This window comes from Flavobacterium sp. HBTb2-11-1, from assembly GCF_009826975.1.
Taxonomy (GTDB): Bacteria; Bacteroidota; Bacteroidia; order Flavobacteriales; family Flavobacteriaceae; genus Flavobacterium.
In genome coordinates this window covers 1-57,671 of record NZ_WUMO01000001.1, presented here as the reverse complement: position 1 = coordinate 57,671, position 57,671 = coordinate 1, and the positions used below count along the sequence as shown (strand labels likewise).

Sequence of the window (57,671 nt, the reverse complement as noted above, 5' to 3'; positions counted from 1 at the left end):
TGGTAATAACGGCATAAGTCTGCGGTGCGTTTTCATTTTTTGCGTGGCTAAAAAAGAAAGGCTCAATTCCTAATCTGAAAGCTGTCGCAAAAAGAACCATAAATAATCCTAATTTGTAACACGCTGAATATGCTCCAACTTCAGATTTTGCTAAATTTTCAGGAAGTAAATAACCCAACAAGATTTTATCGAAATGTTCGTTGACAGCAAAAGCCAATCCAGCAACCAAAATTGGAAGTCCGTATTTCATCATTTTTTTCCAAAGCACTGGATCGAATTTTCTCCCAAGCGAAAGATAATTTGGAGAAAGCACAATAAATGTCGCCAAACTAGCTAGAAGGTTTGCAATGAAAATATACGCAATCTGGAAATTTTGCACATACAAATTATCCCAAATAGAATTCGGGTTTGAATCTGCCAATTTTGGAAGATACATTAGGAAAAATATATTCAGCAATAAGTTTATTACAACATTTCCAATTTTAATAGCGGCATAAACCATTGGCCTCTGATTTGCCCTAAGTTTTGAGAATGGAATTAAAACCAATGCATCTAAAACCAAAATCCAAATAGTATAGGTAATATATTGAACATCTACTTCAGCAAGATTTGCCAATGTGTTTCTAAAAATCAATCCAGCGAAAAGAAAAATTATAGAAGTCCAAAATATTGAAATGGTAGATGTTGCGATTACATTTTTCTTATCTTCTTCAGCACTGTAAAATCTAAAAAATGCAGTTTCCATTCCGTAAGAAAGAACCACATTAAAGAAAACCATCCAAGACAATACAATCGAAACTTCACCATACTCTGCTGTAGGCAAAATTCCAGTATATAATCTCACTAATAAAAAACTCAGCATTCTTGGTAAAACCGTAGCCAGTCCGTAAATTGCCGTTTGTTTGAATAGATTTTTATATAATCCCAAAATATAATTCTAATAATGTTTGTAAGACAAAAATAACCATTTCTTTTGTTTAATGGTGCTTTTGTTGATGCAATAAAGAAAACTTCTGATTGTTTTTAAACCGTTAACTTCTTTTCGTCCAAAATTTTTACAAAATGAAATCCTCTCGGAGCGTAACCCTGATTATAATAAAATCGATGAGCACCGAAATTTCCAGTAAATGCGTCCAAAACGATACTGCTGCAATTTAATTCGATAGCTTTTTTATCAACATAATCGGTAAGCATTTTCCCGATTCCTTTAGATCGATATTCTGGATTAACGACAAAATTGTCAATCTCAAGATATTTTCCTGTCCAAAGTTTTGTTGCCGACCAACAGCCTGTTAGACCCAGACAAATGTTATCTTCAAATACTGCAATTTGAATATAATTATGCGGAAGCATTTCAGCGAGAAATGTTTCATATTTTTCAAGAGAGAGATTGGGATATAAAAATCGAATCGTATGGATTTGAGCTACCATATCTTCAATGGTTCTAAGCTCTTTTATTTGTAAGGCCATTGTTTATAGAAATAGGATTCAAAAATACTTAAAATATAGACTAGGAGAACAGGTTTTTGCTCTTTGAAAATAAATTAAACTTAACAAAAAAAGAAAATCCTTGACATAAACTATTCTTAAAACACTTATATTAAGATAATTATGTATGATTTTTTAACACAACATGTGAAATATATAAAATAGAGATGAAAATTATGTAACATTTTTTTAACAGTCTTTTTTTAAATTTGTTACAAAGGGATTGGGAAAGCTAGATACAACCCTTCAAAAAAAGAAAGCACTGGGACTGATAAAGCTTGTTTGTTCCCATAAAAGACAAAGCATAAGGGATTGATTCAGCTGTATTGTAACCCTAATAAAAACAGAGCACTGGGACTGATAAAGCTTGTTTGTTCCCACAAAAGACAAAGCACAAGGGATTGATTCTGCTGTATTGTAACCCTCAAAAAAACAGAGCATTGGGATTAATAAAGCTAGTTTGTTCCCATGAAAGACAAAGCACACAGATTTAATCTGTCTATTTTTATAAAATGGTAGTGATTCTCAACTTAACTATAATTTGAGAATCACCATTTTATAAAAGTATTTTTAAAAAAGAATAAAACTTCCAATAAAAAAGAAAAGCCAGCATTAGCTGGCTTTCTTTTTATTTATTATGTAATAGATTATCCATTTAAAGCTTCTGCTCCACCAACGATTTCTAAAATCTCACTTGTAATCGCAGCTTGACGAGCTTTGTTATAAGTTAATTTCAATTGGTTTCTTAAAGCTGTTGCGTTATCTGTTGCTTTGTGCATAGCAGTCATACGTGCTCCATGCTCAGAGGCAAATGAATCGCGGATACCTTTATACAATTGTGTTTTTAAAGACTTTGGAATTAAAGCCAATACAATTTCTTCTTTTCCTGGTTCAAAAATATAATCTCCAGAAGCTGCAGCTTTATCAGTATTAATAGGAGCTAACGGTAAAAACTGTTCTACTTGAACAATTTGAGTTGCAGCATTTTTAAACTGATTGTAAACTAACTCAATTCTGTCATATTCTCCAGTTAAAAACTTTTGTGTCAAATCATCCGCAATTCCAGCAACATTTTCAAATGTCAAATGATCAAAAATTGCATTATGATGACCGTGAACTTTATGAGTTTTGCTTAAAGCATCACTTCCTTTTTTACCAATGGCAAAAACATCAACTTGCTTTCCAGCATAAAAATCAGTACGATTTTTAATCTCTTTAATAATATTTGAATTGAAAGCACCACATAAACCTCTGTTTGAAGTTACAGCTACTAACAATACTTTTTTTACTTCACGTTGTGTAGTGTAATCTCCTCCTACTTCACCTTCTAGTGTAGCAGAAAGATCTTGCAATAACTCCGTTAATTTCTCGGCATAAGGACGCATTGCAGTGATTGCATCTTGTGCTTTCTTAAGCTTTGCAGCAGAAACCATTTTCATAGCCGATGTAATCTGCATCGTCGATGAAACGGAAGTAATTCTATTACGGATTTCCTTTAAATTTGCCATCTATTGTAGTTGTTGGTTGTTAGTTGTTGGTTGTTAGTTACTTGGATAATTCCAAAAACAATCAACCAACAACCGTCAACTAATAATTAGTTATATTTTGCTGAAATTTCTTTTGCTGCTTTTTCAATAACGTCAGTAATAGCGTCATCTAATTTACCAGCTTTCAAAGCGTTAAGTGTATCTTTATGTTTGCTGTTTAAGTACGCTAAGAAATCTGCTTCGAATTCTTTTACTTTATTAACAGGAACATTTCTTAATAAGTTTTTAGAACCAGCATAGATAATAGCTACTTGGTTTTCAACTGTATAAGGATCATTTAAACCTTGTTTCAAAATCTCAACGTTTCTTTTACCTTTTTCAATTACGTTTAAAGTAACAGAATCTAAGTCAGAACCAAATTTAGCGAAAGCTTCTAATTCACGGAATTGAGCTTGGTCTAATTTTAAAGTTCCAGAAACTTTTTTCATTGACTTAATTTGAGCATTACCTCCAACACGAGATACAGAGATACCTACGTTAATTGCAGGACGAACTCCAGAGTTGAACAAATCTCCATCAAGGAAAATCTGACCATCTGTAATAGAGATTACGTTTGTTGGGATATATGCAGAAACGTCACCAGCTTGAGTTTCGATAATTGGTAAAGCAGTTAATGAACCGCCACCTTTTACGATAGATTTGATAGAATCTGGTAAATCGTTCATTCCTTTAGCGATACCATCATCAGCGATTACTTTACAAGCACGCTCTAATAAACGAGAGTGTAAGTAGAAAACGTCTCCAGGGTAAGCCTCACGTCCCGGTGGTCTTCTTAATAAAAGAGAAACCTCACGGTAAGCAACAGCTTGTTTAGATAAATCATCATAAACGATAAGAGCTGGACGACCAGAATCTCTGAAGTACTCTCCAATTGCAGCACCAGCGAATGGAGCGTAAACTTGCATTGGAGCTGGATCAGAAGCATTAGCAGCAACGATAACTGTATAAGCCATTGCTCCTTTTTCTTCTAACATTTTTGCAATTCCTGCTACAGTTGAAGCTTTTTGTCCAATTGCAACATATATACAGAATACAGGTTTTCCTGCATCGTAAAATTCTTTTTGATTTAAGATTGTATCGATACAAACAGTTGATTTACCTGTTTGACGGTCACCAATAACAAGCTCACGCTGTCCACGACCAACTGGGATCATAGCATCAACTGCTTTTACTCCTGTTTGTAATGGCTCAGTTACTGGCTGACGGAAGATAACACCAGGTGCTTTTCTTTCCAATGGCATTTCGTATAAAGTTCCTTCAATTGGTCCTTTTCCATCAATTGGAAAACCAAGAGTGTTAACCACACGTCCTACCATTTGCTCACCTACTTTAAGAGAAGCAATACGTTGAGTTCTTTTTGCAGTAGATCCTTCTTTAAGTCCAGTTGATGGTCCTAATAATACAACTCCAACATTATCCTCTTCAAGATTCAATACGATACCTTCCATACCGTTCTCGAATTCTACTAACTCACCATATTGTACATTAGATAGCCCGTAAACACGAGCAATACCGTCTCCAACTTGAAGTACTGTTCCTACTTCCTCTAGCGTAGCACCAGATTCAAAACCTTCTACTTGCTTTCTTAATATTGCTGAAATTTCAGCAGGTTTGATTTCCGCCATCTTAATTTATAATTTAGACACTTTTTTGTGTTATAAAAACTAATTACTTAACTCTCTTTTTAATACTTGTAATCTGTTTGCAACAGAAGCATTGTATTGCTTGTCACCTATTCTTAAAATAAATCCACCAATAATTGAAGGATCTACTATATTTTCAATCGTAATTTTTTTATCCGATAAAGTTGCAACTTTTGCTAAAACTTTAGCTTCCAAAGCAGCGTCCATTGGAATAGCAGTTGTAACTTTTACAGTTTCAACTCCGTTACTTTCATCAAATAATTTATTGTATTCTACTGCAATCGCATATAGAATTTCAAATCTTTTATTTTCAAATAATAAATGAAATAAACCTTTAGTTACATCATTTACGTTTGCGAAAACTTCTAAAAGAGCACTTTCTTTAACCTCAACTCTTGTCGTTTGGTTTTGAATAAATGCACTCAATTCCGAATTATTTTCAATTGCTGATGCAATTGTTTTCATATCGTTATTTACAGCTTCGCCAACACCTTTAGAGTTTGCTAAGTCTAGAATTCCTTTTGCATAACGAATTGCTGCTCTTGTACTTGCCATAATCTTAGTTTAACTTTACATCACCTAACATTTTCTCAACCAATTTAGTTTGAGATTCTTTGTTAGATAATTCTTCTTTCAATAATTTTTCAGCAATACTCAATGATAGAGAAGAAACTTGAGATTTCAATTCCGCCATTGCAGCATTTTTTTCGCTTTCGATAGCCGCTTTAGCCTGCTCAATTAATTTTTGGCCTTGCTCTTGTGCATCATTTTTAGAATCAGCAATAATTTGCTCTCTCATTTCACGAGCTTCCTTCAACATAGCATCACGTTCTGCACGAGCTTCTTTTAAAATACGCTCATTATCTGCAGTTAAATTTTCCATCTCTCTGCGAGCAGCTTCTGCTAAAGCTAAAGCATTGTTGATAGATTCCTCACGGCTTTTTACAGCACCTAAAATTGGTTTCCAAGCAAATTTTGCTAAAAGAATAAAGAAAACAATAAAGATAATTGTTGTCCAAAAAATTAAACTTTCTGGTGAAGTTAATTGCATAACATTATATGTTTAAAAATTATTTGTCGTTTTTTTTAAAAAAACTTCCTGGAGCCAACCGCAACAGGAAGTTTTGAATTTTAATTATTTTGCGATTAACGCAACAACTACTGCGAAAAGAGCAACCCCTTCAATAAGTGCAGCAGCAATAATCATAGCAGTCTGGATTTTTCCAGCAGCTTCTGGTTGACGAGCAATAGCGTCCATTGCAGAACCACCAATTTTTCCAATACCAAGACCTGCACCAATTACAGCTAATCCAGCTCCGATTCCAGCTAATACCATAATAATAAATTTATATAGTTAATAATTAATAAAACTCTACTTAATGATGATCATGCTCTTCAACAGCCTGACCTATGAATAATGCTGAAAGCAATGTAAATACATATGCTTGTAAAGCAGCAACTAACATTTCTAAGACACTCATAAATAATACAAATGCTCCCGAAACAGGTCCAATTGCAACTGTTTTAAATATAAATATTAAAGAAACTAAACTTAAAATAATAATGTGCCCAGCAGTAATATTTGCAAATAAACGAATCATTAATGCAAATGGCTTAGTAAGCATTCCAATGACTTCCACAGGAATCATAATTGGTGCTAACCACACAGGAACTCCTGGTGTATTAAAAATATGGCCCCAATAAGATTTGTTTCCACTTAAAGTCGTAACTATAAAAGTAATGAGTGCCATTACAAACGTAAAATAAATATTACCTGTTAAGTTAGAACTGAATGGGAAGAATGGAATTAAACCTATAAGATTGTTAATCCAAATAAAGAAAAAGATTGTCAAAAGATAAGGCATATATTTAGCGTATTTCTTTGTTCCAATATTTGGGATAGCGATTTCATCTCGTACAAAAGTCACCAAAGGCTCTAAAAATCCAGCCAATCCTTTTGGTGCTTTTTCATTTTTCTTATACGATCTCGCTACAGCAAAGAATACAAAAAACAAAATAATTGCAGACATCAACATTGAAAAAACATTCTTTGTAATAGAAAAATCTAGTGGTCTAGCATCAAAAGCAAAAGCTCCATTATCTCTTTCGTCTTGTGATATTTCTTCAAATTTGTCAGCATAAAAAATTACCTCTTTATAACGTACAAATTTCTGACCATTAATATCAACAATATGATGACCTGAATTATCATGATGAAATTTCTCTGAAGAAAAAATTTCCAAACCATTTTTAGTCCATAAAATCACTGGTAGATTAAAAGAAATCGGATGACCATTCCAATCTGCAATATGAAAATCGTGAGCATCACCGATATGAGAATTAATTAATTCACTTGCGTTAAATTCCTTCTCTATTTTGTGACCAACAGTTTCTCCATGACCACTTGTTTCTACGTGGCTTTCTTCTATTGCTTCAACATTTTTGTGTTCTACCGAAACACTGTCCACAGATGTTGCTGCAAAATTTATCGACGAAGTAAGTGCTAATAAGCCAACTAATAAGTACTGGACTGGTTTGTTTGAAATTATCATTATTAAAACTGTATCTAAATTTAGGTTTCAAAAATTTTTTGCAAAGGTACATTTTTAATTTAAAACTGAAAATATATCTATATAATTTTTATTAATACAACTTTAAATTACGATATTGTTAAAAATGAAGCAATTAGCCTTTGTTTATAAGTCTAATTGCAAAATATGTTTCAAAAACTAAAAACAAAAAATATGGAATAAAAAAAGAAGCAAGATCAATCACTGGATTAGAGACATCTGATTTTATGAAAGGAATCAAAAAAACGATTGCAATCATCATTTTAAAAAAGCTAAGACCTAGAAAGGTAAATCCTGTGTAAGTGGAGAAATTCTTATTTATATATATGAGTACAATATATATAAGAATGGTGGTAATAACATTAAACAAATAGATACTCCATGCTGGATAAAAAAAGACAATCTTTTCAGACAATGAATGCATTATGAAAAATTGTATCAGAAATAATATTATTGAAAAGGGAGCAAAATGCTTTAGAAAATCTACAGTTCTATTCATTATTTATTTAATTTTTTGACTTGGCGGATGACATTATACAATGCTAAAAAAACAGAGAATAAAGAAAGGACTATAGTCCAAAGTGATCCTCCGTTCGAATATTTTTTGTCTAACCACGTGCCAAAGTAACTAAATATAAAAATAATAATCCCCATTTGAAAAGGAATATTAATAAATGCGAGCCATTTATTTCTTCTATTATTATTATTCGGTTCCTTTTCCATCTTCTAGCATGATTACAGGATTTGAATGGGCAAGCATCGTGCAGGTTGCTGTGAAATCGGCTCCTGGCTCTATCGAAAGTTTTCCCACTGCCACTTCTCCGTGTATTTGAGCAGTCGATTTAATATTAAGGGTTTCTAGAACTTTTATCTTTCCGTGAAATTCTCCTTCGATATCTGCATTATTACAAATTATTTCTCCTTTAACAGCTCCTTTGGCCCCAATCACTATTTTGCCTTGTGAAGTAAAGTTTCCAATCAATTCGCCGTCTAATCTAAAATCGGCTTTTGAGACTATATCTCCTACTATTGATGTTCCTTCAACAATTCTATTTGTTCTTCCTAATTGTTCAGTTCCGTTTTTCTTTACTTTTTCAAACATGGCGGTTAAGATTTAAGGGGTTTTCGGGGTCAAGTATGCGTCTAAATTCTTTTTGATCTGAACGATTTTGTAATTATCATTTGATATTATTATGGCCTGATCTGGGATTTTATATTTTTTATCTTCTCTGAAAACTCCAGCAATATCATTTGCGTAAGCCTCAGATTTTAAACCATGAATAACTACAAAACTTTCTGTTTTATTGTATTTGTCCAAAGATGTTGTCAATCTTTCATAATTTTCAACTAATAAAAATACTCTGATTGCTTCCTCAATTCTTTTAACTGTTTTGGTATCGCTGTTAGCAACACGATATAATATTTTCCAGTTTTTAGTATCGGTTGTTGTAAAGCTAAGTTTTTCTAAAACAGGCACTTGTTTCTCAAGAATTTCTCTGGCATTTTTACCTTCTTCGCTATTTGGGTAATTGTCTGCCACATTCTCAAGTCCTTTTTTATACGCTTCTAAACCATTTACTTTTCCTAAAGTATTGGCTTTTAATAATTCGTATTTCGACACAATATCATCTCCCGAATATTGATTAATAAGGTTGTCAATATTGGCTAAGACCTCGTCGAATTTCTCTTCTTCAAAAAGTTTATACCATTTTTGATATTCTTTATCGGGACTTGAATTTGGATCGTCTTCTTTATTGTTTAAAATATGGGCATATCTCGAATCTGGATATTTCGTAGAAATCTCTGCTTTTATAGCTTCTGCTTTTGCCGGGTTTGTTATCTGATAAATTTTGTACAAATTGTACATCGATGGCAATACGTATTTTTCTTCAGGGTTATTTTTAAGCAACTGTTCCAGTTTGTCACTAGCCAGATTGTATTCCTTAAACTTCTCCTTATATATAAGTCCTAATTGATAGTATGAAAAATTACGCTCTTTACCGATACTGTCCATAGCGGCTTGCGAAGTTGGAAGCTGTTCTACATAATATGCCACAGTATATTTTTCAGGAACAATAGTGTCTTTTAGCGCATTGGCAACTTCTTTCGTATTAATAGTGTCGTTCATTGCCGCATCGTTTGCAGATTTTACTCCTGCCAATCTCCAATTTCCGCCCAATGTTCTGCTTCCCCACATTTTTTTAAACTGCAGTTTTCCATAAGCAACCGTTGTTGGGTTGTAAAAATAAAAAGTGCTTGCATTATCATTACCGCCAGGAGGCATGCCAATTCCTTCTGGCTCTGCTGGTTTACCTAGAGAATTGGGATTAACAGCTCCGTTTCCTGAAAAATCTGCTTGGGAATTTCGATCAATATTGGCCAATCGCTCTTTTTCTTTTTCTTCTAAAAGGCGTTTTGCTTCGTCTTTCTTTTTAAGCTCGGCAATATAATTTTCGAAATAATCTTTCTTTTCGTTTGGCAGCAAATTGTATACCTTAATAATACTGTCGTTGCGTTTTGCAATAGCTTCGTATTTAATTACGTCATCAAGATTTTTTCTGTTTTTTTCTATAAAAGCGAATTCTCTGGTTTTAGGATCCAGTTTTACCAAAGTACTGTCATAGTATTTGGCAGCCATTGAGTAATCTGTATTTTTAAAATACATATTTCCAATGTTTCTGTAGGCAGAAGCCATCAGATAGGGGTCTTTCGATTTTCTTCCTAAAGATTTATTGTAAAACTTTAAGGCATTTTCCTGATCTTTCTTTTTGTCATAATAAACTCCCATTTCATAAAAAAGAACATCATAATAAGGACGATTTTCACGATCTGTCACCAATTTATTAAAGGTCTTTAAGAAAATCGTATCATTATCTTTTCCATAATCAAACATCTGTGCTTTTTTCGCGTAAGCGTGCATCATATACTTGCGATCTGCCTTTCTGTTCAAATCAATAACGGCATCATAGAAGTAAATGGCACTGTCACGTTTTCCTTCTGCCTGATACATCTGGCCAAGAATAAAACGATATCTTGCACGTTCTTCGTTGCTTTTTGTAAATTGTTCAGCAACTCTAAGTCTGGAAACAGCACTGTCTTTTTGCTCCAGATTCAAAAAAGCTTCTGCCAAAAGCGCGTTGGCATCTGCATAAGTCTGTTTATCTAAATCTGTTTTTTTAAGTAAAATTTTAATGTTTTTAAGAGCAATCGCATCATTTCCTAAACGCATATTGGTTTTTTCGCGCCAGATTTTTGCGGTATTAATGTTGTTGCTTTCCGGGTATTTGTATAAAATATAATTGAATGCCTCAATTGCTGGGATAAAACGCTGATCGTAATATCTTGCTTTTCCAAGCATAAGATACGCTTCATCCATCTGCCAGTTTCTTTCTCTTCCGCCAATATTCATGGAGTGTTTCTGAATGGCTTTTGTAGCTTTAGTCTCTGCTTTTTCAAAATCAGGATTTTTAGCTTTTTCGCCTTCAGAAAAATTTTCATCAAACTGCATTTTTTCAATTGGCAGCTGTTTCCAAAAATTATCTTCGTTATTGGCCTGAATAGATTTTAAACCTTTATCAAGACCAATTCCTCCATTATAAAGAATATTATATTTTGTCCCAATCGAGTGAGAACTTCGAGCCAAAAAAGTATTTTTTTTGGTAGAACAAGCTATCAAAAAGAATAAAAAAATGGGAATAAAACTATATTTAAGAGTATTCTTTTTCAATAGAAAAGAGTTTAAAACACATAACTACTAAAAACTAATTTTAGTATAATCACATGTAAAAATACGCTTCTTTTTGAAATATAGAAATTCTTACACGGCAAAAAATAATTCTAATTCTTGTAAGGTCTCTTTTGAGGTCTGAATATCTTTGACAATCTCGCCTTTGTTAAGCGCAACAATTCTATCACAAACTTCTACGGTATGCTGTAAATCGTGGCTTGAAACCAAAACGGTTACATTTGGATCATCGGCTAATTCTTTAATAATTTTTTTTAATCGGCTAACTGTAGTCGGATCCAAATTTGCAAAAGGCTCGTCTAAAATGACTACTTCTGGGTTTCCGATTAAGGTCGCAATAATTCCCACTTTTTTCTGGTTTCCTTTAGAAAGATCGCGAAGGTATTTTTTGTTCTTTAAAATTTCACCGTTAAAAAACTCTTCATGTTTCGCTAAAAGTGCATCAATATCTGCTTTGTTCTGATTGCGTAAATCTCCAATGAAATAAAAATATTCTTCTGGAGTCAAATATCCGATAAGGAAATTTTCATCTAAAAAAGATCCTGTAAAAGATTTCCAGTTTTCACTTGTATTTACCTGAATATTATTGCTTTTTATAAATCCCGTTGAAGGCTGGATAAGATCCAGAAGCAAACTGAAAAATGTGGTTTTTCCCGCACCGTTATTTCCCACCAATCCGAAGCTCTGTCCTTTTGGAATTTCTAAATTGCTAATGTTTAAAACTGTAGTTCCGTTATATTTTTTTGAAAGCTGATTTACTTGTATCATGATGTAATTGTAGATTTTAGATTTTGATTTTAGATTAAAAAATTGTCTTTTTTTATTTGGATTTTCTAATTGACAAATTCTCTAATTATCAAATTAACTCTTTTGTTTATAAGCACTTATTGTACTGTATTTCTCTATTTTGTATCTTTTTTCTATTAATGAAAACACTTTTTCTTTGAACACAAATCCTAAAACTCCTGCTCCGGCAACCAATGCTAAACCAAGATTTTTATTATTCAAATAAAGTCCGATGGCATAAAGTGCTAAAGGCAATAAAATTTTTGGAAGTGTCAATAACATTGCATTTACATTGAAAGCTTTTTTATCTCCAAAAGCACCGCCAGCATTACTTAAATCTATTGGCGTTTTGGTAAATGCACCGCCAAGAAGTACTAAATGAGAATTGACCCCAATATTATAAATTGCCCCAACTACAATTGTGAGATAAATTTCCCATCCTAAAAACAGATAAAAGGAAGCCAATATGGTAGAAAGAAAAGTTACAATAACAATGAGCCACCATTTTGAAGTGATGTAACCTCGATATGGAATATTTTGTGTCATCATTAATTGATAATATGAACTGTCCCAGCTTGGTACAAACTGTCCAAAGACAAACAAAAATCCGCCCGAAACAAAGATGCCTGCAAAAATGTGCATTACAGGGGGCTGATGAGAATTTCCGAAAAAGAGAAATCCGTAAAACAAAAACAGAACACTCATGAAAATCGTAGTTTTAGATCTTTTGTTTCTTTTGATGAGTTTAATATCATTCTTTAAGAAGGTTCCTAAAGTCCCAAACTGATTAAGCCACGAAAAATTTTCTGTTGTTGCAACATCTTCTTTTACAGAAAGTCCTGCATCCAGATATAAATTGTTTTTAAAATATTTGAAAGTGAAAGCATACAAACCAATTAAAATCAGCACAGAAATTAAAAATACGCCTTCAATATCGTAAAAGCTCTGAAAGAACGGAGTCGTAAATGTTGTGATATCAAAAAATTGGTAGTATTGCGCTCCTGCCAAAGCCAAAATTAATACCACAAATACAACAAACAATTTGTCGATATTGCTTAAAATAATATTCAAAAAATTGTTGATATAAATAAAAGCCATCACTCCGACATACCAAAAAAAGATTCCCACTACATCATATCCTTCCAAAATTAATACAACAGAAAAAGGCACAAAAAACAAAGCGTGAACCCAATTGAAAAACGACAAAGCTGTTTTTCCTAATGAAAAGTGAACAATTACAGGCTTCTTAAAAGGCAATACCAATAATGGTTTGATGTTTAAAACCGGTATTGATTGAAGTAATAATCTAATCACCAAATCAAAGAGGAAATAATAAATTAAAAATTTGTTTATTGTAGCCAATGGTTCCAAATTCATGTCTTTAAGAACATAAAATGCGCCAACGCCCATTGCGACAAAAACTAATGAAAAATAGATCATCAGAAAACCTATTATAATTTTCATTGCCAGATTTTTACCAAAAGATGCCGACCTAATAAAAGCCTTCCATTCTAAATAAATAAACTTCTTAATCATGGTTTATGGTTTAGTATTTTTGTAGTAAGAGACCAAAAGCAGGAAAACGTTACAAAAAAAGTTAAAAAAAATAATTTCGTGCTAAACTTTTAATAGTGGTTTGCTACTTTTGCATAAAAATTCTATCATGCCTTCATTCTTAAAACTTATAATTAAAGAGGTTAAACGCGAAACTGCAGATGCTGTTTCTATTCTTTTTAATGTTCCTGAAGAACTAAAATCAGACTATAAATTTATAGCTGGACAATATATAAATTTTAAACTAACTCTTGACAACCAAGAAATTAGACGAGCTTATTCTATTTGCTCGGCACCAGACAGCGGCGAGTTAAGGATTGCTGTAAAAGCAGTAAAAAATGGTCTTTTTTCTCAGTTTGCCAATACTAAATTAAAAGCGGGAGATGTTCTTGAAGTGGGTCAGCCAGAAGGTAAATTTACTTTTGAGCCAGATGCTGAAAGACAAAGAAACTATGCGGCGTTTGCTGCAGGAAGCGGAATTACTCCAGTTCTTTCTATCATAAAATCGGTTCTTAAAAATGAGCCTAAGAGTTCATTTGTATTGGTTTACGGAAACAAAACTCCTGAAAGCACAATTTTTCATCAAGAACTTCACGATTTGCAATTGCAATATGTAGGCAGATTTTTTGTGCATTATGTATACAGCCAAGCAAAAGCTGAAAACGCTTTATTTGGAAGAATTGAAAAATCGGCTGTGAATTTTGTTTTAAACAACAAACACAAAGAACTTCAATTTGATAAGTTTTTCCTTTGCGGACCAGAAGACATGATCAATACTGTTTCTAATGTTTTGAAAGAGAAAAATGTAAAAGAATCGGCTATCAAATTTGAGTTGTTTACTTCTTCTTCTGAAGAACATGCAATTCAAGGTTCTCAAGAAGGACATACAAAAATTACTGTTTTAGTAGACGATGAAGAAACTACTTTCGAAATGTCTAAAAAACAAACTATTCTTGATGCTGCTCTAAAACAAGGCGTTGATGCTCCTTATTCTTGTCAAGGCGGAATCTGCAGCAGCTGTTTAGGACGCGTTACAAAAGGAACTGCCGAAATGACAAAAAATTCTATTTTGACAGACGGCGAAATTGCAGAAGGCTTAATTTTAACTTGTCAAGCGCATCCAACATCAGAAACTATTTATGTTGATTACGACGACGTATAATATTTGATAAATTCCAAAATATAAAATCCAAATTCCAAACTAAAGCGGAATTTGGATTTTTTTATTTTTAAATTTGTCCTATTTGGAATTTGGAATTTTTACTATTAAGTATTTATAAATGAAATCGGTACGAGAAATTTTTAGAAATAAGGAATATCTTCTGGATGAACCAGAAGTTATGAAGCTTGTTGATTATTGTGAAGAACTTCAGGATGATATTGTTGAACTTAAATTTCAAAAAACCGATAATAAAGAACTTGCTTTACTCGATATGATTAAAGAGGTTATAAAAGGATGTGATGCCATTGAAAAAGAGCAAATGGAACATGAACGCTATGGTTATGATCCACCAAATTACCAAGAAACCATAGCAAATCTAAAAAGCTATATTTACCGTCGCTGTCGTGATGAGAAGATTTGGCTCTAATTGAAATAAAAGCAAAATTTTATCGAAATATTGTTGAATTTTCATTAAATTAGGGGTAAAATTATAGCAATGGCAATCTCATGATTTGAGAATTTGCAGAGCTAATCAAACTTGTCAAACATTTAAACATTAAATATCATGACAGCTCACGTTCACCACTTTCATCTATCTTTACTTATTATGCTGATTGTAACTGCTTCGCTTTGCGTTCTGGCAGTTATTATAAAAATGAAAAACAAAAAAGGCCCGAAGTTACTTGAAAGAGAAAAATACAATTCAACTTTGACCGAAAAAATGGAAGAAGTCCAAAAGGCCGATTCGAATATTTTTAATATCTGGCCTTATGTAAGCAAACTTAAATCGGCTAAAGTTTTATCTAAAAAAATAAAAGATAATGACTTAATTTATAAAGTTTACAGAGATTCATCACAAAAATTCGAACATATTCTTTTGTCAACTGAGGACAAAAATAACTTTGTTTCCATTATAGTAAACAAAAAAAGAAAAAAAACAATAGGATATTCTTTCCTCGATTCTGATGAAAGATATTTAAACAAAAATATTGCTTAAAACATTGTTCATCGCAAATACCCCAGCGGGGTAAAATATTTATAGGATCACAATAAAACAAAAGAAAAAGCTCCAGCGGAGCGATATTATTATAAAAAACATGTCGCTCCGCTGGAGCTTTAATATTGTAGACGCATATTTTACTATAAATATTTCGCTTCTCCGAAGCTTATAAAAAGTGACGCCTTCTAGTTTATTTTCTAATCCTTATGAAAGCTGCTCTATAACCTTTTCAACGACCTGTTGTGGTAAAATTGTCCTCATAGCATCCTCATAACCTTCAACAACTTTATTGCCATAAACTGATGTTGGCAATTTTGGATATTGATTTCGGTCTGAAGTCAGTGCATTTCCTAAACTTTGATTAAAAGGCAAAAATCCTGCGTATGGATGTGTCGCGCCCCAAAGTGTAACGACTTTTACGCCAAGCATTGCTGCAATATGTGCATTCCCAGAATCCATAGAAAGCATCACATCAAGATTGCTTATCAATTGTAATTCCTGCTGAAATTTGATTTTTCCAGCCATATTGATTACATTTTCAAAAGGCACAGAAATTGAATCTAAAATTTCGATTTCTTTTTTTCCTCCGCCAAAAAGCAAAATTTTACAGGATGGATTTTCAGCCAATTTTGCAATTACTTCTTTCATTAAATCCAAAGGATAAACTTTAGAATCATATTGTGCAAAAGGCGCAATTCCTATTAGTTTTTGATTTTCATTTCTGATAATGTCTAAAATATCAGAACTTAAAACTGCCTTTTCAGGAAATACTGGTTTCGATAAATCTAAAGGAAAACCAAGAGCTGAAAACACTTTTGCATGTCTTTCGAACATGGTTGGCAATTGTTTGAAAACCTTATTTTCGGCTCGGGTTAATTCTTTTTTTCCTTCTCTCCCTTTATCAACGGTTGCTCTTTTTTTTCCGCTTAAAGCGAAAAGCAAACTCACCACTTTAGATCGTAAAACATTATGAAGATCTGCAAAAGCATCAATCTTCAATTTTTTTACATCTTTAAACAATCGTAAAAGTCCTGGAAATCCTTTATGTCTTTCTTTTTCATCAAAAGCAAAAAATTCAAGATTCGGAATTCCATCAAAAAAAGGTTTGAAAAACGGACGAGAAATAACGGTCAGTTTTACCGTTGGATATTGTTTTACAAAAGCCTGTAAAACAGGAACCGTCATGGCGACATCTCCCATTGCGGATAGTCTCATGACGGCTATATGTTTGATTTTGTTGTTGGACAACGCTGCCAAATTATTTCTTATTTTGATATAAAACTGGGTTCAATTCATCATCGTTGTACATTTTCATTTGTTTGTACACTTTCATGAATTTATCACCGTTTTCGATATCTGTCAATAATTCTTCAATTGCTGTAGATAAATCTGTCCTTTGCTCTAAAAGCACATTCAATTTTTCTTGGCATTTATCTCTATGTTCCTGAGAAGCTTCTGCACGATTTGCTTCTTCATGCATGTGATAAATTTTTAAAGCCAAAATCGACAATCTGTCAAAAGCCCACGCAGGACTTTCAGAATTGATTTTTGCCCCGTCTTTTACTTTTACATTGCTGTATTTTTGTAAAAAGTAACTATCAATATATTCCACCATATCAGTACGTTCCTGATTTGATGCATCAATTCTTCTTTTTAATGTTAAAGCCGCAACAGGATCAATATTCGGGTCACGAATAATATCTTCAAAATGCCACTGAACGGTGTCAATCCAATTTTTTAGATATAACAAATGCTCGAACTTATCTTTTGGATAAGGATTATTGATCGGCTGATCTACATTATCAAACTGGTGATAATCTTTGATACTTTGCTCGAAAACAGAATATGCTAATTTTGAAAACATGTCTTTATTTTTTTATAGATACAAAGATACTTTTTATACTTTTATGCTGCGAAGAAAAGAAATTATTTTTCGTTTCATCATTTTATCTCTAAATAAATTACAATTTCATCATGAAAATTCATTATATCTCTGAAAATAACAGCGTTTTAAATCATTTCTTAGGTCAAATTAGAAATGTAAATGTTCAAAATGACAGCATGCGTTTTCGTAGAAATATTGAACGCATTGGTGAAATTATGGCTTATGAATTGAGCAAAATTTTACCTTATAAAAATGTTGAAATCCAAACTCCTCTTGGAATTAAGAACACTACAGAAATTGATACGGATTTAGTTTTATGCCCTATATTACGTGCTGGATTACCACTTCATAATGGCTTTTTAAATTATTTTGATCATGCAGAAAACAGCTTTGTTTCTGCTTGCAGATTCCACCCAAATAATGACGACGAATTTGAAATTCGAGTTGAATATCAGGCTATTTCAGACTTAAATAATAAAACCGTTCTGCTTCTAGATCCGATGCTGGCTACGGGACAATCAATTGTAGCGGTTCACCAAAAATTGGTCGAAAACGCTATTCCAGCAGAAATACATATTGTTGTTGTTATTGCTGCTCCAGAAGGAATTGCTTATCTAGAAAAAAATCTTCCCGAAAATTGCCATCTCTGGGTTGCTTCTTTAGATGAGAAACTAAACGCGAAAAACTACATTGTTCCAGGTCTTGGCGACGCTGGTGATCTTGCTTACGGAAGTAAATTATAGCTGAGAGAAAAACGTAAATAAACTACACACAATCAGAGTGTAATAAACAATTTCGTTATTCAGTTTCTGCTGCATGTATTCTACGTGGCTCGTTGCCATAATACTTAATGGTGCAATACTAAACAATAGCAAATCGTTGCTTTTATTTGGCGAAATGATGTAAACAATGGCTGCTATAAAAAAGCAAGCTACTATTTTCTTATACGAAGAATGGACAATTTGTGGTCTATTTGACAATGTCATTAGCATCGAAGTAACAAAAAATAAAGCGACTGCAGTGTATATTGAAAGTGCTGCATTTTCATAATTATTCTTAAAATAATCAATTCTAAAATCGATTACTGCTCTTTCCTGAATGAAAGCTACGGCATCAAAATTTAAAATTAAAGATGTCATGTAGAATAAAATTGTTACTGCCAAAAGCGCAATAAATGGCAAAACCCAGTTTCTATAATCTCTTGAAACATGAAAAATAATAGAAATATAAACCAATATTAAGAAGAGAATACTCCAAAATTGAAATAAAGAAGCTATAAAAATCCAAAATGCTGCATCAAATATTTTTTCTTTTGATGCTTTGAGAGATTGGAGCGAAATCAATCTTCGAAGCGCCAATAAAATAAAGAAATTGGCATATATGACATTTGCGTTATTAAATATTGTCGGAAAAAATAAAATAAACAACAAGTAAAAAAGTATCGCGTAACCATTGTCTTTACTGAGTCCGTTCTTTTTTACAATGAAATTAATCATAAAAAAAGAAGCCAAAATAAAGCATAATAAACTCACTTTTTGAAAGGCCAAAAAATAAGAAGTAACCCAAGAAGGGTCTTTAATTTGGAACATAAAAAAGAAAACCAGTATTAAAATTACAACCAATGAATAATTTAATGGCGTAGATTTTTTAAAAACACTTGTTATCATAAGGATATTTTATACTTTTGTGATTGTAAAGATACTACTTGTTTAAAAGGAAAAACCTAACAAGTTGAAAAAAGATTTGGTTTACCGAATTTTATCTTCAAGGCATTACACAACAATAAATAACATATAATTTTTAAAATTATGACAGCTTTTTTCGAAGGAATTCAATACCTATTCGTTAACATTTTGTTTGCTCCTCTTGACTTTTTACGTCGTTTGGAATTAATTACATGGTTTGGTGCAAACACTATTAACTGGATTTTCATGATCATCTGTGCATGCGCAATCGTTTATTGGATTAAACAATTACGTATTTTTGATGACGCTGGAACAGAAAACCAAGATACAACAGCTCATTCATTTTTAAAATAAAAACCAAACCCTTTAATTAAAAAGGGTTGGTTCTATTTATTTTTTAAATTAGATCGAAGCCAATATCTTTTCTAAAATACATCTTATCAAAGCTTAGTTTATCTATGTTTTGGTAAGATTTTTTTATGGCCTGTTGGAAATCGTCTCCATAAGATGTTACAGCAATTACACGTCCTCCATTAGTAACGACATTTTGGCCATCTAATTTTGTTCCCGCATGAAAAACTATAGAATCTGTAATATTTTCTAAACCAGAAATTACTTTTCCTTTTTCAAAATCTTCAGGATATCCGCCAGAAACAACCATTACAGTTGTTGCGCTTCGTGGATCAACTTCTAAATTAAAGTCTCCTAATTTTTGATCTGCAACAGACAAGAACAATTCAACTAGATCTGATTTTAATCTTGGAACCACAACTTCAGTTTCAGGATCACCCATTCTCACATTGTATTCAATAACGATTGGTTCACCTTTTACATTGATCAAACCAATAAATACAAATCCTTTGTACTCGATACCGTCTTTTTGAAAACCTTCTATCGTTGGCTTTACGATGCGTGTTTCAATTTTTTCCATCAAAACTGCATCTACATAAGGAACTGGAGAAACCGCTCCCATTCCGCCTGTGTTTAAACCTGTATCTCCTTCTCCAATTCGTTTGTAATCTTTTGCTGTTGGAAGAATTTTATAGCTTTTCCCATCTGTTAAAACGAAACAGCTCAATTCGATTCCGTCCAAGAACTCTTCAATAACTACTTTTGAACTTGCTGTCCCGAATTTTGCATGAACCAACATGTTACGTAATTCTGTTTTTGCTTCTTCAAGATCCTGAATAATCAAAACACCTTTTCCAGCTGCTAATCCGTCTGCTTTTAAAACGTAAGGAGGCTGCAATGTTTCAAGAAATTTACATCCCTCTTCAACTGTTTCAGCAGTAAAACTGTCATAAGCTGCAGTTGGGATATTGTGTTTCATCAAGAATTCTTTAGCAAATTCTTTACTTCCTTCCAATTGCGCACCCAATTTCGATGGACCGATAACTGGAATATTTTTCAAACTTTCGTCGTTTTTAAAATAATCATAAATACCTTTTACCAACGGATCTTCAGGTCCTACGACTACTAAACTTATATTTTCTTTAAGCACTAATGCTTTTACCGCTTCAAAATCTGTCGCAGATATGGCAACGTTTTCAGCGATTGCAGCAGTTCCTGCATTTCCAGGCACTACAAAAAGTTTTTCGCAAAGCGGACTCTGTGTCATTTTCCATGCGAATGCATGCTCTCTTCCGCCTGATCCCAATAGTAAAATTGTCATGTGTTGTTGTATTTTAGTTGTGGTGCAAAAATAATTGCTTTTGAACGTAAAAAATAATTAAATCTTAAAAACTTCGTGATTCTTGATTGTTAGTAATTGCTAAATATTATTTTTGACGAAAATTATCCCCAAAAAATGATTCGCCTTTTTGATCTTTCACTCAAACTAAATGGTTTTCCAATTAAGGAAGCTAAAGCCGAACTGGATAAAATTGTTCACTTTTCGGAAGAAGAGTACGCTTCATTTCTTGAAAAGAAAAAGAAAGAAATTATTGATTTTCATTTAGATAACAATTCTTTTTATCGTGATTTGGTTGGAAACAAAAAGATTGAAAACTGGAATGATCTTCCGATTTTGAACAAACAGAATCTGCAAAAATCTCTTGAAGAAAGACTTTCAAAAGGGTATTCGAAAAAAAACATTTATCTCAATAAAACATCCGGATCGAGTGGAACTCCTTTTGTTTTTGCTAAAGACAAATATTCTCATGCTTTGACTTGGGCTTCCAATATAATGCGTTTCGGCTGGTTTGGAATTGATTTTAATTATTCGTATCAAGCACGCTTTTACGGAATTCCGATGGATTTTATTGGATATCAAAAAGAACGCTTTAAAGATTTTTTGACACATCGTTTTCGTTTCCCCGTTTTTGATTTGTCTGATGCTGTTTTAGAAAAATTTCTAAAAAAATTCAGAACTAAAAAATTCGATTATATCAACGGATATACAAGTTCAATTGTTCTTTTTGCTAAATTTTTAGAACAAAAAAATATCATTTTAAAAGAAATATGTCCAACACTAAAAGCTTGTTTTGTTACTTCAGAAATGCTTTTTGAAACGGATAAAAGACTTTTGGAAAAACAATTTGGAATTCCAATTATTAGCGAATACGGCGCTTCTGAGCTAGATTTAATTGCTTTTGAAAATCCTAAAGGAGAGTGGCAGGTAAACTCAGAAACACTTTTTGTCGAGATTTTAGATGAAAATAATAATCCTGTTCGACATGGAACGGAAGGAAAAATTGTGATTACTTCTTTATTCAATAAGGCAAATCCTTTTATAAGATACGAAATTGGCGACATTGGAATTTTGGACGAAAAAAGCACACCTCAAAAACCAATTCTTAAAAAATTAATTGGAAGAACCAACGATGTTGCTGCTTTGCCAAGTGGTAAAAAATCTCCAGGTTTGACATTTTATTATGTAACCAAAAGCATCATTGAAGACGATGGAAACGTAAAAGAATTTATCATCAAACAAACCAAATTAGATACTTTTGAAATTGAATATGTAGCTGAAAAAGAATTAATTTCAGAACAAATTGAGAAAATAAAACAAGCAATCAATTTGTATTTAGAACCGAATTTAAACTTCACTTTTACAAGAAAAACTATTTTAGAAAGAACAAATCGCGGAAAACTAAAACAGTTTAAATCCTATTTATAAATATAAATAAAATCTTACATTTGTTTTTTTAATTGAAAAACTTATGGATAATCATTCTCTACTTTCTGAAGAAACAATTTCTGATAAAATATATATTATACGCGGTCAAAAAGTGATGCTTGATTTTGATTTAGCTTCACTTTATGAAGTAGAAACTAGAGTTCTAAATCAAGCCGTCAAAAGAAATTTATCTCGATTTCCTATTGATTTTATGTTTCAGCTTACTGAAATTGAGCATAATTCTTTAAGATCACAAATTGTGATCTTAAAGAAAGGAAGAGGAGAACATCAAAAATATTTACCATTTGCATTTACTGAACATGGAGTTCTAATGTTATCAAGCGTCCTAAAAAGCGACAAAGCCATCCAAACCAATATTCAAATCATGAGGATCTTCACAAAAGTGAGACAAATGCTTTTGGATACAACCGAAATAAAAGTTGATATTTTACAAATTCAGAAGAAGTTAGAGAATCATGATAAAAATATTGAATTGGTTTTTTCTTATTTAGACGAATTAACCGAGAAAAAAGAAAATGAAGTCGAAAGAGTGAAAATTGGTTATAAAAAATAATTGGAGGTCGCAAATTGCGACCTCCAATTCTAAACGGAATCCTCCAAGGTCACAAATTATGACCTTGAAACTTGAAGTCGCAATTTGCGACTTCAAGATGAATTTTAAATTTTCTTTATGTATCTACGTTTTATAACCAATTGTGTAAACAAGAACCTCACCATCAACAAAACAGAAAAAACAAGATTATATCCGTGAAACTGTCTATAAACTCCAAAGTTGTGTTTGATTAATTTGAATTTTGAAGAAGAAACAGAATCTTTTCGAATTCTATAAAAAGCCAAAGATTCTGGAACTGGTTTAACTATTTTAATCTGTTTTAAAATAGTAAGCCAAATTCTCCAGTCTTGACGCTTTTGTGACGTTTCTAAAATAATTTTCCCAAAATAATCTGCGTCGTAAATAGCTGTTAAATTGCCTACATAATTGCAGAAAAACAATTGTTTATAAGTCAATGGATTTGGTGATTCTACTGTTCTGTTCAAATCATTTCCTTCTTCGTCGATAGAATCGTAAAAACTAAAAGTAAAGTGTAAATTATTTGCTTTTAAAAACTGAATCTGTTTTTCCAATTTCTCAGGAAACCATACATCATCGGCGTCTAAATAGGCCATGTATTTTCCTGTGGCTTTTTCCAAAGCTACATTTCTTGCAAAACCATTTCCTCGATTTTCGGGTAATTTAAAAAGTTTTATTCGGTTGTCTTTTTGAGCAAATTCTTCAATTATGGCAACTGTTCGATCAGTTGATGCATCATCAGCCAAAATCATTTCCCAATTGATATAACTTTGATTTTGAACTGATTCAATTGTTTGTCTAATGAACTTTTCAGTATTATATGTGGGTACAATAATAGAAACTAATTCGTTCATCTGATAATAATTGTTTTTGGAGTTTATTAGAAAACAGCTCGAATTTTTATTCAAAATTCAAGCTGTCTAAAGTATTATTTTATATAACTAGAAAAGTCCTTATGTTCTTCTTTTGCCAATTCTTCCGGAGATAATGATTTGAAATACTCATATGTAATTTTCATCCCTTCTGCTCTGCTTACTTTGGCTTCCCAACCCAACAATTCTTTTGCTTTTGTTGTATCTGGCTGACGCTGTAAGGGATCATTAATTGGCAGCGGGTGATAAACCACTTTCTGGTTTGTTCCTGTCAATTTTATAATTTCTTCTGCAAAATCTTTGATTGTGATTTCGTCAGGGTTTCCAATATTTACTGGATATACATAATCTGAGTGTAGCAATCTGTAAATCCCTTCAACTTGGTCATCAACATAACAGAAAGAACGCGTCTGCATTCCATCTCCAAAAATCGTTAAATCTTCTCCACGTAAAGCCTGACCAATAAACGCTGGAATTACACGTCCGTCATTTAATCGCATTCTTGGCCCGTAGGTGTTAAAAATACGAACGATTCTAGTTTCTACGCCATGAAAAGTATGATAAGCCATTGTGATCGATTCTTGGAAACGTTTTGCTTCATCATAAACTCCACGAGGACCTATTGTATTTACATTCCCATAGTATTCTTCAGTTTGTGGATGCACCAAAGGATCCCCATACACTTCAGAGGTTGATGCAATCAAAATTCTGGCCTTTTTTACTCTTGCCAATCCAAGTAGATTGTGCGTCCCTAAAGACCCTACTTTTAAAGTCTGGATTGGAATTTTTAAATAATCTATCGGACTTGCTGGCGAAGCAAAATGCAATATATAATCTAAATCGCCTGGAACATGAACAAACTTAGTAATATCATGATGATAAAACTCAAAATTTTCCAGTTTGAATAAATGTTCAATATTTTTAAGATCTCCTGTAATCAGATTATCCATTCCGATTACAAAGTAACCTTCTTTGATAAATCTGTCACATAAGTGTGATCCTAAAAATCCTGCTGCTCCAGTGATAAGTATTCTTTTCATGATAAATTTTAAAGATGCACAAATATCTGCCTTTTAAATTAGATATAAAACCTCCATTAAAAGAAGTTTTTAAGATTTCAGGTTACAGTTCACATCAATTATTTATTTTTACCAAGAATTAAATCAATTGTGTTGAAAGTTGTACATATCATAGAGGCTCTTGGTGGAGGCGTTTATACTTATTTTAATGATTTATCAGCTTATTTTGGTGAAGATGAAATAAAAAATTGCATTGATACGACAATAATTTACAGCGGAAACCGAAAGGAAATAGACAGAGATAAAATTAAATCTGACTTTTCTAGTAATATTAATTTATTAGAAATTAATATGTTACGAAATTTTTCTCCTTTAAAAGATTTAAAATCTGTAATTCAGTTAACCAAAGCGCTGAAAAAAATAAATCCTGATGTCATCCATCTCCATTCTTCAAAAGCAGGTGTTTTAGGCAGGATTGCCTATTTCTTTCTCTTTAAGAAAAAAAAGCTGTATTATTCACCTCATGGTTATTCTTTTCTTAGAACAGACATTTCAAAACCCATTCGAAAAATATATTGGTTAATAGAAAAAATTACCCAAGCCTTGTTTGGAGGAGTTACTATTGCCTGTGGCGATACTGAGTTTGAAATTGCTAAAAAAATTGGTAATTCAAAATTAGTTCGAAATGGTGTTGATATTAGAAGTATCCGCCAAAATTTTGTTGAAAATAAAAATGATAAACTTACTGTAGGAATCTTAGGCAGAATAACGTATCAGAAAAATCCAATTTTATTTAATGAAATTGCCCTCAATTTTCCTGATTTTAATTTTGTATGGATAGGTGATGGCGAACTAAATTCTTTGCTGACGGCTCCTAATATAAAAATTACAGGATGGTTTTTTGATCGTAAACATATTTTAAAAGAATTAAATAACCTTGATGTTTATTTACAAACTTCATTATGGGAAGGTTTGCCAATTGCCGTTTTAGAAGCTATGGTTTTGGAAAAACCTGTTATTGCCACCAATGTAATTGGTAATAAAGATATTGTAATCCATAATGAAACTGGATTTCTATTTGATGAAATCTCGGAATTAGAACCTTACTTTCAAATTCTTAGCAAATCAGAAAATCGAAATCTTTTTGCTAAAAAAGCTTTCGAAAGATGTTCAGAGTTATTCGATAAAAACAAAAACTTTGAAGAATTAATCTACATTTATAAGAGCTGATTTTTGCTGCATCCAATAACTTGAAAAAATGGATAACCAGAACCCGCTGAAAGCAATTCCATCAAAACGAAGCAAAAAATCATCCATTAGATTTGATGTAAAAAAGATGACGAAAAACGAAATTATAATAGGATTCTTTAGATTAAATCCCAAATATCCAATTATAGAAATATAAAATAGTACTACTAAGGGTCCAAGAATTCCAAACTTCAATAAAAAATCAAGAAACTGATTATGAGTAGGAAATTCATACTTTGCCAAAAACTTCTGATTGGTTGCTGCATAATATTTGTTTAATTCGTTTTTTCCATCTGAAGCACCCACTCCAAAAGGAAGATTTTTTACTGACAACTCCCACGCAGATTTCCATATAGAAACTCTGGTAACTAAAGAATTGAAAACCTTAACCTCTGGATGATCAATCTCATCAAGCTTTCCGACTTTATCCATATAAGCGAAACTAACGCTGGAATATTTTTCTTTCATGTATGGATCTTTTTGAACAAATAAAAACAAAACAGCAATTAGTAAAACCAATAACGGTAATCCTTTTAAAGCTATTTTTTTAAAATTACTCTGTTTAACAGCATAAAAAAGAACAATCAAAAATCCGATAAAAACATTTACTAAAGCCATTCTGGTATTAACAAATAATACAAAGAAAAAAGAAAGTATAAAGACAATTATTCTTATCGCTTTGAACTTAGATTCTTCATGATCTTTAAAACTCTTAATAACAAAATAAAAAGCAGAAACGGTAACAAAGGCCAAATGCATATTTAATGCTGGAGCATGAATTCCGACACTATTGCCAAATTGATATCCCATTTCCCATAAATGTATGCCGTTTAGATATTTGTGCATCAATTCTGGATACAAAACGTTAAATCGAATAAAGAAAAAAAGTAAAATCAAAGTTGTTCCACAAACATAGGTTTGGACTAATTTCAAAAAATTTATTCTCTGAAAGTTTCCAATTATAAATAATGGAAAAATTACTAATGAAGTGCTTTTTTCTATTGCTTTTAATCCTTTTGCTAAAGAATCGTTATTCCAGAAAAGCAACAATTCAAGTATTACTGGAGAAGCAATGCACACCATCAAAATCAGTGTCTCTTTTGTATAATGTAACTTTTTAAAAAAAAATAAACTAAATACCGCAAATATTACTATCAATATTGAACATGGTTTTCTAAAGATCATCAAAATGGCAATCAAACACAAAAAAACATGGAAAATTCTATTGAAGTTCTTTTCGGAAATGTTCATGATATAATGCAAAATAAATTAGTGGAAAAATACCTATTTTATGTCTCATCGCTGAACCCAAATCTGGTTCAAAAACTCCTTGGGTAATAAAAAATGAAAATAATATAAAAAAAATGAAAAGCTCATACTTATAGTATTTTCTATGCCCAATACATTTAGCAAAACGAACCAATAAAATATAAAAAAGTAGAAGCTGCCAAATTACAAATAAGACAATTTGAGGCGATAAAATATGTTTTAAACCGTTTATTGGAATGTTAACTGTAAAGAAACCGTAAAAAATAGCCACTATTTCTCCATACCAAGTATCTGGTTTTAAAGGCGGAGTAATCATCGAATTTGCATCAGGAGAACCTATACGTTCCTTGTTTACAACCTCACGGCTCATTTCTGAAAAATATTCCCCTTTTAAAATGCCGTAATTCAATGATAAAAAAAAGACAATTAATAATCCGTAAAAAATCGTTGATACAGTCTTGTTTTTAAAATTAATAAAACTAATCAAATACATTCCCCCGGAAATTATAGGAATCAAAGCAAAATAAGGCCTATATAAAGCTCCAAAAAGCATAAAAAGGAATATGGATAAAAGAACGGTTTTTTGAAAGGAATATGGCTTGTTTTTACATAGAAATATAATTGAAGAAATAAATAAAAAAGTGATAAACTCTTTTGATGGCATTGCTATAAAAATAGCAATCATAAAAATTCCTAAGTAGACAATGACATTTTTTACATTTATTTTTTCAAAAGAATCTGGAATTCCAATTTTATATAAAACATACATCAAAATAGGAAATTGTATCAATGCTATCAGTGGAAAAGGAAGATAACGCAGACCTGTAACTTTATAAAACAAAATGGTCAATGGATAACTTCCAAAATAGCCTATTTCATTGTATTTGTCATAAACAATTACAACAGCGTCATAGAAAAACTTTGGAGGTAAAATAAAAAAAGACAGCATTGCAACAAATAAATTTGCTAGTGCAATCACAGAAAATGTGACTCTACTTTTTTTGACTAAAAATTGCATCCTTCTATAACTGTTTTATATAATTTTATATGTTTCTCTACCATTACTTCAATATCAAATTGTTTCGCTTTTAACTGACAAGCATTAACAACATTTATACGAAAATCATCATCTTCAATCAATCTTTTAATACTATCTGCTAATTCTCGTTCATTACTTTTTTCAAACAAAACTCCCGATCCTTTTACTAAACTTGATAATCCTATAACATCTGAACCAATAAAAGGTTTCCCAGAAGCCATACTTTCTATTGCCACCAAACCAAAACCTTCTCCATTTGAGCTTAAAATAGAAATGTCTGCCGTTTTTAAAAGACGATCAACATCTATTCTTTCGCCTAAAAATATAACTCTACTCTCTAATCCCAATTTTTGAACTCTTTTTTCACATTCTTCTTTCAAATTTCCATCACCAACAAAAATTAATTTGAAATTATCTGGTAATAATCTCATTGCTCTAATTACTGTTTCATGATCTTTATGTCTACTAAATCTAGCTACTTGAATTAATAAAGTGTCTTGTTCATTCAATAACTCTGAAATTTCTTTTTTAAAGTAAGGTTTAGCATTGTAAATTACTTTCAAATTAATTCCATTCACAATGACTTTGAATTTATTCTTAGGCAATTTTGTATGATATTGTATTATTTCATAAACCTCATCCGTAATACAAATTATTTTATGATAAAACCGATACATGAATCGATCAATTTTGCTGAAAAAAAAACTTTTAATACGAGGATTAGAAGAGCTGTGTTCTGTAACAATAATTTTTATTTTTGAGAAAGAAATAATTTTTGACAATACAATCCAATATTGAGACGGAAATAAATGGACATGAGCTATGTCGTATTTTTGTAAAAAAGATATCATTCTAAAAACCTGAATTGGATTATATACAGAATATGTACCTAAAGAATAAATATTACAACAATTTTGAGCTTTTAAAGCTTTTAAAAAAGGTAATTTTTTACCGTTTAGTAACAAAAGATCAACATGAATTCCCTTCGCATTATAAATAGGAATGGTTTCCAATAGCAACTTTTCAGCACCTCCCGAATCAAACCTGTTTATAATTTGTATTATTTTCATAATTGTACTTTAATGTAAAAAAATTTTTATTTTATCCTTTTTGTAAATAAAAACTGTCGACACAAAATTCCAGAAAAAAGAACTAGAAACAAATGCAACTGCGGCTCCAGTCATTCCATACATCGGAATTAAAAATCGATTTAAAATAAAATTAATTGCAACTGCTATAATTAAAATGATCTGAAATATATGTTGCCTTCCGGTCATATTCAAATAAACTGGAGCAGATCCAAATACAGAACAAATTCCCTGACCTATAATAACAATTAAAAAAGGTACTTGTGCTGCAATATATTGATGTCCAAAAAAAGACAAAATATATTCTGAAAAAACACACATCAAAAGAACAACCGGAAACGTCATTCCAAAGATTAATCGAACGCTTTTTCTAACTACTTTTTTTAATTCTGCTAAGTTTTTACTTGCAAAAAATTCTGAAATTTTTGAAGAAACAGTAATGTTAATAGTTACAATTATAACCGAAACAATTGTCATTAGTTTAACCCCAACAGAATAAAAAGCAACTGTTTCATCGTTTTTGTATTTCTTTAAAAACATAATATCGAAACACATCAATAGAAACAACGCCAATCCACTTATTGCAATGGGATATGATTTTGTAAAAATCTCTTTTGAAGTAAAGATCTCTTCTGTTACTGTCTCTGTTTTATTAAAATAAATGACTATTAAAATAGAAGTTATAAGTGCTAAAAAAACGAAGCCAATTAAAAAAACATCTACCAGATAGGTTTCTAAATGCCAATAAAATAAAACGACGGAACCAATTATAAGTGGGATATATTTGATAATATTTCTAAATAATTCAGCAACATACAATTTGTCTAGTGCTCTAAAAACTTCTGTGTTTAAAAGGGACAATCCATGAAAAAATAGTACGACTGAACTTTTTAAAAGGATAGAATATACTTCATCATCGAGAAAATAAGTATTAATTCTTTTTTTATCAATCAAAATAAAAACAATTAAGATGAATAATGAAGCTAAAAATAGCATACCCACCATTTTAACATACACTTTTTTTAATTGTCGAAGCTCGTTCTGACTTGCCAATCTACCTTTAAAATATAAAATAGATTGATCAAATCCCAGTAGACAAATACTCCCGATTGCCAAGAGATAAGAACGTACAAAATCATACTGTCCTACTAATTTTGGACTGTATGATTTTGTTAAAAACACTGTGAAACCAAATAACAAAAGAACTCCAAAAATTCGCAAAGCCAAAGTTCCTAAACTCTGTTTTATGAAGGAGTTTTTTGAAATTCGTTCAAAGATCTTAAGCGTTTTCAAACCTATATTATTTAACCTGAGCTTTCAAAAGCTGGCTGCGATAAAACTTTAGAAATAAATGAATTAAAACGAAAAGAAAAAGGAATAATATAGGCAAAATAAACTTAAAGTTTCCATTTGTGACTTTAATACTATTTATGTTTAAAGTCGAATTAATTTTCTTAATTGTTTTATCGTAGTTAATTAGTTTTAATCTGTTTTTACCTTGATCGATTATTAAATACTGTTTTGTTTTAATAATATCATTAAGCTGAGTGTTTTCATTATAATAAACCAGCTTATCGTTTTTTGGTGCGTTCTTTACAGTCTTGGAAAAACCATTTAAAACCTGATCTATCTGAGCAATAATAGTATCGTTTTGAATAATTTGCTGTTCTAGATTTTTGTAACCTATTTTTTGCAGTGCATTAAAATATTCCGAGCTATTTAAATATTTTAGCAATGGTTCTACGATATCTTTTTCATCAGTAATTTTGTCGGTTACAAAAGAAATCGAATGAAAAGTATAGTTTTTACTTGTCACATTATCTTCTAATACTTTTTTGACCTCGCCAACCTCAGCCATTAATTTGATTAGTTCAAAATTTTGCTCTTTGTCTTCAATAAACTTATAAACATCAGCAATGGGCTTAATCTCGACTTTTTTTATCGTTTTTGGATTTTGAATCCCAACTTCTTTTTTCAAGAAAGCAGTATCTCCAGCAATAATTTTAGATTCGATCAAATCTATTTTAGAATAAAGATAATCTACACTTCCAAAATTTGGTGTTACTATAACCTGATTTTCGAATTTTTTATTGTTCGAATCTAAAAGCCAACCTAGTCCAAATCCTAAAACAATCAAAACTAAAACAATCATCCAATTGCGAACAAAGAAATGAATAGATCGAAAAATCTTGGCATTAATTCGATCGAAAAAACCACCAATGCTTTTTGAAAGCTGAAATATATCAATCTCCTGATCTGAATTATTCTGTGGTACTTTTGTACTCATTTACGATTTATTTTATATTGAAAATCTGCTCTAAAATTTTAATAGTAATCAAATAGGTTGGTTTTACACCGGTTGTACCCAATCCGCCTGAAGCAAGCGTGCTTCCGGTTTCCAGAGGATTATCCGAGGCATAATAAGCATAACGAACTTTAATATCATGTGGAACGCTTTTTCTAATTTTTGAGGCAGACTGAATCGCTTTTTGATAATAAGATCCCTCCATTTCAAGACCAATTACACCCCAAGTCGATTCGTGGAAAAATTTCAATAAATCTCTGTTTTGCAAAGAAGTTCCAAGAACGGTCACCATTGCTCCTTCATAAATATCAATATCGTTGCCTTCAAACATAGCACCTGTCAATTCATTTTCGAAGAAATAATTATCTGCCGTTCCTTCGTTGATATGTGCCGTTGGAATCATTATATCGCCTTTTCCTCCTTCCAGAATTCCTGCTTTTCCCATAATAGAAACTGATTTTACGTTAAGTAAAGTTTCTTTCTTGAATGGTTTTAAAAGTTCATCAATTGTTTCATAAGCTTGTTCTCCAAAAGCATAATCCATTACGATTATCACGGGTTTATCTTCGCCTACATTGGCATGTGAAAAAGCGGTTTTTGACCAATCTATTTTAGCTGTATCAAAAATCTGAACGTCAATATTGGTTCCTGAACAATCTGGCAACGAAATCATTCCATTTTTTAAAGCCAATTCTTCAACCTGAGATCTAATTTCTTTTGAACCAGAACCGCTTAATTCTTCATAAATAAAGAAATCTGTTTTTCCTTTATATTTTGTTTTTAACAAAGGCGTTGCAAAAATAGAATTCATAACACTGTGCATATTGGCACTTATTACGTGAATTGGTCTTTTCAACAAATCGTTTGCTTTTAGAACTTCTTTGATATTTGTCGCCCAAATTTCTCCGTGAATATGGTGTCCTAATCTTTCGCGTAAAACTGGACTAAAAGTAATGGTACGCTTGTTGTTTTCAACAATTTCTTCAATCGCAAGTTTTCCTAACCAATAAATTACGTGCAAGAAACGATCTGGTGCAGTTTCAGAACCAAATGAATCGTAAATATCTAAAACTTCTTCAAATGTTCTAGCCAAAATATTTGCTACGTGGGAAATTGCTTTTTCTTTTTCTACCAAAGTAAGCTTTTTGGTTTGCATAACAGCTTGTTCCAGTTTCTGCCAATCACGAGAAACTTCTCCTCCATCGTCTATTAAAACTCTATTTTTAATTTTATGAGATTCAATAAAAATGAAAGTCAAATGTGTTAGGATATCGTAAATGTCCGAACGTCCGCGTGTAATCTCAACGTTCATTTGCTCCTCATCGATTCTGTAACAGTTTCTTCTTCTTTTTGGAGGAACAATTGGCTGAAAATGTGATTTAGAATATCCTTCGTCTGAAGTTAAATTGATAAAGCGGCACTGCTCGATTCCGATTGGAAGACGTTCTATAACGTACAAAAGTCCGTTCAGTTCTACTTTTTCTTCGGCAATATTTCCATAAATTTCTGGACGTAAAGCCAATAATGATTCGCGTAAGCTGTCGCCAGAAACCCCCATTGGTTTGTAAAAACCACGGTTGAATAAATGGCGCATTGTAATGTACATTTTTTCTATCGCGGCAGAAGATTCTTGCGCTCTAGATCTTGATATATGTTTGGTTTCTTTCATGTCTTTTGTATTTTAAAAATCATCTTCGTTTTAAAGAAGATGTAAATATTTCGATAAACGAAAGTAGGAAATATTAATATTATTTCAATCGAAAACTAAAAATGTGATTTAATTATAACGTTTATTTCAAATTAGGATTTACCATCTGTTTTAAATTTATCCTTTGCCCAATTTTCTGGATTTGAAACAATGTAATCAGAAATTCTTTGATATTGATTATTGTCTCTAATGATATTGTCATAAAATAATTTTTGCCATTGATGCGTGTATCCCAATCTATTGGCGTGTTTTGTTACAGCAGATTTATATGATCCAACAATTGACGAAATGGTGTTTTTTCCAATGTTTTGAAAACGTTTTAAACCTGGTTTTTGAAATTCGACAGACGACGACGTTTGTAACATTTGTATTGATGGTAGAGACAGGGCATGCCCTGTCTCTACATTATCCATATTATCAACATTTATATTATCCAATTGTTTATCGATAATCAAAATTCCGTGAATATGATTTGGCATGACCACAAAATCGCCTAATTCAACATTTTTATGGTGCATCGGAATTTGATGCCACAATAAATCGGCAATAATGCCAACTTCTGATAAAATCATTTTATTATTTTGAATTTCTCCAAAATAATGTTTTCTATCCTGTGTACAAATTGTTATAAAATAGGCTCCATTCCAACCATAATCCCACCATTTCGCTCTAATTGAAGAAATACGATATTTATTTTGAAACTTTCCTTGACTCATTTAATTTTCATTTACTTATCCATCATAATTCATCTGAATAAATAACTGCTTAATCTTGGAAATATTATTTCATTTTGTAAGATTATCCGCAATCCTCCTATCATTCGACAATCTCGGAATTTTATTCTGTCCGCCCAGTTTTCCTTGTGATTTCATGTAATTTTGAAATCCATTTTTAGAAACTTTCGTGATAACTACTTTTCTCAAAACATTTCCAGTAATTAAATCGTCGTAATAAATATTCTGTTTTCGCATTGAATTATCGATAGTTTCAGCAAAAGCTTCCATATTTTCAGGCTCTTTCTCAAATTCGATCAGCCATTCGTGATAAGGCAATCCGCTGGCAGGCGTAATTTGTGGTGCCACAGTAAATTCGTTTATAACAATATTGGTAGAACTTACCGCTTCTTTCATAGCATTTTCAACCTCATTGGCAATAACGTGTTCTCCGAAAGCCGAAATATAATGTTTGATACGTCCGGAAACTATAACACGATAAGGCGCCAAAGAAGTAAACTGAACAGTATCTCCAATATTATAACGCCAAAGCCCTGCATTAGTCGAAATAATCAAAACATAGTTTACTCCTACCTCAACTTCACCAATGGTGTAGACTTTCGGGTTTTCGTTAAAAAACTCATCTGCTTTTATGAACTCATAGAAAATTCCAGAATTCAAAAGTAGCAGCATTCCTTTTTCTTTCTGCGAATCTTGGTACGCAAAAAAACCTTCAGAAGCTGGAAACAGCTCAATACTGTCTACCTTTTTGCCAATCATTTGTTCAAACTTGGCGCGATAAGGTTCATAATTTACGCCTCCATAAATAAATAGATTAAAGTTTTTGAATATTTCGCTAATCTTTTTTCCACCGCTTTTTTGCTGTAAACGTTCAAAATACATCTGTACCCAAGATGGAATTCCCGAAATTACAGACATATCTTCTTTTATGGTTTCATCGACAATGGCGTCTACTTTTGTTTCCCAATCTTCTATACAATTGGTTTCCCAAGACGGCATTCTGTTTTTCTGCAGATATTTTGGAACAAAATGCGCTACAATTCCAGAAAGTCTCCCAAATTTAATTCCGTATTTCTCCGTCAAAATTGGACTTCCTTGTAGAAAGATCATTTTTCCGTCAACAAAATCGGCATTTCCTGTTTCGTGAATATAATGCAGAATGGCATTTCGAGCTGCTTCTATATGATACGGCATCGATTCTTTGGTAAGCGGAATAAATTTTGCTCCCGAAGTTGTTCCCGAAGTTTTGGCAAAATATAGTGGTTTTCCTTTCCATAAAACATCTGCCTCTCCTTTTACAACCTTATCAACATAAGGTTTTAAATCTTCGTAATCCCTTACCGGAACTAGTTTCTGAAAATCTTCAAAAGTTTTTATTTGATTAAAATGATGATCTTTTCCAAATTTGGTGTTTTGTGCATTTTCAATCAGATTTTTAAAAACCTTTTGTTGCGTTTCAACAGGTTTTTTAGCCCATCTAAGAGTTTGTTTATATATTTTTCTGGCAAATAGTTTTGCCGCAATTGACTTAATTGACATTTTCAGTGGTATTATTTTTTATCACTTTTCTTTTTGTCTTGAGATTTTGCTTTCAGCTCTGTTTCGGTTTCAGCTACCTCTTCTCTCAATTTTATTTCTGCGTCAGATGCTTTCATATTTAAATCTGAAGCATCTTCAAGAGATTCTGATAATATAGAATCTTTATTAAATTTTGAATATTCTAATTCGCCTTTTAAGACTTTCTGAATCCCTTTTATATAAGCTTCATTTTGTCTCAAAGCCGTTTCTAAAGAATCTGATTTAATGGCCAGTTTAGTAGCATTTCGTTTCAATTCTGTAGAAGAATATCCAGGAATAAATTCTCGAAGGGGTGTAAAAGCAATGATAAAAGTAGTAACTAAAATTAGAAATATTCCGCCTAAAGTAAACGTCACAAAGACATTCATTAAAGTAAGCCTAAAAGAAAATATCTCTTCAAAAGTGTCTTCATTTAAAATTACTAACCGGTTTTTAATGAACAGTTTTTTTCTAAAATTCTTTTTCTTTTTTTGAGTCATTATCCTTCTTTATGCTAGCAAATATAAATAATTAATCAACATGATATTTATTCGAAAAATTACTTGAAGAGCTATAATTTACGATTTTATAAAATATTTAACGCGGTCTGATGCAAATATTTTAAACTAAAAATACTTCTATTTCGTATATTTCTATATACCTTTGCGGAATAATTAAGAAAAACAATTTGCTTCGGCATTAAATATATTAGTCATGGGAAGATTAGGTCTTACAGAAATCCTTGTTATCGTAGGTATTGTGATATTACTTTTTGGAGGTAAAAAAATTCCAGAATTAATGAAAGGTTTAGGAAGTGGAATTAAGGAATTTAAAAACGCTGCTAAAGACGATCAACCTGCTGCTTCTAAAAAACAAGAGGAAGAAACAAAATAAGAAATTCGAAAAAATTAAAATCCCAGATTACAATGTAGTCTGGGATTTTTTTGTTTGTTCCAATTGGAATTCGGAACTTTATTTTTGAAATTTAAAGTATCATCGTCAACTGAATTCTCTTTCTGTCTTCATCAACTTCAGTAACTTTCACATCAACATGCTGGTGCAATTTTACCACTTCGTTTACATCGCTTACATAACCTGATTTTAACTGCGAAATATGCACTAAACCGCTTTCTTTGATTCCGATGTCAACAAAACAGCCAAAGTTGGTGATGTTATTTACAATTCCTGGTAATATCATCCCAGTTTTCAAATCTTTGATTGATTTTACGTTTGCATCAAATTCAAAAACCTTAGCCGACTTTCTTGGATCCAATCCAGGTTTTTCAAGCTCTTTAATGATATCTTTCAGCGTAAGTAAACCAATTTCAGACGTAACATATTTTTCAGGTTTGATAAGCGCTGTTTTTTCTTTGTTTGCAATTAATTCATTCAAAGAAATATTCAAATCCTTCGCCATCTTTTCAACAACCGGATAAGCTTCTGGATGCACCGCCGAATTATCTAGCGGATTCTTAGCATTTGTAATTCTAATAAATGCTGCTCCCTGCTGATAGGCTTTGTCTCCTAAACGCGGCACTTTTTTCAGCTGTTTTCTATCTTCAAAGGGTCCGTTTTCAGAACGGTATTGTACAATGTTTTCCGCCAGCTTCTCCCCGATTCCACTCACATAACTCAACAAATGTTTACTCGCTGTGTTGATATTAATTCCAACCGAGTTTACGCAACGAATTACCGTGCTATCCAATTCTTCTTTAAGTTTCGTCTGGTCAACATCATGCTGATATTGTCCTACTCCAATCGCTTTCGGATCTATTTTTACCAATTCGGCCAACGGATCTGAAAGTCGTCGCCCGATAGAAACCGAACCACGAACCGTTACATCATAATTAGGAAATTCTTCTCTCGCAATTTTTGAAGCTGAGTAAACTGAAGCTCCCGCCTCAGAAACAACAAATACTTGAACTGGTTTGTCAAATGCGATTTTTTTGATGAAAAATTCAGTTTCGCGAGAAGCTGTTCCGTTTCCAATAGAAATGGCATCAATTTGATAGGCGTTTACCATCGAACGGATTTTTTTTATCGCCATTGATTCCTCGTTTTGAGGCGCGTGCGGATAAATCGTTTCGTTGTATAATAAATCCCCTTTTTCGTCTAGACAAACTACTTTACAACCGCTTCTAAATCCTGGATCGATTGCTAAAATACGCTTTTCTCCCAACGGCGGAGCCAATAACAATTGACTCAAATTGTTAGCAAAAACCTGAATTGAATTCGCATCGGCTTTTGCTTTTGCTTCCTGCAACGTTTCGTTTCCAATTGCAGGATTTAATAATCGTTTATAACTATCTTCAATCGCCAACTGTAAATGCGAAGTTGAATTGTTTTGTTTTTTGATGATAATTTCATCAATAACATCGTAAGCATCGTCGATATCAACATCTATTTTCATTTTGATAAAACCTTCGTTTTCTGCACGTAACATTGCCAATAAACGATGTGCTGGCGCTTTTGTCAAAGGTTCTTCCCAATCAAAATACTGGTTGAATTTTTGTGCGCCTTCTTCTTCAGCTTTCTTTTTAACCACTTTTGTGGCAATGGTTGCTTTTCGCTGAAACAATCTACGAAGCTGTTTACGAACATAAATATTTTCATTAATCCATTCAGCAACAATGTCTCTTGCACCCTGAATGGCAGCTTCTTCGTTAATAACATTTTCATTTAAATACTGCGTCGAAATGAAATCAAAATCAACATCGCTTTCAGACATTATTAATTTTGCTAAAGGCTCCAATCCAAATTCGCGCGCCACATCAGCTTTTGTTTTTTTCTTCTTTTTATATGGAAGGTAAAAATCTTCTATTTCTTGTAAATCAAAACTGTCTTCAATTTTTTTCTTCAAATCTGGCGTAAGCGCTTTTTGCTCTTCAATAGATTTTAAAACGGCTTCTTTACGTTTAATAAGTGTATCATAATCTTTTTGAAGTTTTGCAATCTGCTCAATTACAGTTTCATCAAGATTTCCGGTTGCGTCTTTTCGGTAACGCGAAATAAACGGAATCGTACAGTCTTCTTCTAATAATTTAACTGTGTTTTGAATACTGACTGCGGGTGCCTGAACAGACTTGGCAATAAATTGAATATTAGTCATACTTTTAATGAAATGATTTTCTTACTTAAAAATGATATAATTTACTTGTTAAAGCGTTTCTGCAAAATAGTAAATCATTCGGCTAAAATAATATCTTTGTTTTTAATTTTAAGCCAATGGAAGTTTTATTACTATATTTTTTATTTATAAATATTCTCGTTTTTATTTTCGCGGGATATGACAAATCTCAAGCCCGAAAAAATAACCGACGTGTTCCTGAAAAAACCTTGTTTCTCATGGCTTTAACTGGAGGATCGCCAGGGTTATTAACAGCGATGTTATTATTTAGACATAAAACGAGTAAAACTTCTTTTATTGTAAAGTTCGTTGTGATTTTAGCAATTCAATTAGCACTTATAATTGCTTATTTAAACTACAAAAAGTAGATATTAACATTGTTGATAACTCAAAAAATATATTTTAAAACACTGAATAATAAATACTTAAAATAAAAAACCGAGCAAATTAAAAATCGGCCCGGTGTGTTTATTAATAGGTGCGAAGCACCAAATTTTTTTTGACTTTTTATGCACAAGCAATTTTATTCACTCTATTTTGGTGTCTTCCGCCTTCAAAAGCTGTATCTAAGAAAGTTTCAACAATTTCAACAGCTTGGTGAATAGAAGTAAAACGCGCCGGAATACTCACAATATTTGCATCGTTATGTAAACGTGTTAAATACGCGATTTCTTTAGTCCAGCATAAGCCAGCTCTCACTTTCGGGTGTTTATTAACAGTCATCGCAATTCCGTTACCGCTTCCGCAGATTACAATTCCAAAATCAGCTTTTCCTTCAGATACATCATTCGCAACTGGATGTCCAAAATCTGGATAATCTACAGAAGCATCAGTATCTGTACCATAATTAGTTACCTCATAACCTCTAGCTTTCAGCATTTCAACAATTGCTTTTTTATATTCTGGTCCTGCGTGGTCGTTTCCTATCGAAATTTTCATTTTTTTATACTATTAAGTTGTGTTATGCAAATTTACTCAATTAATAAATGGTTGCCACCAATTGCACTAATTTTCACAAATTTTTTTCTTTTTAAGTACTATGTAAACATTCCAAAATAAATTCGTGTACATTCGTGCAATTAGTAACAAATAACCTCATTTTACAACTATCTTACAGTCAAAACCTTATAGGTTATTAACAATTTTGATAACTCTATAACTATCTCACAATCAATGAAGAATAAACAGAATATTTGTTAAAATTTTGAGGTGTTAATAGGAGTTTGTAATTGCTTGATATTCAATTAACTTTAAGTTAACAGAAAATGTTAATAAGTTCGAAAAGAAAATTAGAAGTTTTTTTTGGTTGTTTTCAAAAATTTCATAATCCAAAACTGGATTTAAATATGCAAGAAAAGTTTCGTGAATTTTTGGAAAAGTTATCAATATCAAAAATACCATTTTCAACAGTAATCAACATATCAACTTATCTACAAAATCAATTCAAATTTGGTTGTCAACCGTTGTTAATTAAAATAGAAAAAGTCTTATAAATAAGTAATTTAACTAAAAATAACTATGTTGATAACTCAGAATAAATAAGTAAAACGAGATTTCAATGACTTCAAAAAAAAATTTATTCGACATATTAACAAGCTATAATAACAACCAAATTTTTTTAAATTTTTAAAAATCTTTTTTGTTGTATTTAATATATGTTGAAAACTAAAAAAGTTGAAATTGAAAAATTTTATTTTTTGAATTGAATTTTACTTCTGATTTGAAATTGATTTTTGAATTTTTGTTTCAGACGATTTTGAGAGGATTGTTGAGATTGTCCAGAATTTGCTGAACTTGTTCGAAGTCTTCTGGATGAACTTTGAGTTTGATTCCGCCCAGGGCATTTGAGTAAAGTGGCATAACGGAAAGTGTCATTTCGTTTTCGAAAAAATAAGGAATTCCTTCTTGCTCTAGTAAGTGTTTGAGAACCACTGTTTCGTGCTGATAATTGAATACGGCGATGGTTTGAAAGCTTTCCATATAACGTGTTTTTGTAAATGTACGAAAAGTTATAATTTTAATAATTCTAATTGTTAAAATCTGTAATCTGATTTCTTATTTGTAATTTTAAACCTTATAAGAGAAGATTTATGAGTAAGAAAATTAGAAAGCCGATAAAAAAAGAGAAAGATTTCTCTGGGAAAATCCTGAAGATTTTATCGCAAAACGCTAATAAGCCATTCAATTACAAACAGATAGGAGCAAAGCTAGAACTTGATGATACCAAAAGCAGAAATCAGATTATCAAAGATCTAAAGATTCTGGCAGCTCAGAAGAAAATCATAGAAACAGAACCTGGAAAATACTTAGTAAAAGCAATCAGCCAGGATTACTACGAAGGAACGATAGATATGACGAGCAGAAAAACGGCATATTTTATTTGTGACGAGTTTGAAGAAGATGTTTTTATTCCGACCAATAATTTGAATCGTGCTTTAGATAAAGACAAAGTAAGGGTTTACGTTTATAATAGAAGAAAAGGAAAAAGACCTGAAGGTGAGGTAATTGAAGTTCTTGAAAGAGATAAAACAGAGTTTGTAGGTGTAATAGATATGCAGCCTAATTTTGCTTTTGTTTCTACTGCAAATCCTAAAATGTATACCGATATTTTTATTCCAAAAGATAAAATTGGTGAAGCCGAAAATGGAGATGTAGTTTTAGTGAAGATTGAAGATTGGCCAAAAAGAGCAGATAGTCCGTTTGGATCTGTAATTCGAGTTTTAGGAAAACCTGGAGAGCATAATACTGAGATTCATGCTATTTTGGCTGAATATGGTTTGCCAGCAGATTTTCCGGTAGAAGTAGAGGTTTTTGCACAAAAATTGGATACTTCTATTCAGGAATCTGAGATTGCAAAACGTCGTGATATGCGTGATACGCTTACGTTTACGATAGATCCAAAAGATGCAAAAGATTTTGATGATGCCTTGTCTTTCAAAAAGTTAGAAAATGGAAACTTCGAAATTGGAATTCATATCGCCGATGTTTCGTATTATTTGGAAGAGGGAACCATCCTAGATGATGAAGCGTATCAAAGAGCCACTTCGGTTTATTTGGTAGATAGGGTAGTGCCAATGCTTCCAGAAGTATTGTCTAACTTTGCTTGTTCGCTTCGTCCGAATGAAGAGAAATATACTTTCTCTGCTATATTTGAAGTTTCTCCAACGGCACAGGTTATTAACCAATGGTTTGGAAGAACTGTAATTTATTCAGATCAGCGTTTTGCTTATGAAGAAGCTCAGCATATTATTGAAACTAAAGGAAATAATACGATTCCAGTTGATGTTTCTATTACTGGAGAATCTTATGTTGTATCCGATGAAATTGTTGAAGCGACTTTAAAACTAGATGAATTGGCTAAAATTTTGAGAAAGAAAAGAATGCAGCAAGGCGCTATTTCTTTTGATAAAGTCGAAGTGAAATTTAATCTTAACGAAGAAGGAGAACCAGAAGGAGTATATTTTAAAATATCAAAAGATGCCAATCATTTGATTGAAGAATTTATGCTTTTGGCTAATAGAAAAGTAGCAGAATACATTGGAAAACAGAAGAAAACCTTTGTTTACCGTATTCACGATGAACCAAATGAAGATAAGTTAATTGCAATGCAGACTGTAATTGCTAAGTTTGGTTATAAAATTGATTTTAGAACAAAAGGCGATATAGCAAAATCAATAAACGCTTTGATGGAAGAAGTAAACGGTAAGAAAGAACAAAATCTTATTGATACTCTTGCCATTAGAAGTATGAGTAAAGCCAAATATTCGACCGATAATATTGGCCACTACGGTTTAGCTTTTGATTATTATAGCCATTTTACATCGCCAATTCGTCGTTATCCAGACGTTATGGTACACAGATTGTTGCAATATTATTTGGATGGAGGAGCTTCTGTAGACGAAGAAACGTACGAAACCAAATGTCTGCATTGTTCAAACATGGAAAACTTAGCAACAAATGCTGAGCGTGACAGTATCAAATACATGCAGGTCAAATACATGCAAGATCATCAGGAAGAAGAATTCCTTGGTGTTATTTCTGGTGTGACCGAATGGGGAATTTATGTTGAAATCGTTTCTAACAAATGTGAAGGAATGGTAAGAATCAGAGAGATAAAAGAGGATTACTATACTTTTGACGAAAGGCAATATGCATTGGTTGGAGCAACTTCAAACCGTTTACTACAGTTAGGAGACGAAATTTATGTGAAAGTAAAAAATGCCGACTTAGTGAAAAAACAACTTGATTTTCATTTTTTAAGAAGAGCAGAATAAATATTAATTTAAAAATAAAAGTATGAAAAAGCTAATTATAGGAGCAGCAATTTTATTTGTACAAATGTCTTTTGGTCAAGTTACCAAAGAGTTAGGTGATTTTGATACCGTAAAAGTATTTGATAAATTAAGTGTAAAACTAGTTCAAGGATCTGAAAATAAAATTGTTATAAAAGGAGCAAGAGAAGCAGAAGTTGAAGTTGTTAACAAAAACGGTATTTTGAAACTAAGAATGCCTTTTCCAAAACTTCTTTCAGGAAATGATCTTGATATAACTTTGTATTATAAACACATCGAATTGATTGATGTAAATGAAGGAGCAGAGGTAAAAACCAGTGAAGCCATCAAAGCGACTTCTTTTAAAGTGAGTGCTCAAGAAGGAGGTATCATTACCGTAGATTTGGATGTTGATAAACTAAAAGTAAGCTCAGTTTCTGGAGGTAAAATTACGCTAACAGGAAAAGCTGCAAATCAAGATGCAAGTTTAGGAGCAGGAGGATATTTACTAGCAAGTAAATTAGAAACGTCTCAGACTACTGTAAGCGTTTCTGCGGGCGGAAAAGCCGATGTTAATGCTTCAACCCTTGTTGATGCAAAAGTGAGCGCAGGAGGCTCTATTTACATTTATGGAAAACCAAAGCAAATAAACCAGAAAACAGTTTTTGGCGGTAAAATAGAAGAAGTAAAATAACAAGTAGTAATTGATGATTAACGATATTCTAGCGGGACTTCCTTGGGGACTTGTTCTTAGTTTTATGGTAGGTCCTGTATTTTTTGTTTTATTAGAAACCAGTATTACAAAAGGATTTAGAGCTGCAATTGTTTTTGATTTAGGAGTAGTATTCGGCGATATTTTCTTTATTGCTATTGCTTATCTTGGAAGTTATAGGCTGATTTCTAGTTTAAAAGATGATCCAGCACTTTTTATTTTTGGCGGAATAATTATGCTTTCTTATGGTATCATTTCGTTTGTGAAACTAAAGAAAGAAGAAAAAATAAACGATGAAGAGATCGACCGTGATATTCTGAAAAGAAATTATGGAAGTTTGTTTGTAAAAGGTTTTTTATTGAACGTTATCAACATTGGTGTTCTTGGTTTTTGGCTTGCTGTAATTATTTCTGTTGGGCCAAAATTAGATATGCAGACTTCAAGAATGATGACATTTTTTACTGCTGTAATCATCACTTACTTATTAATTGATTGTGCTAAGATTTTATTAGCCAAACAGTTAAAATCAAAAATGACTCCGAATAATATTCTTAAAATTAAAAAAGGAATTAGTGTTGTTTTAATGATTTTCGGATTTGCGTTAGTAATTCAAGGCTGGTTTCCAAAAGAAAAAGAAATGGTTAAAAATGCTTTCGAAAGAATAGAAAAGAAGTAGTTGTTAATAACTCAAAACTATAAATTAAACCTCTGAATTTCAGAGGTTTTTTTTGTGTTTATAACTGTTAGTTTTGAACTTTGTCAAAGTTGACAACAGTTTGTCATTTCAACGTAAGGAGAAATCTTCACGAGAAGCTCTACAAAGATTGGACAAATTGTTGCGGAGTTACTTGTGAAGATTTCTCCTTACGTCGAAATGACAAGATTGTGGTAAAATTACGCATAAAAAAAAGAGACACATTTCTGTATCTCTTTTTGAGAAATCGTTCGGATTCGAACCAATATATTTAATTAATTTTTTCTAAAAATTAGACATAAAAAAAACCTTCAAATTGCTTTGAAGGTTTTGAGGCATCATCCGGATTCGAACATATATTTTAATTAATTTTTTCTAAAAATTAGACATAAAAAAACCTTCAAATTGCTTTGAAGGTTTTGAGGCATCGTCCGGATTCGAACCGGAGTAGGAGCTTTTGCAGAGCCCAGCCTAGCCGCTCGGCCACGACGCCATTACTTGAACGGTTGGCAAAAGTAACTAAAATCTTTAAATTTCAAAAGTTTCATAGTAACTATTTTAAAATTTTAGGATTTTAATTTTAAACATTACTTTCTAATTTCCGTCATTTTTATAGTAACTGACTCAACATCACCACCAATAGGCGGATTAATTTTAGAAACCCAAACTGTTGTTTTTTCTACAGTTTCTATCTCTGCCAATACTCTAAGATTGATTCTTTTGGCTACATGTTCTAATAAATGCGAACGAATTGCCATTTCTTCCGTCACAATTTTGTTCAAATGTACATAGTCAACAGTGTCTAAAAGATGATCTGTTTCTGCTGATTTCTGTAAATTGGTTTTAATTTTTAAATCTACTGTGTAATCAGATCCAATTTTTCCTTCTTCAATTAAACATCCGTGGTAAGAAAAAGTACGGATATTTTTCAGTTTTATAACTCCCATTTTTATGTTGTTTCACGTTTAAAGTTTCAGGTTTTGCGCTAGTTAAATAACTTTAAACCTGAAACCTGAAACCTTTTTTTTATCTTTGCTAAAATTACTATAAAATAATGGCATCAGAAGAGAAATCACTCAATTTTATTGAACAAATCATAGAGGAAGACGTAAAATCAGGTCTTTCAAATACTAAACTTCGCTTTCGTTTTCCACCAGAACCTAATGGTTATTTACACATTGGGCACGCGAGTTCTATTGCGTTAAATTTTGGTTTAGGAATTGATTATCAATCTCCTGTGAATTTACGTTTTGATGATACAAACCCTGAAAAAGAAGAACAGGAATTTGTTGATGCTATTAAAAAAGATGTAGAATGGCTAGGTTACAAATGGGCTGAAGAATGTTATGCATCAGATTATTTCCAACAATTATACGATTGGGCAGTTTTATTGATTAAAAAAGATAAAGCGTATGTTGACAGTCAATCTTCTGAAGAAATGGCGATCCAAAAAGGAACTCCAACAACTCCAGGAACTGACAGTCCATACAGAAATCGTTCTGTTGAAGAAAACTTAGATTTATTCGAAAGAATGAAAAACGGTGAATTTGAGGCTGGTACACATATTCTTCGTGCAAAAATTGACATGAAATCAACCAACATGTTAATGCGTGATCCAATTATGTATAGAATTTTACACAAACATCACCACAGAACTGGAGATGCTTGGAAAATCTATCCAATGTACGATTGGGCACACGGACAAAGTGATTATTTAGAGCAAATTTCTCACTCATTTTGTACACTTGAATTTTTGCCTCACCGTGAATTATACGATTGGTTTTTAGATCAAATTTTTGATGAAAATAAACTGCGTCCAAAACAAAGAGAGTTTGCAAGACGTAACTTATCACACACTGTTGTTAGTAAAAGAAAATTACAGCAACTAGTTAAAGAAAAGCATGTTAACGGCTGGGATGATCCAAGAATGTCAACTATATCTGGATTAAGAAGACGTGGTTATACAGCTGCTTCTTTACGTAATTTTGCTAATACAATTGGTATTGCAAAACGTGATAATTTAATAAATGTATCGGTTTTAGAATTCTGTATTCGTGAAGATTTGAATAAAATTGCACCTCGTGTAATGGCTGTTTTAGATCCTGTAAAATTGGTAATTACCAATTATCCAGAAGAAAAAGAGGAGTGGTTGGAAGCTGAAAATAACCAGGAAGATGAAAGTGCTGGTTTCAGAAAAGTGCCTTTTTCTCGTGAATTATACATTGAAAGAGAAGACTTTTTAGAAGAAGCTCCTGCTAAATTTTTTCGTTTGACTTTAGGAAAAGAAGTTCGTCTTAAAAATGCATATATCATTAAAGGTGAATCTGTTATAAAAGATGAAAACGGAAATATAACCGAAATTCATGTTACTTATGATACTGATTCTTTAAGCGGAAGCGGAACAGAAGCAAGCCAAAGAAAAGTATCTGGAACATTACATTGGGTTTCAATCAAACATGCATTGGAAGCAGAAGTTCGTTTGTACGATCGTTTGTTTACAGATGAAGCTCCAGACAGTTATAAAGAAAAGAATTTCTTAGATTTTGTGAATCCAAATTCATTAGAAATTGTAACTGGATATGTTGAACCAAGTTTATCAACTGCTCAAAATGAAGATAAATTCCAGTTTCAACGTTTAGGATATTTTACTGTTGATAAAGATTCAACTCCTTCAAAATTAGTATTTAACAAGACTGTTGGATTGAAAGATGCTTGGGAAGAAAAAGGTAAAAAAGAAGAAAACAGCATCAATAACTCTTTAAAAGAAATCAACAAATATTTTAAAGTTGAAACTAAAGCTGAAAGAATTGCAATTGAAAGTGCGATAGGCGATAATATCAAAAACATCTCTAGTTTTTCTCTTTTACAAAATTCTTTGAAGAAAAATATCAACAATAATAAGGCTTCACTGTTATTTTCTCAGTTTATTTTGAAATATTCAAACTGGAAATCTGCAGATTTTGAAGAAGAAGATATTAAGAAATTATATTCAATGTCTTTAAAAAGTGAATCGACTTATGTAAGATCAAAAGCACTTTTGAATTTAAGAGATATTGAAAGTGAAGATTTGAGAAATCAGTTTTCTGACGAAATTTTGAAATTATATTCAAATCCACCAAAAAATGCTTCTGAAAGAGAAATTGAAATTCTTTCTGAAATGGTGAAGAAGTAATATCAACTAAATTTATGAAAAGCGCTTTTATAAGCGCTTTTTTTTATTATATAGAATAACTATTAAAATTGATAAATTTATAATTATTATAAATCAAAAGTGACTTTCATAAATTGATTTTAAAAGAAAATAAAAAAATATTGGATAAGGAATTCATTTTGTAAATTTTCGTTTAGCTAGAAGCTTTATTTTGATTTTTGTCTTTTTTATCTCCTAATTTATCGCATCAAACTTTATAATATAGTTTTAATTGATATTATTTATATATTTAATTATATGTATTTATTATTTATAAAATCTATAATATTTACAATTTTAATTTATTTTTTGAATTAAAAATAACTTTCATAAATTGTCTTTAAGCTAACATAAAAAATGGTCGAATAGAGAAGACCTTTTTTTGTTTTCTATTCCTTAAAATTCTTTATTTCAATTTTTCTCTTTTTTAGTTCAAGTTTTCTTCTCAAAAAACTAAAATTAAAGTTTTTTCTTATTTTTTAAATTTTGACTTCAATTTTTGTAATTATAAGTTTTGATGATTATTATAAATTAAAATTTAGATTTTGACTATTATTTATAAAACTGACCATAGAATTTAAAACAATAGTTTTTTATTATTTTTTAAGTCCTTGACTTTAATTTTGTACCTATAACTTTTTATTATTAATTTATTAAAATTTTAGTTTTTAATTATTATTTATAAAAATGATTATAAATATAAAAATAATAGTTTTTACATATTAATTTTAACCTTCATAAATTGATTTTAAGACGTTTTTTAAAGTGAATTGATAGATAACTCATTTTTTGAATTATTGTTTATTTAAAGCATTTATTTTGATTTTTACTGTTATTTTAGTCAGTTTAACGGCTTGTTAACACACAATTGTTTATAAAGTTGCTATTTTTAACTCAATACCAAAAGTCAGAGATGATTTTTGTAAAAAATTAAAATTTGCCGTAAAGAATCTAAGTTGAAAATGTATTGTTTTTAGAAACTCGTAATTTTTATGACAATGGATTTTCAAAACTGATTTCCCAAAAAGACAATTTTATGTTCTCATTTTTATTATGATGCAATTTTGATAATATTTCCCGTAAAAGATATTTTTCAAATTATATTGTAATAACAAAATTCCATAATGTTGAATTTGAGTGAAAGTTTAGTTTTTAAATTTCAATTCTGACAATTTTTAATTTAAATCTAATTTATCATGAAAATTTTATATTTCGCAGTAGCACTATTATTTGCAAACGTAGCAATTTCACAAACACATCAAATTACAAAACACAATGGAGAACAGCTTGATGTAAATTTTATTAAAAACGAAAATGGTTTTGTTTATTATTCTTTAAATGGAAGTTCTGAAGAAATCAAAATTAGCAAACATGCTGTTTCATCAATTACAAACAAGCAAACAAAACAAACTCAGAAAATTTCTGATAAAATAGTAGTTGATTCTAAAGACGATTACAAAATGGTAACTGTTCTTCCACAAGAAAAAACAATAGGACTGAAACAGGCAGCTAGTTTTACAGGAGTCTCAACAAGGACAAAAGGTGAACCGCCAATTGCAAATCAGAAACAGACTGCTATGAGAATCAAATCTAAATCGGCTTCAAATGGTTATCCTTTTGTTAGCATTGTCGAAAAAGCAGATGGTAAGTACGAAGCTGTGGCTTATGTGTATTAATAAGATTGTTAATTTTTTGTAAATTACAAATAATCAAAGTTTTATCATTTTAAAAAAGAGTATCTTTATTAATAATTTTAAATTGTAACTATCATGTCTAAGAATTTAAATACAGCAGCAGCAATTTTAGCTGCAGCAGCTGCAGGAGCGGCGATAGGAATTTTATTTGCACCTGATAAAGGATCTAAAACTCGAGCAAAAATTAAAGAAGGTTTAGATGATGCAAGGCATAATTTGAAAGATTCTTTTGATGCAAGTTCAGAAGTTTTACGTGAAAAGTTTGCTCACGCAAAGAAAAACTTAGACGGAACGTATGAAGATTTACTTTCGAATATGAGTTACAAAACAGAAGAAGTGATCACTTTTTTAGAAAGTAAACTTGCTGAACTAAAAGCACATAACGCTAAACTTCAGAAATAATATTTTTATAAAGCACATTACTTGCTTATTTTTATAAGACAGTTTTGTGCTTTTTTATTTAAAAAAATAGAATTTATGGCTTTTGAAGAATTAAAAGAAAACACTGAAAAAGTTCAAGATCAGGCTAAAGAATATATTGAAAGTCATTTAGCTTATTATAAACTTTGGGGGTTTAAGGTTGCAATGAAATCAACAACTTTAATCTTTAAGTTTACTTTGATTTTATTGTGTTTCAGTATGGTTATGATTTTTGGATCTTTTGCCGCAGCGTATGCTTTTGGTTCTTTGTTTGAAAGTAATGCTCTCGGATTTTTGACAGTAGGAGGGATCTATTTGGTGCTGACTATTTTACTTTTCTTTGTAAAAGATAAAGTAGTAGAAGGACCAATCTTGGAGAAATTTTCAGAAATCTTTTTTAATGATTAATTATGGAAAGAAAAAAATACTCTTCGTATGCTGAGATTGAAAGAGATCTGGAAATTTTGAAATTGGAAAAAGAAATCAATTATCAGAAATTGGTTTTAAGTTTTCAGAAAACCAAAGAAAGCATTACTCCGCAAAATATTGTAAATGGTTTTATTTCATCTTACACAGGTTATGTCAAAAAATCATTTCCAGAAATTTTGCAATCCGTTTTACCATTTATCATCAGTTGGTTTATAAATAGAAAAAGAGGCGATTAAGCCTCTTTTTGTTTTTCAATTATTGTTGAACATCTGGTTGAACGTCATCTTCGTAACCAGATTGTCTTGGTGTTTGTTTTGGTTTTTCAATTTTCTTATTTCCTTTTTTCATCATTTCGCCAACTTGGTTAGAAGCTGTAAAGGAAGCAACCATATTGTTTAACATGTCAGTTCCAGCTTGTGGAGAATTTGGAAGAAGAATTAGGTTTGAATTTGTATCAGATCCAATAGATTGTAATGTATCATAATGCTGAGTAACTACAATTAGGGCAGAAGCTTCTTGAGAATTAATTCCAACTTGGTTTAAAACTTCAACACTTTCTACAAGACCTCTTGCAATTTCACGACGTTGATCTGCGATACCTTGTCCTTGTAAACGTTTACTTTCTGCTTCGGCTTTTGCTTTTGCAACGATTCTAATTCTTGAACTTTCAGCTTCAAATTCTGCAGCAGTTTTTTCTCTATCTGCAGCATTGATTCTATTCATTGCATTTTTTACTTGAATGTCTGGATCAATATCAGTAACCAAAGTATTGATGATATCATATCCGTATGCAGACATTGCTTCGTTCAATTCGCGTTTTACTGCAACTGCAATATCATCTTTTCTTTCAAAAACATCATCCAATTTTAGTTTCGGAACTTCAGCACGAACCACATCAAATACATAAGAAGTAATTTGATCGTGTGGATATTCTAGTTTATAAAATGCTTCGTATACTTTTTCTTGTATTACTTTGAACTGAACCGAAACTTTCATTTTAATAAAAACGTTGTCTCTAGTTTTAGTTTCAATGATAACATCCAATTGCTGAATTTTAAGATTTACACGCCCGGCCAATCTATCAACCAACGGAATTTTAAGTTGTAATCCTGAATTTCTAACACTCTGAAATTTTCCAAATCGCTCGATAATAACAGACGATTGCTGTTTTACAGTAAAGAAAGACGACATAAAAATGAAGAATGCCAATACTAAAAAGATAATAAATGCTGTACTCATGGTTATTTAGTTTAATTTATGAATTTGGTAATTTACGAAAATTCTTCTAAAATAAAATTTTCAAACATTAAAAAAACGCTAAGAACATTTTTGAAATGTTACGTAGCGTTTAGTTTTTTTTGAACCATTAAGTTCATTTAGAAAATTAAGATCAAATCTTTGTCAAGACAATTAAGCTTTATGAACTTAAAAACTTTCCTTTTTTTTACCGTTAAGTTCAGCTTAATTTTCTTAATATCTTAATGGTAAAATTTTTTATAGAGTAGCTATCGCTTTCTGAATTCTAGAAATAGTTTCTTCTTTTCCAATGATTTCAACAATGTCAAATAGGTGAGGACCTTTAAGAGCTCCAACCAAACTTAAACGGAAAGGTTGCATTACTTTCCCCATTCCGATTTCGTTTTTAGTTAACCAATCTTTTACGATTGCTTCAATATTTGCAGAAGTAAAATCTTCAATATTTTCTAAAACAGAAATCAGTTCCTGCATTAAAGTTGGAGTTTCTTCTTTCCAATTTTTACTTGCTTTTTCATCATAAGATGTTGGCGCCTGGAAAAAGAAATCTGTCAAATCCCAAAATTCAGAAACGAAATTTGCTCTTTCTTTGATAAGTGATACTATGCGAGTTGTCACTTCGAGCGGAGTAGAGAAGCCTTTTTCTTCTAAAATAGGAGAGAAGCTTTTTGCTAAATCGGCATCATTTTGTTTTACTAAATATTGGTGGTTGAACCATTTGTTTTTCTCTGGATCAAATTTAGCTCCAGCTTTGTGAACTCTATTTAAGTCAAAAGATTCAGCTAATTCATCTAAAGAAAATAATTCTTTATCTGTTCCATCATTCCATCCAAGTAAAGCTAAGAAGTTTACAACTGCTTCTGGGAAAAATCCTTTTTCTCTGTATCCAGATGAAACACCTTCTTCGGTTTTCCATTCTAATGGAAATACTGGGAATCCCATTTTGTCTCCATCTCTTTTTGATAATTTACCATTTCCAACTGGTTTCAAAATCAGAGGTAAATGAGCAAATTCTGGAGCTTCCCAACCAAATGCTTTGTATAATAAAACGTGAAGTGGCATAGATGGCAACCATTCTTCCCCACGAATTACATGTGAAGTTTCCATTAAATGATCATCCACAATATTAGCTAAATGGTATGTTGGCATTCCGTCACTTTTGAAAAGAACTTTATCATCCAAAAGATTAGTTTCAAACTTAACATCGCCACGAATAATATCTTTCAAATGTAAAGTTTCATCAACAGGAGTTTTAAAACGGATTACATAATGTTCTCCATTTGCAATTCTTGTAGCAACTTCATCAGCAGAAATTACTAAAGAAGTATCTAACTTTTCACGATTGTGATGATTGTAAATAAATGTTTTTCCTTCAGCTTCGTGTTGTTTTCTATGTGCATCCAAAGCTTCAGGAGTATCAAAAGCATAATATGCCCAACCAGAATTGATCAACTGATCTGCATATTGCTGGTATAAATCTTTACGTTCGCTTTGTCTGTACGGACCAAATTTTTCATTTTTTCCAACCGTTTCTTCAGGAGCAATTCCTAACCATTCAAGAGCTTCCATAATGTAAGCCTCTGCACCAGGAACAAAACGAGTCTGATCTGTATCTTCAATTCTTAGATAAAAAACACCGTTATGTTTTTTTGCAAATAAATAATTAAATAAGGCAGTACGAACTCCGCCAATATGTAACGGTCCAGTCGGACTTGGTGCAAAACGCACACGAACTTGCTTTGACATTTGTTTAAAATTTTGTTGCAAAGATACGACTTTCAATAAATTCAAATTTTTAAAAATTCCAAATTCCAAACTAGGTGAATCCTTGGAATTTGGAATTTATTTTTTGGAATTTGAATCTTTATAATTATTACTTTTATAGGTTATAATTAAAACAGACTTATTTTGAAAACATCATCTGCAATATATCAAAAGTTAGAGGCTTTCATTAAGAAATATTATACCAACGAACTGATAAAAGGGATCTTACTTTTTACCGGTTTTGGTTTATTGTATTTTCTATTTACGCTTTTTGTAGAGTACTTTCTTTGGCTAAAACCATTGGGAAGAACTTTTCTATTTTGGTTATTTGTTGGAGTTGAAGTTTTCCTTTTAGTCCGTTTAATTCTTTTCCCATTATTCAAGTTATTCAAACTTCAAAAGGGAATTGATTATAGCCAAGCTTCAAAAATTATTGGAAATCATTTCACAGAAGTGAGCGATAAGCTGACTAACTTTTTGCAATTGTCATCTGAGAACAATGCTGAAAATTCAGAATTGGTTTTGGCATCGATAGAGCAAAAAGCAAATTCTTTACAGCCAATTCCTTTTGGAAATGCCATCAATTTTAAAGCTAACAAAAAATATTTGCCATTAGCTTTAGTTCCAATTTTGCTTTTTGCTGTGTTTTATATTTCTGGAAATAGCAATGTAATTTCTCAAAGTTTGAATAGAGTAGTCCATTTCAATTCTGCATTTTTGCCACCGGCTCCTTTCAAATTTGTGGTTTTGAATTCTAATTTGCAAGCAGAACAAAACAAAGATTTTGTAATTAAAATGGAATCTGTTGGAAACGTAGTTCCAGAAAATGTCATGATTCATATTGGTAACGAAAGTTATTTTATGGAATCTTCTCAACCAGGAAAGTTTGAATTTAAAATTGAAAAGCCTTCTGAAAATATTCAATTTTCTTTTGAAGGAAATTCGGTTGTTTCTGAAGAATATGAATTGAAAGTGATCACAGTTCCATCCATTGCAAACTTCGAAATGGTTTTAAGTTTTCCTTCTTATCTAAAGAAAAAATCAGAGACAATTCAGGGAACTGGAAATGCAATTGTACCTGAAGGAACCACTGTAACTTGGAAAATGAATACCAAATCTACCCAAGAAGTAGTATGGAAAAGAGATAATGAAGTATTTAAGTTCAATAAGGCAGAAAATGAGTTTAAATTGGCTAAAAATATTAGTCAAAATACCGAATATCAAATACTTACGTCTAATGATAAAGTTAAAAACTACGAAAAACTAGACTATCAGCTGTCTGTTATCAAAGATCAGTTTCCAACCATCAATGTAGGTCCTGCGCCAGACAGTTTGAAGCTTGATAAGAACTATATTCTAGGAAGATTGGGTGACGATTACGGACTTTCGAAATTACAAATCGTATACTACGAACGTAACAAACCACAGTCTGCTAAGCGTGGAAACATTCCTGTGAAGGCTGGAGTATTTGATCAGTTTGTTTTTAATTTTCCAAGTAACCTTCCTGTAGAAGAAGGAGTTTCATACGAATACTATTTTGAAGTTTTTGATAACGATGCACCACACGGATTTAAGTCTACAAAGTCTTCTACGTTTTCAGATCGTGTAGCTACAACAGATGAAATTCAGGATCAAGAATTACAACAGCAAAATCAAAATATCAATAGTTTATCTAAATCTTTGAAGAATCAAACGAAGCAGATTTCAGAAATGGATAAGCTTCAGAATACAGGAAAAGAAAAAGATAATTTAGAGTTTAAAGATCAACAGAAGATCAATGATTTTATCAAGCGTCAGAAACAACAAGACGAAATGATGAAACAATTTTCTGAGAAAATGAATCAGAATTTAGATAAGTTCAAAGAGGATAAGAAGGATAAAACTGCCGAAGATTTACAAAAGCGTTTAGATAATGCACAGAAAGATTTAGAAAAGAATCAGAAATTATTAGACGAATTAAAGAACTTAAACGATAAATTAAACAGTGAAGAACTGTTTGATAAGATGGAAAAGTTCAAACAAATCAGTAAAAACCAATCTCGTAATTTAGAACAATTGGTGGAATTAACCAAGCGTTTTTACGTTTCAAAGAAAGCAGAACAGGTTGCTGAGAAACTAAATAAACTGTCAGAACAACAGGAACAGTTATCTAATAAAGAGAAAGAAAATACTAAAGAGAAGCAGGATGAGATCAATAAATCTTTTGATAAGATTCAGGAAGATTTAAAAGATTTGAAAGAGGAGAATAAGACTTTAAAGAAACCTTTAGATATTCCATCTGATGCTTCCAAAGAGAAAGATGTAGACAATGACTTGAATAAAGCTTCTGAGGAATTGAGTAAAAAGAATACATCTGGAGCTAAGCCAAAACAGAAAAGTGCTGCAAAGAAAATGAAGTCTATGGCTCAGGAAATGCAGAGCGAAATGGAGGGTGGGGAACAAGAACAATTAGAAGAAGATGTAGCAATGCTTCGTCAGATTCTAGATAATCTTTTAGCATATTCTTTATCACAAGAGGATGTGATGAAACAGTTTAAAGCAATGAAATTAGGTTCGTCGACATTCACAAAAAACATCAAGATTCAGCAGAATTTAAAACAGCAATTCAGACATGTTGATGATAGTTTGTTTGCACTTTCATTACGTAATCCAAAGGTAGCAGAAGACGTTACCAAGGAAATTGGAAATGTACAATACAACATGGACAAGGCTATAGAAACCTTAACGGATGTTCAAATCCCAAGAGGAGTTTCACACCAGCAATATGCAGTTTCATCAGCAAATAAGTTAGCCGATTTCTTAAGTGATTTATTGAATAACATGCAGATGTCTATGCCTAAACCGGGAGCAGGAAAACCTAAATCTGGAGACGGACAAGGAATGCAGTTACCAGATATTATTCAGAAACAAAAAGGTCTTGCTGATAAAATGAAAGATGGAATGAAGTCTGGACAACAGCAAGGTGATAAACCTGGTGAAGGAAAAGATGGAAAGTCTGGACAAGGACAAAGTGGTCAAGGAAAAGAAGGACAGGGCAAAGAAGGACAAGGAAGTAAAAGTGGCGATAAAGGTACTTCTGGTAAAGATGGAAAGAATGGAAAAGGGGAAAAGAACGGTAATGAAGGAGAAGATGGAGAAGGTGACGCAGAAGCTATAATGGAAATCTACAAAGAGCAAGTTAAGCTTCGTGAAGCACTACAAAAAGAATTAGCGAAGAAAGGTTTAGATGCTCAAGGCAGATCTATTATTGATCAAATGAAACAATCTGAAAAGCAGATTTTGAATAAAGGATTTAAGAATGAGAACCTTCAACGTATTCTTAATATCCAGCAAGAATTATGGAAATTGAACAATGCAGTTCAGCAACAAGGTCAGGATACACAAAGACAATCTGAAACTAATAAGGCAGAATTTACGAATCGTTCGAATGCTTTACCAAGTTCACTATTGGAATATTTAAACAGTGTGGAGATATTAAACAGACAATCACTACCTTTGCGCTCGAATTTTAATCAAAAAGTTCAAGAATACTTTAATACAAAATGATAAATTTTAATTACGAAACAGATTTTACTTTAGGAGACGAGCAAGCTTTTAGTGACTGGCTTAGTGCTGTAATTGTTTCTGAAAACAAGAATGAAGGAGAAATCAATTATATATTTTGTGACGATGAATATCTTCATAAAATCAATGTTGAATATCTAGATCATGATACTCTTACTGATATTATCAGTTTTGATTATACAGTTGGTAACGAGTTAAATGGAGATATTTTTGTTTCTGTAGAACGTGTTGCAGACAACGCAAAAGACTTCAATGTTTCATTTGCTGAAGAACTTAAAAGAGTGCTGTCTCATGGTATACTTCATTACTGTGGATATAAAGATAAGACAGATGAAGATGCTCAATTAATGAGAGCTAAGGAAGAGGAGAAGATAAAGATGTTTCACGTGGAACAGTAATTAAACCTCTTTTTTTATTATAGGTATGTTCCACGTGAAACGTTTTTAATTTTGATTTTTTATAACGTTCCACGTGAAATATATTTAGAAATTATAAATAAATAATAACGTTCCACGTGGAACGTTATATAGAAAATTCGAGTAAAAGATTAAATCGTTCCACGTGGAACGATTTTTAGGTTTGAATTTAAAAGAGAAAAAAGTAATGTTTCCCGTGGAATGATTTTTGAAAAATTGAAATTTTTAAGATTGATTTTTTTTTAAACGTTTCACGTGGAACATAGGAAGTTTTTGATTTGGGATGTGTAGAATAGAAAATTAGAATGGAAGTTTAGAATGGAAGTTTAGAATGGAAGTTTAGAATGTTTTACGTGAAACGTATACTTTGAAAGTTCTCTGTTTTGAAATTTCTGATTGGAAGTTCTCTGATTGAAAGTTCTCTGATTGAAAGTTCTCTGATTGAAAGTTCTGTTTGGAAGTTCTGATTTGAAAGTTCTGATTTGAAAGTTCTGATTTGAAAGTTCTGATTTGAAAGTTCTG

The 57,671-nt window shown here is 31.6% G+C and carries 55 protein-coding genes and 1 tRNA gene (1 of these 56 running past the window's edge); 20 read left to right on the top strand and 36 right to left on the bottom strand.

Translation table 11 applies throughout. The features are described 5' to 3' along the window. The 13 genes from GR162_RS00280 to GR162_RS00220 form a co-directional block, all read right to left on the bottom strand. Positions 1-928, bottom strand: the 5' portion of a protein-coding gene (locus tag GR162_RS00280; RefSeq protein WP_160780556.1) for a lipopolysaccharide biosynthesis protein. 533 nt of this gene lie to the left of the window's left edge; the window shows 928 of its 1,461 coding nt (coding positions 1-928); the start codon lies at positions 926-928; its stop codon lies off the left edge, out of view. 95 nt (positions 929-1,023) lie between these two features. Further along, positions 1,024-1,470, bottom strand: a complete 447-nt coding sequence (locus tag GR162_RS00275) for a GNAT family N-acetyltransferase (RefSeq protein ID WP_160780555.1) — start codon at positions 1,468-1,470, stop codon at positions 1,024-1,026. A gap of 665 nt (positions 1,471-2,135) precedes the next feature. After that, positions 2,136-2,996, bottom strand: coding sequence for an ATP synthase F1 subunit gamma (gene atpG, locus GR162_RS00270; protein WP_160780554.1), 861 nt, complete (start codon positions 2,994-2,996; stop codon positions 2,136-2,138). A gap of 86 nt (positions 2,997-3,082) precedes the next feature. Continuing rightward, a complete protein-coding gene (gene atpA / locus GR162_RS00265) occupies positions 3,083-4,660 on the bottom strand; it encodes a F0F1 ATP synthase subunit alpha (protein ID WP_160780553.1) in 1,578 nt (525 codons plus the stop codon). Between the two features lie 39 nt (positions 4,661-4,699). Next, the gene (gene atpH / locus GR162_RS00260; RefSeq protein WP_160780552.1) at positions 4,700-5,233 is read right to left on the bottom strand and encodes an ATP synthase F1 subunit delta; all 534 of its coding nucleotides are present in this window, start codon (positions 5,231-5,233) and stop codon (positions 4,700-4,702) included. Positions 5,234-5,237: 4 nt separating this feature from the next. Further along, positions 5,238-5,729, bottom strand: a complete 492-nt coding sequence (locus tag GR162_RS00255; RefSeq protein ID WP_160780551.1) for a F0F1 ATP synthase subunit B — start codon at positions 5,727-5,729, stop codon at positions 5,238-5,240. A gap of 84 nt (positions 5,730-5,813) precedes the next feature. Continuing rightward, on the bottom strand, positions 5,814-6,014 hold the full coding sequence (gene atpE, locus GR162_RS00250) for an ATP synthase F0 subunit C (protein WP_031453874.1): 201 nt from the start codon (positions 6,012-6,014) through the stop codon (positions 5,814-5,816). A 40-nt stretch (positions 6,015-6,054) separates the two neighbouring features. Further along, positions 6,055-7,230: a F0F1 ATP synthase subunit A gene (gene atpB, locus GR162_RS00245; protein WP_160780550.1), complete on the bottom strand. Its 1,176-nt coding sequence runs from the start codon at positions 7,228-7,230 to the stop codon at positions 6,055-6,057. Positions 7,231-7,746: 516 nt separating this feature from the next. Further along, positions 7,747-7,971, bottom strand: a complete 225-nt coding sequence (locus GR162_RS00240; RefSeq protein WP_160780549.1) for an AtpZ/AtpI family protein — start codon at positions 7,969-7,971, stop codon at positions 7,747-7,749. Then, positions 7,952-8,350: a polymer-forming cytoskeletal protein gene (locus GR162_RS00235; protein ID WP_111368379.1), complete on the bottom strand. Its 399-nt coding sequence runs from the start codon at positions 8,348-8,350 to the stop codon at positions 7,952-7,954. The genes GR162_RS00240 and GR162_RS00235 overlap by 20 nt, the downstream gene beginning before the upstream one ends. 12 nt (positions 8,351-8,362) lie before the next feature. Next, positions 8,363-10,975, bottom strand: a complete 2,613-nt coding sequence (locus tag GR162_RS00230) for a tetratricopeptide repeat protein (RefSeq protein ID WP_160780548.1) — start codon at positions 10,973-10,975, stop codon at positions 8,363-8,365. Positions 10,976-11,065: 90 nt separating this feature from the next. Continuing rightward, positions 11,066-11,761, bottom strand: a complete 696-nt coding sequence (locus tag GR162_RS00225; RefSeq protein ID WP_160780547.1) for an ABC transporter ATP-binding protein — start codon at positions 11,759-11,761, stop codon at positions 11,066-11,068. A 93-nt stretch (positions 11,762-11,854) separates the two neighbouring features. Then, positions 11,855-13,315 (bottom strand): DUF5687 family protein, encoded by a 1,461-nt coding sequence (locus tag GR162_RS00220; protein WP_160780546.1) that lies wholly within the window; start codon positions 13,313-13,315, stop codon positions 11,855-11,857. Between the two features lie 127 nt (positions 13,316-13,442). Here GR162_RS00220 and GR162_RS00215 point away from each other — a divergent pair, with 127 nt between their 5' ends. The 3 genes from GR162_RS00215 (at position 13,443) to GR162_RS00205 (ending at position 15,492) form a co-directional block, all read left to right on the top strand. Next, positions 13,443-14,495, top strand: coding sequence for a 2Fe-2S iron-sulfur cluster-binding protein (locus GR162_RS00215; RefSeq protein ID WP_160780545.1), 1,053 nt, complete (start codon positions 13,443-13,445; stop codon positions 14,493-14,495). Positions 14,496-14,613: 118 nt separating this feature from the next. Then, entirely contained in the window at positions 14,614-14,922 is a 309-nt protein-coding gene (locus tag GR162_RS00210) for a hypothetical protein (protein WP_160780544.1), read from the top strand. 138 nt (positions 14,923-15,060) lie between these two features. Further along, positions 15,061-15,492, top strand: coding sequence for a hypothetical protein (locus GR162_RS00205; RefSeq protein ID WP_160780543.1), 432 nt, complete (start codon positions 15,061-15,063; stop codon positions 15,490-15,492). A 207-nt stretch (positions 15,493-15,699) separates the two neighbouring features. Here GR162_RS00205 and GR162_RS00200 read toward each other — a convergent pair whose 3' ends face one another. Then, a complete protein-coding gene (locus GR162_RS00200) occupies positions 15,700-16,710 on the bottom strand; it encodes a glycosyltransferase family 9 protein (RefSeq protein ID WP_160780542.1) in 1,011 nt (336 codons plus the stop codon). 43 nt (positions 16,711-16,753) lie between these two features. Then, on the bottom strand, positions 16,754-17,359 hold the full coding sequence (locus tag GR162_RS00195; RefSeq protein ID WP_066033168.1) for a DUF4254 domain-containing protein: 606 nt from the start codon (positions 17,357-17,359) through the stop codon (positions 16,754-16,756). A 110-nt stretch (positions 17,360-17,469) separates the two neighbouring features. Between GR162_RS00195 and upp the strand changes: the two genes are divergently transcribed. Beyond that, positions 17,470-18,123, top strand: a complete 654-nt coding sequence (upp, locus tag GR162_RS00190; RefSeq protein WP_160780541.1) for a uracil phosphoribosyltransferase — start codon at positions 17,470-17,472, stop codon at positions 18,121-18,123. Here the strand turns inward: upp and GR162_RS00185 are convergent. Then, complete coding sequence (locus GR162_RS00185) at positions 18,118-19,047, bottom strand: DUF6427 family protein (RefSeq protein ID WP_160780540.1); 930 nt, start codon at positions 19,045-19,047, stop codon at positions 18,118-18,120. The two genes, upp and GR162_RS00185, sit on opposite strands and share 6 nt — an antisense overlap. A 141-nt stretch (positions 19,048-19,188) precedes the next feature. Here GR162_RS00185 and GR162_RS00180 point away from each other — a divergent pair, with 141 nt between their 5' ends. Next, a complete protein-coding gene (locus tag GR162_RS00180) occupies positions 19,189-19,419 on the top strand; it encodes a hypothetical protein (RefSeq protein WP_029271378.1) in 231 nt (76 codons plus the stop codon). 43 nt (positions 19,420-19,462) lie between these two features. On the opposite strand, the gene purD is transcribed toward GR162_RS00180, so the two are convergent. Further along, a complete protein-coding gene (gene purD, locus GR162_RS00175; protein ID WP_160780539.1) occupies positions 19,463-20,737 on the bottom strand; it encodes a phosphoribosylamine--glycine ligase in 1,275 nt (424 codons plus the stop codon). 135 nt (positions 20,738-20,872) lie between these two features. Between purD and GR162_RS00170 the strand changes: the two genes are divergently transcribed. Beyond that, the gene (locus GR162_RS00170; RefSeq protein WP_160780538.1) at positions 20,873-22,183 is read left to right on the top strand and encodes a phenylacetate--CoA ligase family protein; all 1,311 of its coding nucleotides are present in this window, start codon (positions 20,873-20,875) and stop codon (positions 22,181-22,183) included. A 43-nt stretch (positions 22,184-22,226) separates the two neighbouring features. Then, on the top strand, positions 22,227-22,757 hold the full coding sequence (locus tag GR162_RS00165; protein WP_160780537.1) for an ORF6N domain-containing protein: 531 nt from the start codon (positions 22,227-22,229) through the stop codon (positions 22,755-22,757). Between the two features lie 104 nt (positions 22,758-22,861). Here the strand turns inward: GR162_RS00165 and GR162_RS00160 are convergent, their stop codons facing one another. Next, positions 22,862-23,629, bottom strand: a complete 768-nt coding sequence (locus GR162_RS00160; protein WP_160780536.1) for a glycosyltransferase family 2 protein — start codon at positions 23,627-23,629, stop codon at positions 22,862-22,864. Positions 23,630-23,703: 74 nt separating this feature from the next. Then, a complete protein-coding gene (locus GR162_RS00155; protein WP_066033174.1) occupies positions 23,704-24,687 on the bottom strand; it encodes a UDP-glucuronic acid decarboxylase family protein in 984 nt (327 codons plus the stop codon). A 132-nt stretch (positions 24,688-24,819) separates the two neighbouring features. Between GR162_RS00155 and GR162_RS00150 the strand changes: the two genes are divergently transcribed. Further along, complete coding sequence (locus tag GR162_RS00150) at positions 24,820-25,896, top strand: glycosyltransferase (protein ID WP_160780535.1); 1,077 nt, start codon at positions 24,820-24,822, stop codon at positions 25,894-25,896. On the opposite strand, the gene GR162_RS00145 is transcribed toward GR162_RS00150, so the two are convergent. The 9 genes from GR162_RS00145 to GR162_RS00105 form a co-directional block, all read right to left on the bottom strand. Beyond that, positions 25,873-26,997, bottom strand: a complete 1,125-nt coding sequence (locus GR162_RS00145) for an O-antigen ligase (protein ID WP_237421286.1) — start codon at positions 26,995-26,997, stop codon at positions 25,873-25,875. The two genes, GR162_RS00150 and GR162_RS00145, sit on opposite strands and share 24 nt — an antisense overlap. 139 nt (positions 26,998-27,136) lie before the next feature. Then, positions 27,137-28,024 carry a hypothetical protein gene (locus tag GR162_RS00140; RefSeq protein WP_237421264.1) on the bottom strand — a complete coding sequence of 296 codons (888 nt, stop codon included), beginning with the start codon at positions 28,022-28,024 and terminating at the stop codon, positions 27,137-27,139. Positions 28,025-28,188: 164 nt separating this feature from the next. Further along, positions 28,189-29,292, bottom strand: a complete 1,104-nt coding sequence (locus tag GR162_RS00135) for a glycosyltransferase family 4 protein (protein WP_160780532.1) — start codon at positions 29,290-29,292, stop codon at positions 28,189-28,191. A gap of 9 nt (positions 29,293-29,301) precedes the next feature. Beyond that, a complete protein-coding gene (locus tag GR162_RS00130; RefSeq protein ID WP_237421263.1) occupies positions 29,302-30,537 on the bottom strand; it encodes an MATE family efflux transporter in 1,236 nt (411 codons plus the stop codon). A gap of 73 nt (positions 30,538-30,610) precedes the next feature. Continuing rightward, positions 30,611-31,597 (bottom strand): hypothetical protein, encoded by a 987-nt coding sequence (locus GR162_RS00125; protein WP_160780531.1) that lies wholly within the window; start codon positions 31,595-31,597, stop codon positions 30,611-30,613. A gap of 7 nt (positions 31,598-31,604) precedes the next feature. Next, positions 31,605-33,284, bottom strand: a complete 1,680-nt coding sequence (locus GR162_RS00120) for a hypothetical protein (RefSeq protein WP_160780530.1) — start codon at positions 33,282-33,284, stop codon at positions 31,605-31,607. Between the two features lie 131 nt (positions 33,285-33,415). Beyond that, positions 33,416-34,039 carry a transposase gene (locus tag GR162_RS00115; protein ID WP_160780529.1) on the bottom strand — a complete coding sequence of 208 codons (624 nt, stop codon included), beginning with the start codon at positions 34,037-34,039 and terminating at the stop codon, positions 33,416-33,418. Between the two features lie 69 nt (positions 34,040-34,108). Then, entirely contained in the window at positions 34,109-35,596 is a 1,488-nt protein-coding gene (locus tag GR162_RS00110) for a GH3 auxin-responsive promoter family protein (RefSeq protein WP_160780528.1), read from the bottom strand. A gap of 11 nt (positions 35,597-35,607) precedes the next feature. Then, a complete protein-coding gene (locus tag GR162_RS00105; RefSeq protein WP_160780527.1) occupies positions 35,608-36,114 on the bottom strand; it encodes a peptidase in 507 nt (168 codons plus the stop codon). A 214-nt stretch (positions 36,115-36,328) separates the two neighbouring features. Here GR162_RS00105 and GR162_RS00100 point away from each other — a divergent pair, with 214 nt between their 5' ends. After that, positions 36,329-36,508, top strand: a complete 180-nt coding sequence (locus tag GR162_RS00100) for a twin-arginine translocase TatA/TatE family subunit (protein ID WP_008465789.1) — start codon at positions 36,329-36,331, stop codon at positions 36,506-36,508. 91 nt (positions 36,509-36,599) lie between these two features. Here the strand turns inward: GR162_RS00100 and GR162_RS00095 are convergent, their stop codons facing one another. Further along, positions 36,600-38,723, bottom strand: coding sequence for a Tex family protein (locus GR162_RS00095; RefSeq protein ID WP_160780526.1), 2,124 nt, complete (start codon positions 38,721-38,723; stop codon positions 36,600-36,602). Between the two features lie 116 nt (positions 38,724-38,839). Here GR162_RS00095 and GR162_RS00090 point away from each other — a divergent pair, with 116 nt between their 5' ends. Beyond that, positions 38,840-39,109, top strand: a complete 270-nt coding sequence (locus GR162_RS00090; protein ID WP_160780525.1) for a DUF1294 domain-containing protein — start codon at positions 38,840-38,842, stop codon at positions 39,107-39,109. Between the two features lie 139 nt (positions 39,110-39,248). Here GR162_RS00090 and rpiB read toward each other — a convergent pair whose 3' ends face one another. Both rpiB and GR162_RS00080 read right to left on the bottom strand, forming a co-directional pair. Further along, a complete protein-coding gene (rpiB, locus tag GR162_RS00085; RefSeq protein ID WP_008465784.1) occupies positions 39,249-39,680 on the bottom strand; it encodes a ribose 5-phosphate isomerase B in 432 nt (143 codons plus the stop codon). Positions 39,681-40,487: 807 nt separating this feature from the next. Then, positions 40,488-40,721: a putative signal transducing protein gene (locus GR162_RS00080; RefSeq protein WP_160780524.1), complete on the bottom strand. Its 234-nt coding sequence runs from the start codon at positions 40,719-40,721 to the stop codon at positions 40,488-40,490. Between the two features lie 110 nt (positions 40,722-40,831). Between GR162_RS00080 and rnr the strand changes: the two genes are divergently transcribed. Genes rnr through GR162_RS00065 form a run of 3 tightly spaced genes read left to right on the top strand, consistent with a single transcriptional unit; the run spans position 40,832 to position 44,400 of the window. Beyond that, positions 40,832-43,015 (top strand): ribonuclease R, encoded by a 2,184-nt coding sequence (gene rnr, locus GR162_RS00075; protein ID WP_160780523.1) that lies wholly within the window; start codon positions 40,832-40,834, stop codon positions 43,013-43,015. A 22-nt stretch (positions 43,016-43,037) separates the two neighbouring features. Continuing rightward, positions 43,038-43,706 (top strand): head GIN domain-containing protein, encoded by a 669-nt coding sequence (locus GR162_RS00070; RefSeq protein WP_160780522.1) that lies wholly within the window; start codon positions 43,038-43,040, stop codon positions 43,704-43,706. 13 nt (positions 43,707-43,719) lie between these two features. Then, positions 43,720-44,400 carry a LysE family translocator gene (locus GR162_RS00065; protein WP_160780521.1) on the top strand — a complete coding sequence of 227 codons (681 nt, stop codon included), beginning with the start codon at positions 43,720-43,722 and terminating at the stop codon, positions 44,398-44,400. A gap of 440 nt (positions 44,401-44,840) precedes the next feature. Here the strand turns inward: GR162_RS00065 and GR162_RS00060 are convergent. After that, a tRNA-Cys gene (locus GR162_RS00060) sits at positions 44,841-44,911 on the bottom strand. A 94-nt stretch (positions 44,912-45,005) separates the two neighbouring features. Further along, positions 45,006-45,365, bottom strand: a complete 360-nt coding sequence (gene folB / locus GR162_RS00055) for a dihydroneopterin aldolase (protein WP_008465779.1) — start codon at positions 45,363-45,365, stop codon at positions 45,006-45,008. A gap of 107 nt (positions 45,366-45,472) precedes the next feature. Here folB and GR162_RS00050 point away from each other — a divergent pair, with 107 nt between their 5' ends. The 5 genes from GR162_RS00050 (at position 45,473) to GR162_RS00030 (ending at position 50,387) form a co-directional block, all read left to right on the top strand. Continuing rightward, on the top strand, positions 45,473-47,590 hold the full coding sequence (locus tag GR162_RS00050; protein WP_160780520.1) for a glutamine--tRNA ligase/YqeY domain fusion protein: 2,118 nt from the start codon (positions 45,473-45,475) through the stop codon (positions 47,588-47,590). Positions 47,591-48,804: 1,214 nt separating this feature from the next. Beyond that, positions 48,805-49,284 (top strand): hypothetical protein, encoded by a 480-nt coding sequence (locus tag GR162_RS00045; protein ID WP_091129193.1) that lies wholly within the window; start codon positions 48,805-48,807, stop codon positions 49,282-49,284. A 93-nt stretch (positions 49,285-49,377) separates the two neighbouring features. After that, positions 49,378-49,704, top strand: coding sequence for a YtxH domain-containing protein (locus tag GR162_RS00040; protein WP_008465774.1), 327 nt, complete (start codon positions 49,378-49,380; stop codon positions 49,702-49,704). 75 nt (positions 49,705-49,779) lie between these two features. Next, the gene (locus GR162_RS00035; RefSeq protein WP_091129197.1) at positions 49,780-50,130 is read left to right on the top strand and encodes a competence protein; all 351 of its coding nucleotides are present in this window, start codon (positions 49,780-49,782) and stop codon (positions 50,128-50,130) included. Positions 50,131-50,132: 2 nt separating this feature from the next. Then, positions 50,133-50,387 carry a DUF6327 family protein gene (locus tag GR162_RS00030; protein ID WP_008465770.1) on the top strand — a complete coding sequence of 85 codons (255 nt, stop codon included), beginning with the start codon at positions 50,133-50,135 and terminating at the stop codon, positions 50,385-50,387. Positions 50,388-50,406: 19 nt separating this feature from the next. Here the strand turns inward: GR162_RS00030 and GR162_RS00025 are convergent, their stop codons facing one another. Both GR162_RS00025 and gltX read right to left on the bottom strand, forming a co-directional pair. Further along, positions 50,407-51,390 (bottom strand): SPFH domain-containing protein, encoded by a 984-nt coding sequence (locus GR162_RS00025; RefSeq protein WP_160780519.1) that lies wholly within the window; start codon positions 51,388-51,390, stop codon positions 50,407-50,409. A gap of 255 nt (positions 51,391-51,645) precedes the next feature. Continuing rightward, positions 51,646-53,151 (bottom strand): glutamate--tRNA ligase, encoded by a 1,506-nt coding sequence (gltX, locus tag GR162_RS00020; RefSeq protein ID WP_160780518.1) that lies wholly within the window; start codon positions 53,149-53,151, stop codon positions 51,646-51,648. A gap of 162 nt (positions 53,152-53,313) precedes the next feature. Here gltX and GR162_RS00015 point away from each other — a divergent pair, with 162 nt between their 5' ends. Continuing rightward, complete coding sequence (locus GR162_RS00015; RefSeq protein WP_160780517.1) at positions 53,314-56,715, top strand: DUF4175 family protein; 3,402 nt, start codon at positions 53,314-53,316, stop codon at positions 56,713-56,715. Then, complete coding sequence (ybeY, locus tag GR162_RS00010) at positions 56,712-57,131, top strand: rRNA maturation RNase YbeY (RefSeq protein ID WP_160780516.1); 420 nt, start codon at positions 56,712-56,714, stop codon at positions 57,129-57,131. The genes GR162_RS00015 and ybeY overlap by 4 nt, the downstream gene beginning before the upstream one ends. 344 nt (positions 57,132-57,475) lie before the next feature. On the opposite strand, the gene GR162_RS00005 is transcribed toward ybeY, so the two are convergent. Then, positions 57,476-57,671, bottom strand: a 196-nt coding sequence (locus GR162_RS00005; RefSeq protein ID WP_160780515.1) for a hypothetical protein, incomplete at its 5' end; no start/stop codon positions are given.

Excerpts from the sequence above, each read along its gene's own strand:
- GR162_RS00210 (WP_160780544.1), top strand. The coding sequence starts at position 14,614 with ATGAAATCGGTACGAGAAATTTTTAGAAATAAGGAATATCTTCTGGAT.
- GR162_RS00095 (WP_160780526.1), bottom strand. The coding sequence starts at position 38,723 with ATGACTAATATTCAATTTATTGCCAAGTCTGTTCAGGCACCCGCAGTC.
- GR162_RS00180 (WP_029271378.1), top strand. The coding sequence starts at position 19,189 with ATGACAGCTTTTTTCGAAGGAATTCAATACCTATTCGTTAACATTTTG.
- GR162_RS00275 (WP_160780555.1), bottom strand. The coding sequence starts at position 1,470 with ATGGCCTTACAAATAAAAGAGCTTAGAACCATTGAAGATATGGTAGCT.
- rpiB (WP_008465784.1), bottom strand. The coding sequence starts at position 39,680 with ATGAAAATTTCGATAGGAAACGACCACGCAGGACCAGAATATAAAAAA.
- GR162_RS00090 (WP_160780525.1), top strand. The coding sequence starts at position 38,840 with ATGGAAGTTTTATTACTATATTTTTTATTTATAAATATTCTCGTTTTT.
- purD (WP_160780539.1), bottom strand. The coding sequence starts at position 20,737 with ATGACAATTTTACTATTGGGATCAGGCGGAAGAGAGCATGCATTCGCA.
- GR162_RS00185 (WP_160780540.1), bottom strand. The coding sequence starts at position 19,047 with ATGATAACAAGTGTTTTTAAAAAATCTACGCCATTAAATTATTCATTG.
- GR162_RS00215 (WP_160780545.1), top strand. The coding sequence starts at position 13,443 with ATGCCTTCATTCTTAAAACTTATAATTAAAGAGGTTAAACGCGAAACT.
- atpA (WP_160780553.1), bottom strand. The coding sequence starts at position 4,660 with ATGGCGGAAATCAAACCTGCTGAAATTTCAGCAATATTAAGAAAGCAA.
- rnr (WP_160780523.1), top strand. The coding sequence starts at position 40,832 with ATGAGTAAGAAAATTAGAAAGCCGATAAAAAAAGAGAAAGATTTCTCT.
- GR162_RS00120 (WP_160780530.1), bottom strand. The coding sequence starts at position 33,284 with ATGAAAGAAACCAAACATATATCAAGATCTAGAGCGCAAGAATCTTCT.
- GR162_RS00160 (WP_160780536.1), bottom strand. The coding sequence starts at position 23,629 with ATGAACGAATTAGTTTCTATTATTGTACCCACATATAATACTGAAAAG.
- GR162_RS00155 (WP_066033174.1), bottom strand. The coding sequence starts at position 24,687 with ATGAAAAGAATACTTATCACTGGAGCAGCAGGATTTTTAGGATCACAC.
- GR162_RS00145 (WP_237421286.1), bottom strand. The coding sequence starts at position 26,997 with ATGGTGTGCATTGCTTCTCCAGTAATACTTGAATTGTTGCTTTTCTGG.
- GR162_RS00115 (WP_160780529.1), bottom strand. The coding sequence starts at position 34,039 with ATGAGTCAAGGAAAGTTTCAAAATAAATATCGTATTTCTTCAATTAGA.
- GR162_RS00080 (WP_160780524.1), bottom strand. The coding sequence starts at position 40,721 with ATGGAAAGCTTTCAAACCATCGCCGTATTCAATTATCAGCACGAAACA.
- GR162_RS00170 (WP_160780538.1), top strand. The coding sequence starts at position 20,873 with ATGATTCGCCTTTTTGATCTTTCACTCAAACTAAATGGTTTTCCAATT.
- atpB (WP_160780550.1), bottom strand. The coding sequence starts at position 7,230 with ATGATAATTTCAAACAAACCAGTCCAGTACTTATTAGTTGGCTTATTA.
- upp (WP_160780541.1), top strand. The coding sequence starts at position 17,470 with ATGAAAATTCATTATATCTCTGAAAATAACAGCGTTTTAAATCATTTC.
- gltX (WP_160780518.1), bottom strand. The coding sequence starts at position 53,151 with ATGTCAAAGCAAGTTCGTGTGCGTTTTGCACCAAGTCCGACTGGACCG.
- GR162_RS00025 (WP_160780519.1), bottom strand. The coding sequence starts at position 51,390 with ATGAGTACAGCATTTATTATCTTTTTAGTATTGGCATTCTTCATTTTT.
- GR162_RS00200 (WP_160780542.1), bottom strand. The coding sequence starts at position 16,710 with ATGAGACTATCCGCAATGGGAGATGTCGCCATGACGGTTCCTGTTTTA.
- GR162_RS00235 (WP_111368379.1), bottom strand. The coding sequence starts at position 8,350 with ATGTTTGAAAAAGTAAAGAAAAACGGAACTGAACAATTAGGAAGAACA.
- atpG (WP_160780554.1), bottom strand. The coding sequence starts at position 2,996 with ATGGCAAATTTAAAGGAAATCCGTAATAGAATTACTTCCGTTTCATCG.
- ybeY (WP_160780516.1), top strand. The coding sequence starts at position 56,712 with ATGATAAATTTTAATTACGAAACAGATTTTACTTTAGGAGACGAGCAA.
- GR162_RS00065 (WP_160780521.1), top strand. The coding sequence starts at position 43,720 with ATGATTAACGATATTCTAGCGGGACTTCCTTGGGGACTTGTTCTTAGT.
- GR162_RS00225 (WP_160780547.1), bottom strand. The coding sequence starts at position 11,761 with ATGATACAAGTAAATCAGCTTTCAAAAAAATATAACGGAACTACAGTT.
- GR162_RS00205 (WP_160780543.1), top strand. The coding sequence starts at position 15,061 with ATGACAGCTCACGTTCACCACTTTCATCTATCTTTACTTATTATGCTG.
- GR162_RS00220 (WP_160780546.1), bottom strand. The coding sequence starts at position 13,315 with ATGATTAAGAAGTTTATTTATTTAGAATGGAAGGCTTTTATTAGGTCG.
- GR162_RS00070 (WP_160780522.1), top strand. The coding sequence starts at position 43,038 with ATGAAAAAGCTAATTATAGGAGCAGCAATTTTATTTGTACAAATGTCT.
- GR162_RS00110 (WP_160780528.1), bottom strand. The coding sequence starts at position 35,596 with ATGTCAATTAAGTCAATTGCGGCAAAACTATTTGCCAGAAAAATATAT.
- GR162_RS00030 (WP_008465770.1), top strand. The coding sequence starts at position 50,133 with ATGGAAAGAAAAAAATACTCTTCGTATGCTGAGATTGAAAGAGATCTG.
- atpH (WP_160780552.1), bottom strand. The coding sequence starts at position 5,233 with ATGGCAAGTACAAGAGCAGCAATTCGTTATGCAAAAGGAATTCTAGAC.
- GR162_RS00035 (WP_091129197.1), top strand. The coding sequence starts at position 49,780 with ATGGCTTTTGAAGAATTAAAAGAAAACACTGAAAAAGTTCAAGATCAG.
- GR162_RS00125 (WP_160780531.1), bottom strand. The coding sequence starts at position 31,597 with ATGAGTACAAAAGTACCACAGAATAATTCAGATCAGGAGATTGATATA.
- GR162_RS00165 (WP_160780537.1), top strand. The coding sequence starts at position 22,227 with ATGGATAATCATTCTCTACTTTCTGAAGAAACAATTTCTGATAAAATA.
- atpE (WP_031453874.1), bottom strand. The coding sequence starts at position 6,014 with ATGGTATTAGCTGGAATCGGAGCTGGATTAGCTGTAATTGGTGCAGGT.
- GR162_RS00105 (WP_160780527.1), bottom strand. The coding sequence starts at position 36,114 with ATGACTCAAAAAAAGAAAAAGAATTTTAGAAAAAAACTGTTCATTAAA.
- GR162_RS00040 (WP_008465774.1), top strand. The coding sequence starts at position 49,378 with ATGTCTAAGAATTTAAATACAGCAGCAGCAATTTTAGCTGCAGCAGCT.
- GR162_RS00135 (WP_160780532.1), bottom strand. The coding sequence starts at position 29,292 with ATGAAAATAATACAAATTATAAACAGGTTTGATTCGGGAGGTGCTGAA.
- folB (WP_008465779.1), bottom strand. The coding sequence starts at position 45,365 with ATGGGAGTTATAAAACTGAAAAATATCCGTACTTTTTCTTACCACGGA.
- GR162_RS00100 (WP_008465789.1), top strand. The coding sequence starts at position 36,329 with ATGGGAAGATTAGGTCTTACAGAAATCCTTGTTATCGTAGGTATTGTG.
- GR162_RS00050 (WP_160780520.1), top strand. The coding sequence starts at position 45,473 with ATGGCATCAGAAGAGAAATCACTCAATTTTATTGAACAAATCATAGAG.
- GR162_RS00045 (WP_091129193.1), top strand. The coding sequence starts at position 48,805 with ATGAAAATTTTATATTTCGCAGTAGCACTATTATTTGCAAACGTAGCA.
- GR162_RS00255 (WP_160780551.1), bottom strand. The coding sequence starts at position 5,729 with ATGCAATTAACTTCACCAGAAAGTTTAATTTTTTGGACAACAATTATC.
- GR162_RS00240 (WP_160780549.1), bottom strand. The coding sequence starts at position 7,971 with ATGGAAAAGGAACCGAATAATAATAATAGAAGAAATAAATGGCTCGCA.
- GR162_RS00195 (WP_066033168.1), bottom strand. The coding sequence starts at position 17,359 with ATGTTTTCAAAATTAGCATATTCTGTTTTCGAGCAAAGTATCAAAGAT.